59 protein-coding genes and 1 pseudogene (1 of these 60 running past the window's edge) are annotated in these 57,671 nt (G+C 39.1%); 32 read left to right on the top strand and 28 right to left on the bottom strand.

Annotated elements, in window-relative coordinates; all coding sequences use genetic code 11:
- The 5 genes from ushA to ORI98_RS11825 all read right to left on the bottom strand — a co-directional run.
- A protein-coding gene (ushA, locus tag ORI98_RS11845) for a bifunctional UDP-sugar hydrolase/5'-nucleotidase UshA (RefSeq protein WP_306135341.1) crosses the window boundary here: on the bottom strand, positions 1–141 show its 5' end (the start). The gene continues 1,566 nt to the left of window position 1, outside the view; only the first 141 of its 1,707 coding nucleotides appear in the window; its start codon is at positions 139–141; its stop codon lies off the left edge, out of view.
- A 338-nt stretch (positions 142–479) separates the two neighbouring features.
- Positions 480–1,151 carry an alpha/beta hydrolase gene (locus ORI98_RS11840; RefSeq protein ID WP_306135340.1) on the bottom strand — a complete coding sequence of 224 codons (672 nt, stop codon included), beginning with the start codon at positions 1,149–1,151 and terminating at the stop codon, positions 480–482.
- Positions 1,152–1,186: 35 nt separating this feature from the next.
- Positions 1,187–1,414, bottom strand: a complete 228-nt coding sequence (locus tag ORI98_RS11835) for a DUF3389 family protein (RefSeq protein WP_306135339.1) — start codon at positions 1,412–1,414, stop codon at positions 1,187–1,189.
- A gap of 73 nt (positions 1,415–1,487) precedes the next feature.
- Positions 1,488–1,970, bottom strand: a complete 483-nt coding sequence (locus ORI98_RS11830; protein WP_261296711.1) for a peptidylprolyl isomerase — start codon at positions 1,968–1,970, stop codon at positions 1,488–1,490.
- A 90-nt stretch (positions 1,971–2,060) separates the two neighbouring features.
- On the bottom strand, positions 2,061–3,209 hold the full coding sequence (locus tag ORI98_RS11825; RefSeq protein ID WP_371931160.1) for a lytic murein transglycosylase: 1,149 nt from the start codon (positions 3,207–3,209) through the stop codon (positions 2,061–2,063).
- A gap of 279 nt (positions 3,210–3,488) precedes the next feature.
- Here ORI98_RS11825 and ORI98_RS11820 point away from each other — a divergent pair, with 279 nt between their 5' ends.
- Both ORI98_RS11820 and ORI98_RS11815 read left to right on the top strand, forming a co-directional pair.
- Positions 3,489–3,848 carry a DUF2750 domain-containing protein gene (locus ORI98_RS11820; protein ID WP_188839503.1) on the top strand — a complete coding sequence of 120 codons (360 nt, stop codon included), beginning with the start codon at positions 3,489–3,491 and terminating at the stop codon, positions 3,846–3,848.
- Positions 3,849–3,939: 91 nt separating this feature from the next.
- Positions 3,940–4,596 carry a hypothetical protein gene (locus tag ORI98_RS11815; RefSeq protein WP_306135338.1) on the top strand — a complete coding sequence of 219 codons (657 nt, stop codon included), beginning with the start codon at positions 3,940–3,942 and terminating at the stop codon, positions 4,594–4,596.
- Between the two features lie 44 nt (positions 4,597–4,640).
- Here the strand turns inward: ORI98_RS11815 and ORI98_RS11810 are convergent, their stop codons facing one another.
- Positions 4,641–5,582 (bottom strand): chemotaxis protein CheV, encoded by a 942-nt coding sequence (locus tag ORI98_RS11810; RefSeq protein ID WP_306135337.1) that lies wholly within the window; start codon positions 5,580–5,582, stop codon positions 4,641–4,643.
- 194 nt (positions 5,583–5,776) lie between these two features.
- Between ORI98_RS11810 and ORI98_RS11805 the strand changes: the two genes are divergently transcribed.
- The 4 genes from ORI98_RS11805 (at position 5,777) to ORI98_RS11790 (ending at position 8,403) form a co-directional block, all read left to right on the top strand.
- On the top strand, positions 5,777–6,301 hold the full coding sequence (locus tag ORI98_RS11805) for a lipocalin family protein (protein WP_306135336.1): 525 nt from the start codon (positions 5,777–5,779) through the stop codon (positions 6,299–6,301).
- A 65-nt stretch (positions 6,302–6,366) separates the two neighbouring features.
- The gene (locus ORI98_RS11800) at positions 6,367–6,951 is read left to right on the top strand and encodes an LON peptidase substrate-binding domain-containing protein (RefSeq protein ID WP_306135335.1); all 585 of its coding nucleotides are present in this window, start codon (positions 6,367–6,369) and stop codon (positions 6,949–6,951) included.
- 128 nt (positions 6,952–7,079) lie between these two features.
- Positions 7,080–7,730, top strand: a complete 651-nt coding sequence (locus ORI98_RS11795) for a sigma-70 family RNA polymerase sigma factor (protein ID WP_261296716.1) — start codon at positions 7,080–7,082, stop codon at positions 7,728–7,730.
- A complete protein-coding gene (locus ORI98_RS11790) occupies positions 7,723–8,403 on the top strand; it encodes a ChrR family anti-sigma-E factor (protein ID WP_261296717.1) in 681 nt (226 codons plus the stop codon). The genes ORI98_RS11795 and ORI98_RS11790 overlap by 8 nt, the downstream gene beginning before the upstream one ends.
- A gap of 889 nt (positions 8,404–9,292) precedes the next feature.
- Here ORI98_RS11790 and ORI98_RS11785 read toward each other — a convergent pair.
- Positions 9,293–10,276, bottom strand: a complete 984-nt coding sequence (locus ORI98_RS11785) for a 1-aminocyclopropane-1-carboxylate deaminase/D-cysteine desulfhydrase (protein ID WP_306135334.1) — start codon at positions 10,274–10,276, stop codon at positions 9,293–9,295.
- Positions 10,277–10,478: 202 nt separating this feature from the next.
- On the opposite strand from ORI98_RS11785, the gene ORI98_RS11780 reads away from it, so the two are divergent.
- A complete protein-coding gene (locus tag ORI98_RS11780) occupies positions 10,479–10,892 on the top strand; it encodes a YccF domain-containing protein (protein WP_306135333.1) in 414 nt (137 codons plus the stop codon).
- Here the strand turns inward: ORI98_RS11780 and ORI98_RS11775 are convergent.
- The gene (locus ORI98_RS11775) at positions 10,889–11,656 is read right to left on the bottom strand and encodes an ABC transporter substrate-binding protein (RefSeq protein ID WP_306135332.1); all 768 of its coding nucleotides are present in this window, start codon (positions 11,654–11,656) and stop codon (positions 10,889–10,891) included. The two genes, ORI98_RS11780 and ORI98_RS11775, sit on opposite strands and share 4 nt — an antisense overlap.
- Positions 11,657–11,815: 159 nt before the next feature.
- On the opposite strand from ORI98_RS11775, the gene ORI98_RS11770 reads away from it, so the two are divergent.
- Positions 11,816–12,277 carry an EVE domain-containing protein gene (locus tag ORI98_RS11770; RefSeq protein ID WP_306135331.1) on the top strand — a complete coding sequence of 154 codons (462 nt, stop codon included), beginning with the start codon at positions 11,816–11,818 and terminating at the stop codon, positions 12,275–12,277.
- A 398-nt stretch (positions 12,278–12,675) separates the two neighbouring features.
- On the opposite strand, the gene ORI98_RS11765 is transcribed toward ORI98_RS11770, so the two are convergent.
- Together ORI98_RS11765 and ORI98_RS11760 are read right to left on the bottom strand one after the other, a co-directional pair.
- Positions 12,676–13,431: a TIGR00266 family protein gene (locus tag ORI98_RS11765; RefSeq protein ID WP_306135330.1), complete on the bottom strand. Its 756-nt coding sequence runs from the start codon at positions 13,429–13,431 to the stop codon at positions 12,676–12,678.
- Positions 13,432–13,628: 197 nt separating this feature from the next.
- A complete protein-coding gene (locus ORI98_RS11760; protein WP_306135329.1) occupies positions 13,629–14,558 on the bottom strand; it encodes a LysR family transcriptional regulator in 930 nt (309 codons plus the stop codon).
- 231 nt (positions 14,559–14,789) lie between these two features.
- Here ORI98_RS11760 and ORI98_RS11755 point away from each other — a divergent pair, with 231 nt between their 5' ends.
- From ORI98_RS11755 to ORI98_RS11745, 3 genes are all read left to right on the top strand, one after another.
- Positions 14,790–15,950: a homogentisate 1,2-dioxygenase gene (locus ORI98_RS11755; protein WP_306135328.1), complete on the top strand. Its 1,161-nt coding sequence runs from the start codon at positions 14,790–14,792 to the stop codon at positions 15,948–15,950.
- A gap of 45 nt (positions 15,951–15,995) precedes the next feature.
- The gene (gene hppD / locus ORI98_RS11750; protein WP_306135327.1) at positions 15,996–17,036 is read left to right on the top strand and encodes a 4-hydroxyphenylpyruvate dioxygenase; all 1,041 of its coding nucleotides are present in this window, start codon (positions 15,996–15,998) and stop codon (positions 17,034–17,036) included.
- A 104-nt stretch (positions 17,037–17,140) separates the two neighbouring features.
- Positions 17,141–17,758 carry a LysE family translocator gene (locus tag ORI98_RS11745; protein ID WP_261296726.1) on the top strand — a complete coding sequence of 206 codons (618 nt, stop codon included), beginning with the start codon at positions 17,141–17,143 and terminating at the stop codon, positions 17,756–17,758.
- Positions 17,759–17,986: 228 nt separating this feature from the next.
- On the opposite strand, the gene ORI98_RS11740 is transcribed toward ORI98_RS11745, so the two are convergent.
- Positions 17,987–19,156 (bottom strand): GNAT family N-acetyltransferase, encoded by a 1,170-nt coding sequence (locus tag ORI98_RS11740; protein ID WP_261296727.1) that lies wholly within the window; start codon positions 19,154–19,156, stop codon positions 17,987–17,989.
- Positions 19,157–19,291: 135 nt separating this feature from the next.
- Between ORI98_RS11740 and ggt the strand changes: the two genes are divergently transcribed.
- The 7 genes from ggt to ORI98_RS11705 all read left to right on the top strand — a co-directional run bounded on the left by ggt (position 19,292) and on the right by ORI98_RS11705 (position 29,167).
- Positions 19,292–21,010 carry a gamma-glutamyltransferase gene (gene ggt / locus ORI98_RS11735; protein WP_371931159.1) on the top strand — a complete coding sequence of 573 codons (1,719 nt, stop codon included), beginning with the start codon at positions 19,292–19,294 and terminating at the stop codon, positions 21,008–21,010.
- 745 nt (positions 21,011–21,755) lie between these two features.
- Positions 21,756–22,931, top strand: coding sequence for a hypothetical protein (locus ORI98_RS11730; protein ID WP_306135325.1), 1,176 nt, complete (start codon positions 21,756–21,758; stop codon positions 22,929–22,931).
- A gap of 14 nt (positions 22,932–22,945) precedes the next feature.
- Positions 22,946–23,341: a phosphate ABC transporter substrate-binding protein gene (locus tag ORI98_RS11725; protein ID WP_306135324.1), complete on the top strand. Its 396-nt coding sequence runs from the start codon at positions 22,946–22,948 to the stop codon at positions 23,339–23,341.
- Between the two features lie 164 nt (positions 23,342–23,505).
- Positions 23,506–25,692: a M3 family metallopeptidase gene (locus tag ORI98_RS11720; protein ID WP_306135323.1), complete on the top strand. Its 2,187-nt coding sequence runs from the start codon at positions 23,506–23,508 to the stop codon at positions 25,690–25,692.
- A gap of 231 nt (positions 25,693–25,923) precedes the next feature.
- Entirely contained in the window at positions 25,924–27,990 is a 2,067-nt protein-coding gene (locus tag ORI98_RS11715) for a bifunctional 2',3'-cyclic-nucleotide 2'-phosphodiesterase/3'-nucleotidase (RefSeq protein WP_261296731.1), read from the top strand.
- A 181-nt stretch (positions 27,991–28,171) separates the two neighbouring features.
- Entirely contained in the window at positions 28,172–28,669 is a 498-nt protein-coding gene (locus tag ORI98_RS11710) for a histidine phosphatase family protein (protein WP_261296732.1), read from the top strand.
- A gap of 237 nt (positions 28,670–28,906) precedes the next feature.
- A complete protein-coding gene (locus ORI98_RS11705) occupies positions 28,907–29,167 on the top strand; it encodes a Rho-binding antiterminator (RefSeq protein ID WP_261296733.1) in 261 nt (86 codons plus the stop codon).
- Between the two features lie 28 nt (positions 29,168–29,195).
- Here ORI98_RS11705 and ORI98_RS11700 read toward each other — a convergent pair whose 3' ends face one another.
- Together ORI98_RS11700 and ORI98_RS11695 are read right to left on the bottom strand one after the other, a co-directional pair.
- A complete protein-coding gene (locus ORI98_RS11700; protein ID WP_261296734.1) occupies positions 29,196–30,275 on the bottom strand; it encodes an AI-2E family transporter in 1,080 nt (359 codons plus the stop codon).
- A 44-nt stretch (positions 30,276–30,319) separates the two neighbouring features.
- On the bottom strand, positions 30,320–30,535 hold the full coding sequence (locus ORI98_RS11695; RefSeq protein ID WP_261296735.1) for a sulfurtransferase TusA family protein: 216 nt from the start codon (positions 30,533–30,535) through the stop codon (positions 30,320–30,322).
- 157 nt (positions 30,536–30,692) lie between these two features.
- On the opposite strand from ORI98_RS11695, the gene ORI98_RS11690 reads away from it, so the two are divergent.
- The 4 genes from ORI98_RS11690 to ORI98_RS11675 all read left to right on the top strand — a co-directional run bounded on the left by ORI98_RS11690 (position 30,693) and on the right by ORI98_RS11675 (position 34,965).
- Entirely contained in the window at positions 30,693–32,138 is a 1,446-nt protein-coding gene (locus ORI98_RS11690; protein WP_306135381.1) for a M48 family metalloprotease, read from the top strand.
- Between the two features lie 32 nt (positions 32,139–32,170).
- Positions 32,171–32,524 carry an arsenate reductase (glutaredoxin) gene (gene arsC, locus ORI98_RS11685; protein ID WP_306135322.1) on the top strand — a complete coding sequence of 118 codons (354 nt, stop codon included), beginning with the start codon at positions 32,171–32,173 and terminating at the stop codon, positions 32,522–32,524.
- 6 nt (positions 32,525–32,530) lie between these two features.
- Positions 32,531–32,911 carry a DUF2069 domain-containing protein gene (locus ORI98_RS11680; RefSeq protein WP_306135321.1) on the top strand — a complete coding sequence of 127 codons (381 nt, stop codon included), beginning with the start codon at positions 32,531–32,533 and terminating at the stop codon, positions 32,909–32,911.
- 110 nt (positions 32,912–33,021) lie between these two features.
- Positions 33,022–34,965, top strand: a complete 1,944-nt coding sequence (locus ORI98_RS11675; protein ID WP_306135320.1) for a hypothetical protein — start codon at positions 33,022–33,024, stop codon at positions 34,963–34,965.
- Positions 34,966–35,017: 52 nt separating this feature from the next.
- Here the strand turns inward: ORI98_RS11675 and hda are convergent, their stop codons facing one another.
- Both hda and ORI98_RS11665 read right to left on the bottom strand, forming a co-directional pair.
- The gene (gene hda / locus ORI98_RS11670; protein WP_261296739.1) at positions 35,018–35,728 is read right to left on the bottom strand and encodes a DnaA inactivator Hda; all 711 of its coding nucleotides are present in this window, start codon (positions 35,726–35,728) and stop codon (positions 35,018–35,020) included.
- Between the two features lie 353 nt (positions 35,729–36,081).
- Positions 36,082–37,170 carry a DUF2066 domain-containing protein gene (locus ORI98_RS11665; RefSeq protein WP_306135319.1) on the bottom strand — a complete coding sequence of 363 codons (1,089 nt, stop codon included), beginning with the start codon at positions 37,168–37,170 and terminating at the stop codon, positions 36,082–36,084.
- A gap of 160 nt (positions 37,171–37,330) precedes the next feature.
- Here ORI98_RS11665 and ORI98_RS11660 point away from each other — a divergent pair, with 160 nt between their 5' ends.
- Entirely contained in the window at positions 37,331–38,563 is a 1,233-nt protein-coding gene (locus ORI98_RS11660) for a uracil-xanthine permease family protein (protein ID WP_261296741.1), read from the top strand.
- Between the two features lie 55 nt (positions 38,564–38,618).
- Here ORI98_RS11660 and ORI98_RS11655 read toward each other — a convergent pair whose 3' ends face one another.
- The 4 genes from ORI98_RS11655 to ORI98_RS11640 all read right to left on the bottom strand — a co-directional run bounded on the left by ORI98_RS11655 (position 38,619) and on the right by ORI98_RS11640 (position 40,461).
- Positions 38,619–38,813, bottom strand: coding sequence for a DUF1289 domain-containing protein (locus tag ORI98_RS11655; RefSeq protein WP_261296742.1), 195 nt, complete (start codon positions 38,811–38,813; stop codon positions 38,619–38,621).
- Positions 38,814–38,818: 5 nt separating this feature from the next.
- Positions 38,819–39,166: a VOC family protein gene (locus ORI98_RS11650; RefSeq protein WP_306135380.1), complete on the bottom strand. Its 348-nt coding sequence runs from the start codon at positions 39,164–39,166 to the stop codon at positions 38,819–38,821.
- Between the two features lie 142 nt (positions 39,167–39,308).
- Positions 39,309–40,007, bottom strand: coding sequence for a DUF445 domain-containing protein (locus ORI98_RS11645; RefSeq protein WP_306135318.1), 699 nt, complete (start codon positions 40,005–40,007; stop codon positions 39,309–39,311).
- Between the two features lie 82 nt (positions 40,008–40,089).
- Positions 40,090–40,461, bottom strand: a complete 372-nt coding sequence (locus tag ORI98_RS11640; RefSeq protein ID WP_261296744.1) for a GNAT family N-acetyltransferase — start codon at positions 40,459–40,461, stop codon at positions 40,090–40,092.
- A 220-nt stretch (positions 40,462–40,681) separates the two neighbouring features.
- Between ORI98_RS11640 and ORI98_RS11635 the strand changes: the two genes are divergently transcribed.
- From ORI98_RS11635 to ORI98_RS11620, 4 genes are all read left to right on the top strand, one after another.
- A complete protein-coding gene (locus ORI98_RS11635; RefSeq protein ID WP_306135317.1) occupies positions 40,682–43,774 on the top strand; it encodes a DUF748 domain-containing protein in 3,093 nt (1,030 codons plus the stop codon).
- A gap of 313 nt (positions 43,775–44,087) precedes the next feature.
- Positions 44,088–44,444, top strand: a complete 357-nt coding sequence (locus ORI98_RS11630) for a glutathione S-transferase N-terminal domain-containing protein (RefSeq protein WP_261296746.1) — start codon at positions 44,088–44,090, stop codon at positions 44,442–44,444.
- A gap of 116 nt (positions 44,445–44,560) precedes the next feature.
- Positions 44,561–45,010 carry a hypothetical protein gene (locus ORI98_RS11625; protein WP_306135316.1) on the top strand — a complete coding sequence of 150 codons (450 nt, stop codon included), beginning with the start codon at positions 44,561–44,563 and terminating at the stop codon, positions 45,008–45,010.
- 86 nt (positions 45,011–45,096) lie between these two features.
- A complete protein-coding gene (locus ORI98_RS11620; RefSeq protein WP_261296748.1) occupies positions 45,097–45,291 on the top strand; it encodes a DUF2986 domain-containing protein in 195 nt (64 codons plus the stop codon).
- 69 nt (positions 45,292–45,360) lie between these two features.
- On the opposite strand, the gene fadR is transcribed toward ORI98_RS11620, so the two are convergent.
- Entirely contained in the window at positions 45,361–46,080 is a 720-nt protein-coding gene (gene fadR, locus ORI98_RS11615) for a fatty acid metabolism transcriptional regulator FadR (protein WP_261296749.1), read from the bottom strand.
- 486 nt (positions 46,081–46,566) lie between these two features.
- Here fadR and nhaB point away from each other — a divergent pair, with 486 nt between their 5' ends.
- A complete protein-coding gene (gene nhaB, locus ORI98_RS11610; protein ID WP_261296750.1) occupies positions 46,567–48,156 on the top strand; it encodes a sodium/proton antiporter NhaB in 1,590 nt (529 codons plus the stop codon).
- A 119-nt stretch (positions 48,157–48,275) separates the two neighbouring features.
- Positions 48,276–48,785 (top strand): disulfide bond formation protein DsbB, encoded by a 510-nt coding sequence (gene dsbB, locus ORI98_RS11605; protein WP_261296751.1) that lies wholly within the window; start codon positions 48,276–48,278, stop codon positions 48,783–48,785.
- Positions 48,786–48,850: 65 nt separating this feature from the next.
- Here dsbB and ORI98_RS11600 read toward each other — a convergent pair whose 3' ends face one another.
- Positions 48,851–49,291, bottom strand: coding sequence for a YcgN family cysteine cluster protein (locus tag ORI98_RS11600; RefSeq protein ID WP_261296752.1), 441 nt, complete (start codon positions 49,289–49,291; stop codon positions 48,851–48,853).
- A gap of 43 nt (positions 49,292–49,334) precedes the next feature.
- Positions 49,335–49,616 (bottom strand): YcgL domain-containing protein, encoded by a 282-nt coding sequence (locus tag ORI98_RS11595; protein ID WP_261296753.1) that lies wholly within the window; start codon positions 49,614–49,616, stop codon positions 49,335–49,337.
- A 121-nt stretch (positions 49,617–49,737) separates the two neighbouring features.
- Between ORI98_RS11595 and minC the strand changes: the two genes are divergently transcribed.
- Genes minC through minE form a run of 3 tightly spaced genes read left to right on the top strand, consistent with a single transcriptional unit; the run spans position 49,738 to position 51,503 of the window.
- Positions 49,738–50,400: a septum site-determining protein MinC gene (minC, locus tag ORI98_RS11590; RefSeq protein ID WP_261296754.1), complete on the top strand. Its 663-nt coding sequence runs from the start codon at positions 49,738–49,740 to the stop codon at positions 50,398–50,400.
- 30 nt (positions 50,401–50,430) lie between these two features.
- Complete coding sequence (minD, locus tag ORI98_RS11585) at positions 50,431–51,240, top strand: septum site-determining protein MinD (protein WP_188839461.1); 810 nt, start codon at positions 50,431–50,433, stop codon at positions 51,238–51,240.
- Between the two features lie 2 nt (positions 51,241–51,242).
- On the top strand, positions 51,243–51,503 hold the full coding sequence (gene minE / locus ORI98_RS11580; RefSeq protein WP_261296756.1) for a cell division topological specificity factor MinE: 261 nt from the start codon (positions 51,243–51,245) through the stop codon (positions 51,501–51,503).
- Between the two features lie 127 nt (positions 51,504–51,630).
- Here the strand turns inward: minE and rnd are convergent, their stop codons facing one another.
- From rnd to ORI98_RS11550, 6 genes and pseudogenes are all read right to left on the bottom strand, one after another.
- Complete coding sequence (rnd, locus tag ORI98_RS11575; RefSeq protein WP_306135315.1) at positions 51,631–52,749, bottom strand: ribonuclease D; 1,119 nt, start codon at positions 52,747–52,749, stop codon at positions 51,631–51,633.
- Positions 52,750–52,805: 56 nt separating this feature from the next.
- Positions 52,806–54,479 (bottom strand): long-chain-fatty-acid--CoA ligase FadD, encoded by a 1,674-nt coding sequence (gene fadD, locus ORI98_RS11570; RefSeq protein WP_261296758.1) that lies wholly within the window; start codon positions 54,477–54,479, stop codon positions 52,806–52,808.
- A gap of 213 nt (positions 54,480–54,692) precedes the next feature.
- Entirely contained in the window at positions 54,693–55,616 is a 924-nt protein-coding gene (locus tag ORI98_RS11565) for an alpha/beta hydrolase (protein ID WP_306135314.1), read from the bottom strand.
- 3 nt (positions 55,617–55,619) lie between these two features.
- Positions 55,620–56,462 (bottom strand): class I SAM-dependent methyltransferase, encoded by an 843-nt coding sequence (locus tag ORI98_RS11560; protein WP_261296760.1) that lies wholly within the window; start codon positions 56,460–56,462, stop codon positions 55,620–55,622.
- Positions 56,459–57,157 (bottom strand): M50 family metallopeptidase, encoded by a 699-nt coding sequence (locus ORI98_RS11555; RefSeq protein ID WP_261296761.1) that lies wholly within the window; start codon positions 57,155–57,157, stop codon positions 56,459–56,461. Before ORI98_RS11555 ends, ORI98_RS11560 begins: the two co-directional genes overlap by 4 nt.
- 348 nt (positions 57,158–57,505) lie before the next feature.
- Positions 57,506–57,671, bottom strand: a pseudogene (locus tag ORI98_RS11550) (IS481 family transposase); the annotation flags it as partial.

Raw genomic sequence — 57,671 nt, 5'->3', positions numbered from 1 at the left:
ATGTAATACAGTAAAGATTTTACATTCAGACCCAGCTTCTGCACAGGTTGTCGGGACTTTTACATCATCATCGCTGTTACAACCTACTAGCGCGGCAAGCACAGCAGATGCCAAGATCCCTTTCATTAACATTTTAGACATTTGTAACCCCATTTATTAATTATCTTGTATTTTTAATCTAAATTTAATAAGCGAACTTTTTATTTCGCCACAAAATAATAGCAAAGAATGGGTCAATAACGTGACAACTTTATGACAGAAAAATGACATTTAGTGCAACATTAACAAAGAGTTATAATTAACACTATCCGTGCATTAAAACAAGGTGCCTGACAGTAATGCCATTAAACGGGTACCAAAAAAAAGGCTTAACCCGTTAATAGGATTAAGCCTTTAAAATACAATACTATTTACATTTCAAGGTCAATGCAAAAAATTGTTTCAAATACAGAACAAGTAACATACAACGCAAACAACTGTTAATTTAATAAATTATTTATCCATTGACCAATCTCAGATAATTGGTTAGGCAAAACACTATGTGCCATTGGATAGGTCTTCCAGCGAGTGTTATAACCTGCATTGTTTAATGCATCAAATGCCATTTTACCCGCGAATAACGGCACGACTTCATCCTGCTCACCATGATTTTGTAAAATTGGCGTTTGCTTATTGGCAGTAGATAACTGCTCAGGTAAATGTTCGCCACCTGGTAAATAACAAGATAGTGCCATAATGCCAGCAAGGGATTGCTCAAACCGTAATCCGGTAAACAAACTCATTACCCCACCCTGGCTGAATCCCGCTAGGATAATTTTGTTTGCAGGGATCCCTGCAGCGATTTGTTGCTCAATAAGTTGCTTAATTTGTAACTCTGATATCAAAACACCTTCTATATCAGCACGGTCATGCAGATCCATACTTTTTATGTCATACCATGAACGCATGATATAGCCACCATTAATGGTAACGGGTTGCTCGGGCGCATGCGGGAAAATAAAACGAATAGCATGGCCAGCGGGTAAACCTAATACAGGGACTACGGGCGCAAACCCCGCACCAGAGTCACCTAAACCATGTAACCAGATCACGCATGATGTGGCCGTATTGCTTGGTTCAACAAAAATGGCATCAAGAGTTGATTGAGTCATGTGATTCCTTAATTAATCAGTAAATTCGTATTCAGTTATTGAGCCTGAATGCCCGTTTCTTGTAATAACTGTTCAAACTGCTGCGGCGTATCTAGTTTAATCGTCCACTTAACTGTACCTGCATCTGCTGCGATAACGAAACCATGATGAAAGCAGCTAATGTCATCGACTGCGGCACTCATAATAATGTGATTTTGTAATAGGCGGCATTGTATTTCATTAGGCGTAATGATGAGTTTGCCTTGGGAAAATTCGAGGATCATAGGTGTACTTATTTGAGGAGAAGCAGTAAAACACTCCAATCAGGCTCAGCATTGGAGTGTAAAAGACATGATACTAGTGGTGGTGACCACCAACGCCATGCGCATGACCATGTGCAATTTCTTCATCAGTTGCATCACGAGCACTCACCACTTCGATATCGAATGTAAGCTCTCTACCGGCTAATGGATGGTTGACATCCACAGTTGCCATAAATTTACCTACTTTCAAAATGGTGACTTGGCGTTGGCCTTGATCTGTATTGATCACCGCTGCCATACCAGGTTTCCATACTTTAGCGCCAACTAAATGTTTCACTGACACGCGTTGCTCTGCGCCTTCTTGGCGCTCACCATAGGTATCTGCCGCAGGTGGTGTTACAGTGAACTTATCACCCACCGATTTACCGGTAATAGCATCTTCAATACCAGGCATCATGTTGTCATTGCCATGAAGGTAAGCAATTGGATCGCGGCCTTCGTTTGACTCAAGCACTTCGCCTTTCTCATCGCGCAGTGTGTAATTAAACTGCACAACCATATTGTCATTAATGCTCATTACTTATCCTTTAATTTTAATTGGTGTTGCTTAATACAGCGTAAAAATCTGTACCAAGCAATAAAAAAGTCGCAAGAGCTTAACAAATGCTTATTGTGTCGGCAATTTGTTTAAGCTAATCCCTAATTTTTCGAAAGTAGCATTATCAGGGTAACCATCCGCAATCAGCCCTTGTTGACGTTGATATGCTTGCAGTCCAGCGACTGAGTTACGACCTAAAATACCATCGGGTTTACCGACATCAAAACCAGCATCTAACAATTTTTGCTGAAGTGCACTGACCATTTCACGATTTAAACGTGGGTGATTAGGTAAAGTTTTAACAATGCCACTACCACCATTAATTTGATCCGCTAGTTGTCCAACAGACACTGCGTAAAATTCAGAGCGATTCCAACGCATGATCACATTGAAGTTTTCATAACCTAAAAATGCAGGTCCAGTATGCCCCGCAGGTACATATAGAGCCGCTTTCATATCTGGCGTGGATAATGGTTTTCCATTAGCTTGTTTAATGCCTAACGCTGCCCACTTCGCTAATGGCTGACTGTCTTTACTGCCCATATATGCAAAATCATAATTTGGGGGTAGCTGTACTTCACGGCCCCAACGTTCTGTGGCTTGCCAGCCAAGTTGCTGTAAAAAATTAGCGGCCGAAGTTAACGCATCTGCGGTACTGTTCCATAAATCCGCTTTGCCATCGCCATCACCGTCAACGGCATACTTTAGATAGTTAGTCGGCATAAATTGGGTGTGTCCCATCGCTCCCGCCCATGAGCCAACCATATCTTCATCAGCAAATTGATAACGCTCTTTTAAGGTTAATGCTTGCATTAGCTCCTGAGTGAAATACTCACTTCGTCTAGGATCACATGCCAGTGTTGCCAATGAGTTCAGCACCGACATATTACCTTTATAGCTGCCGAAATTTGTTTCAAGCCCCCAAAAAGCAACAATATATTGGCCCGGCACACCGTATTGTGCCGTTAATTGATTGAGCAATTTACGATGTTTATCAAACAGCTTGCGCCCTTCTTTTATTCGCCAATCAGTTACGCGTTTATCATAATAATCTTTAAAGGTAGTGGTAAACTCAGGCTGCTGATTATCAAGTTCGATGACTCTAGGCACAAAAGATAAATTTGCCACCGTAGTGTCGATGGTATGCTGAGAAATTCCCTTTTGCTTGGCGGTTAACTGTAATTGACTCACACATTGTGCAAAATCTTCGTTAGCCATAACCAGATGAGGAAAACTGATACTGAACAAAAAGGCTGGAATGGATAAGTAAACGTGTTTACGACTCAAAATGCACCCAATTAATACGAAAGTTAATGTGTGATAATCGTGACTGATCAGCCACAACTTCACAAGAGGCTTATGGCCATAAAAAGACGGATTTTGTGTTAAAAGGTGTGTTCTTAAACAATGCGAGTGTCATTTATCAATCCCACCTTGAGCTAAGTCGGGTATTCAGTATAATGAAAACGTTTTTAATCCCAATTAAAGAGAATAATCATGTCTGAACTAAGCCCAGCGTTAACAAGCTTCATCGAAAGTGTAAAAGAACACCAAATCGTTTGGGGACTTCAAGACGAAACAGGTGAAGGATGGGTTGTGTGTGATTCATCAGAATATGAAGATACTGACGTTATGCCACTCTGGTCATCTGAATCAGCGGCTAAAATTCATTGCACAGAAGAGTGGTCTGAGTATAAAGCAGTGAGCATCACGCTAATTGACTTCCTTGAATATTGGGTGAGTGATTTAAACGACGACGGTGTATTAGTTGGCGTTGATTGGGAAAGCGATCAAGAATGTCTTGAAATCGACCCAATAGTCCTAGCTAAAAGTTTAGTTGATATCGAAAAAGAATAACGTTAGCGATAGCGATAACGCGTTGAGTTCGAATGAGATTAAATTTCATCATTTAACGCGTTAACTTCACTCCACTACAAAGTTACTTTCAATGACAAGCCCAATACTCGTAGATATTCCTTTTGAAAAACGCCACACGTGTTGGTTTTGTGATGAACCTTGCAATGCCGAATTAGCTTATTGGCGTATGGCTCATACCCCTCACCCATCACTGACCGTGCCGGCCTGTAATGAATGTTTATTACTCGCAAAAAAGCAATTATTGACGTCTATTTGGGAATGTCGTGAGGCGGTCAAAGATCAATTAATGCAGCGTTACAGTCAAGACCTTGCGATTGGCATTAACTGGACCGAACAAGAACTTGAAGAGTCTGAATTTGAATGTAAGATTTTTGGTGGTTTTAAGAAAAGTGCCTGGATGATGTACCAAATTGCTCAGAAAAGAATTAATGCGCCTGGCTGGGTGTTGAGCATTGATGGGGAACAATTTGACGAAGACCCATTATTTGCAGGTAGTAACACACTGGGGTTTGAATTTGATGGGCTGCAATTTAATAATCTTACCCAAGCAATAAAACATTACTGTGCAGTATTGGCTTTAGATGAAGCATTTCTTCAGCAATTGGTGACCTTTTTGGGAAAAGATCAATTTGCTCATGCGATTAAACTTGCCAGACTCAATATTGGGATCACAAAATCGATGCAACAGAAAATCCTCAATGAGCTGATTGAGGATTTAGACGTATAGTGATGGTCAATACGATAATTTTAGCTTTAAACCAAGTTTTAGCACTATTCCAAAATATCTCTTAACCTATTTTGAACCTCGGTCACCAATAAATCTGGCTGAAACTTAGAGATAAACGCATCACAGCCCACTTTTTCTACCATGGCATTATTAAAGCTACCACTTAATGACGTGTTAAGAGTAATAAATAATGATGCCATTCGTGGGTCTGAACGCACTTCAGAAGTAAGCTTGTACCCGTCCATTTCGGGCATTTCAGCATCGGTAATCATCATTAATAACTCAGTGGCAACATTTTTACCCTCATTGGCCCATGATTTGAGCAAATTCAACGCTTGCAAACCGTCAGAAGCCTCAATAATCTCAATACCTAACTGACCTAATGTCTCCCTCACCTGCTTTCTTGCGGTGCTAGAATCATCAACGATCAATATTTTACGTCCAGGCATTTCGGGCGCTAATGCTTCGTCTAGCACCCCTTCAGACAAGCGAATGTCATAATTAATTATCTCTGCTAAAACCTTCTCAACGTCAATAATTGACACTAAATGAGACTGGCCTTGCTCTTCAAGGCGAGTTATAGCTGTTAAGTAATTGTTTTTACCAGCAGTTTTAGGCGGGGGCATGATATCCCCCCACGTCATGTTTACAATGTGTTCAACTTTTCCAACCAAGAAACCTTGAATACTCCGGTTGTATTCTGTGATGATTAAATTGCAATCGTCAGTGATGGGTAAAGGTGAGAAACCAATGGCACCACGTAAATTTATAACAGGAATAGATGTGCCCCTGATATTGGCAACTCCGGCTATGCTGTGATTACTGCCCGGCATCGCACTCAAAGGTGGCACCTTGACCACTTCTTTTACTTTAAAGACGTTAATAGCAAATAGTTGAGTAGAATTGATACGAAAAAGCAGTAACTCCAGCCGGTTTTCGCCAACCAGATTGGTCCGTTGATCAACTGTATCGAGCATTTTTTTCATTAAACATACCACCAATCATTAAATATGATCCATCACGCATTAGCCTGCACAAGTCTAAGTACCATTATAAACAAAAAACAAATAAAAACATGGGAAGCTATCTCATCTCAATAAGATCTACGAAGCATTTTGATACGTAAAGTATAATATTAGCTTAGTTTTCTAAAACCATTAATTGTTATACAGGGATCCTCATGCGACTAATACTGACATTACTAACTGCATTATCTTTAACCTCTTGCACCATGATTGATACAAAAGTGGATGTTATAGAAAACTTCACTGTTAATAATTATCTGGGTACATGGTATGAGATTGCGCGATTAGATCATTCATTTGAAAGAGATATGGATAAGGTCACCGCAACTTACCAATTAGATGCAGACAAAGTGCTGGTTACTAACCGTGGTTACAATGTAGAAAAACAGGCTTGGAAAGAAGCTAATGGCAAAGCTTATTTTATTGAGGGTAGTGACAAAGGGTTATTAAAAGTATCTTTCTTCGGTCCATTTTACGGTGCATATCAAATCCATGATGCGATCCAAGAAGTTAATGGACGCTATTCTGATGCACTGGTTATCGGCCCCGATAATAGTTATGCATGGATTCTCTCCCGTAACAAGCAAATCACTCCTGAAACCAGACAAAGATTTGTCATGAAAATGGAAAATTTAGGAATACAAAACAGCGATATCATATGGGTAAATCAGCAGGAATAATGTGATCAATTATCACCGTAATCTCGTATTGTTTTTTAACACAATTGAATCAAATAAGGCTAGTTATGGTTATCCCACTGTTCCCACTGTCGATGTGCCTGCTGCCCCATGGCTTCAGTCAATTACGCATATTCGAACCTAGATATAAACGCCTAGTAACAGAATCACTTAAATCAAATAGTGGTTTTGGTCTGTGTATGTTACACGACGATAAAAAGCACATGCTACCAATAGGTACGCTATGTAAAATTATTGACTTTGAGACCTTGGATGATGGCTTACTTGGTATCAGTATTCAGGGCGAGAAAAAATTTCATTTAAAAGATTTCACCATCGAAGCTGACGGATTAAAGCGAGGCACAATTGAGATAATAGATGATTGGCCAACATCGATTATTAATCTCGCCGAGAGTAAAAAAACCAGCCCAAATCAAACTACAGAAAAAATGTTAAGTGACACTTTACGAGAAATTTTAACCCAATATCCTAAGCATCTGGCCCAATACCAAAATGAACATTTTGACGATATTTCTTGGGTATGTCAGCGATGGTTAGAGATTATCCCGTTAACTGCAGCCGAAAAGTATCATTGTATCAATAATCATGACCATAAAATGGCACAGGATTACTTAAGTAATATCATCAAGTAACTAGCATGCCAAGTTGAGTACAATGTTTATGGTTTACAGTAAAAATAACTCATAAAAAGTGATCTGATTATTATTTAGTGGCGTATATATGTTCACTATCGGCAAATAATACGACGCGAGTGAAGATAATGGAAAATTTTCAATCACAAACTGCGCAAAATCGTTATGATAAGGCAAGACTTGCTAAAGATAACGGTGCGATACAATTGTCTAATAAAAATGAACTCGATGCTGAACAATTAGCTGAGCTAATGCTTAAGGTTGCTAACTTACGCTGTAAAGTATCTTTCGCCAAACTGTTCAATCATTTCGGACCTAAGATCAACGCATTTGGTAATCAACGATTGCATCAGCAAGGCCTGGCCATGGATTTAGTACAAGAAACCATGACCCGTGTTTGGACCAAAGCTCATTTATACAGTGAAGACAAAGCTGCGGTAAGCACTTGGGTATTCACAGTAATGCGAAATCAGTGCTTCGATATGCTTCGTAAAGTTCAGCACAATAAAGAAGATTCTTTTGGAGACGACATTTGGCCTCTTTTTGAATCGGACGACGCCGAAAGTAATGAAGATGATTTCAAATTATCTGGCACATTATTACGTCATGTCGATGAGTTACCGCCGCTACAACGACAAATTGTACAAGGTATTTACATGCAAGAAATGACTCAACAGGAATTAGCAGACAAACTCGATATCCCCATAGGCACAGTCAAATCACGATTAAGATTAGGCTTAGAAAAGTTAAAGGGATTTATGGAGAAACATTATGATTAAGTATCACCCACAACAAGAGTTATTGTCTCTCCATATTAAAGGGGAGCTGCCATTATCCATGTCTTTGGCGATATCAGCTCATGCTGAAATGTGTAGCATATGTCAGCAAAAACTTAACGCTTTAACAGAGAGTGAAACTGTTAATGTTTTTGACAATGATGTTGAGTCAAATATCAGTGTTGATATCGACTCACAGATGTCAACCTTGTTAGCACAAATGATGCAAAACACCTTAGATGATCTGGATGCTAAACCTGCTGAAGCATATATTGAAGGGGTCACTGAAGTGACAGTTAAAGACCAATCTTATCCTTTACCCCGTGCATTTAGGCATCAAATAAAAGCTCAATGGCAAGGTATAGGCAAAGTCAGTAGATTGCGTCTCGATACTGGTGAAGAGCATGCAAGAGCAAGTTTACTACACATTGCACCACAAGGTGAAATTCCTGAACACACTCACAAAGGTTCAGAACTGACACTGTTACTTGCGGGTGAATTTAGTGATGAATATAACACCTACAAACCAGGTGATTTCATGTTGCTTGACGAGAATCATCAGCATTCACCTAAGACCATGACAGGTTGCCTGTGTTATACAATAGTAGATGCACCCTTATACTTTACTAAAGGATTCAGCAAGTTACTAAACCCTATTGGTGAGTTAATTTACTAGTATTATTGCTTATCAGGATTTGATTGGTACATACTTTAATAGCAAATAGTTGGCAATAAATACTTTTAAATATTTGTTGCCAACAACATAAACTCAGTATATGCTTGCGGAAGTTTAATTACCTTGTTTATTTTGTTTACCTATCGTGAGTCTGCTCAACTTCCTTTCGTAAACCACCACAAGCTACAAAAAATACATCTGCTGAAAAGATTTAATATAAAAATATATTTATCAAACGCTTTTATTTTTGTCATTTGCTTGTCATAAACCTATGGTCAACTAGTCCAATCAAGCAGTTAACTTTTATGCGTAAATGTTAATGTTTTTAGTGAAATGATGAATTATATTTAATCAAAAATTATGATTAAACTCTCACATTTTTCATATAAACACTTGATTAGTGTAGGATTGATAGGGTAACTTAACTAAGCTAACTTAAATCTTTCGCAACACGAAAAATGTTAAGGAATTTTATTGTTAAAACTTACATCACCCAAGGGTGAGCAAATTATTATAGAAGGAGTATGATGATGTCATACCAATTTAACGGACACGAAATTACAGTTAACTTCCCAGTTAATTCAATTTCATCAAATAAAAATTCAATTGCTTTTACTGATTCTCAAGGTAAAAACAAAACAACCTTTTCAAAACGCATCGAAGCGTTGAACTTTATGAAATGGTTAATCAGTTCTAACAAGTAAACCTCTACGCTTTGCGTACATCATTTGCTCTGTTATTTAATAAACTTGGCTAACGGTATTCTCCTCTCATTTACCGAACGTTTATTATCAACAGAGCAAACTGATAAATCTTTCAAAACCCTATCCAATATCTCATTCAAAACATTAAGACTGTAAACCACAAAACTAACTATATGTAATAAAGATTATTTTATAGTTAAAGCCTGCTTTCTTTGGTATCTGGGTAACATTGTGGCATTGCCTAATAAGCCACCTTGATGGATATAAAGTATTTCACGATCTTTAAGATCACCAGACTCAATAGTGTGTTTCAATACATTTAATCCGATGGGATCATAAAGTAAATCAAACTCTATTCCACTTGAATCTAATACCTGTTGCCATAGATGAAATAATGAAAGATAAAGCTTACCAAAATGGTATTTTTTACCATCATTTAGTATTTGTGGATGATGGAGAGTATTTAAAGATAACTCATCAAACTGGCTTATAAGGTAAGCATCTCCACCTACTGTGCTACAGGTTAACACCTCAATATCTAAAGTATTTTTTTGAGCCTGTTTTACAAAGTACTCTTGTAAATATAACGCTGTGGTACCTGTGCCTGATGGCAAAAATATAGATAACTTATTAATATTTTGAATAACTGCCCAATTTATTATTTCTTTACCGAGTTCATAAATGCCAGTTTTAGCATATTCGCAACGCCCCCCTTCCGGAATAAATAAAGTTTCCAAAGCGTTATTTTTTTCTAGGTAATCTTGTTTTAATACCTTAATGGCATCATCTAAATGTTGGCAGGCATTAAACAGATTTGAAGACCAATCAATTTCAATGACATTAGCGCCATTTTTAATCGCTTCAGAATAATTAGACCGGATTTCTGACGGTAGCCTCTGCTGTTGCTTTAAATAATCGGCAATATGACTCACATAGTAATCTAATTTCCAGCCCTTTATTTTTGCCAATACCGATAGAGAATATAATGAATTTGCCTGCGCAGAACCGGACCCCACAACATGGGACACATCAGGAAAATCATTCACTAGAAAGTGATAAAATTTGCGGGCTTTATTGCCACTAAAATCTGCATGTAACAAATCATCTCGTTTAATATGTATTTGTCTGCCTGCAAAGTACATCGTATCTGTAGGGCTATTAGTTAGCATTAATCTCAATCATAAAGTCATTAATAACGGCATTGTATCTAACTTTAGTTAAAAGCCGCTATATTTAGTCTAATTGCTCATTTTATTTGTCTCACCATTAGTAGAAATCAGCCTTATACCAACAATATCAGACACTTAAATGTTGGCGCAATAATTGCTAATACTAAATATGATTGAATTTAAACTGTAAAAAGGAACTCAAATGGCTATTTTTAGGCTGATATTTAATATTGCATGGTTTGTACTGGGTGGTTTTGTAATGGGATTAGCCTGGTGGTTAGCTGGGATATTGTGTTTTATCAGTATAATCGGTATTCCATTTGGCCGCGCTTGTTTCGTGATAGGCGAGATGGCTTTTTGGCCTTTTGGTCAGCAAACCGTTAATCGCAGACAGTTAACGGGTGAACATGATTTAGGCACAGGCACAATGGGAATGGTTGGCAATATTATTTGGTTTTTATTCTTCGGAATTTGGTTAGCGATAGGCCATTTAACCCATGCCTTAGCTTGTTTTATTACCATTATTGGTATTCCATTTGGTATACAACACTTGAAACTTGCCTTATTAAGCTTAACGCCAATTGGTCAAACAGTTGTACCAACAGAGCAATATTAATGGCCTTGATGCTTACTTGATTCAATCAAGTAAGCATCCATCATTTGTTGTGCATCAAATTGAGATAATCCCCTATTAATCACCTTCTGCCATTTACGGCCTTGATCATTATTATTGAAAGCGATATGCAAACTTTTTAGTGCCAATGGCTTAGAATTCAATTGCAGTAAGTGCGAAATCCCCGCTATCTTAGGTTCATGCTGAAGATATTGATAGACATTGTAATCAATAACAATAGCGTCGATTCTTCCAGCGGCTAATTTCAAGATGTTCTGCCGTTCATCATTAGCTTCTTCAAAGGGTTGTCGCCCATCTCTAATCATATTGTCTATTTCATCAGTATTAACATATCCCTTCACAACACCGAGAGTGTAGTTATTCAAATCTGATAAGACCGTCAACTTTATTGGGGTACTTCTTCGTTGTAATAACCCTATCGGACTACTTCCTAAAGAATCTGAGAATATAAAATCATTAGTCTCATTAAGATATTCAGGAAAATAACCGCTATTGCCCCCCTTTTTTGCGACTCTAATTGCTCTGTTCCAAGGCAATACCGACACTTTTAACTCATGCCCTTCATAACTAAGTGCCTGCTGCACGATCTGACTGGTAACGCCTTTTTCAATGAGATTGGCTCCAGTGAATGGCGGCCACTCTAAAGTTGACAGCTCAAGCGTATCTGCCGTTAACTGCGCAGATAACAGGATTACGATTGCACCTATGTTATAAGCAAGCTTGTGACGGCTTAGCATTGAAACCATTTATGCCCCTTAAAAAATTACCTTCGATAATTCAGTGATATAATAATTGAACCGTTTTTTAAATTGCCACAAATAATATCTTTATAGCAGGTGCTTAACGGCATATAAAATAAACACTATTATTCAATAATAGTACAGACTCATTTTTTGGTGAAACTTATGAATTATTGGTTGATGAAATCAGAGCCAGATGAATTTAGTATTGATGATTTACAATTGAGTAAAGATCAAAAAACAGCATGGCAAGGTATTCGAAACTATCAAGCGAGAAATTTTTTACGAGATCAGGTAAAGCAAAATGATTTAGTCTTTTTCTACCACTCCAGCTGTAAAGTTCCTGCTATCGTCGGATTAGTAGAGGTAAGCCAAGCGGCAACAGTAGATATGAGCGCTTTTGATATCAACTCCACTTATTTTGATAAAAAGTCCGACATCGCTAACCCCAAATGGATTCAAGTTGAATTACATTTTATGGAAAAGTTTAACCGGCCTATTTCGCTAAAGCAGCTGAAAGCCGATCCACGGTTAACCAATATGGTTTTAGTCGCTAAAGGGGCAAGGTTAAGTGTACAGCCAGTATCAGCAGAAGAGTTTGAGCATATTATGTTTTTAAGTCGATAGTCATTTAAGTCGATAGTCATTTACATCGAAAAAAGCGACAAATCGATAGAATATAGAGCGGGCTCATATAACAACTAAGAAATAATATAGTGTTATATGAGTCGCAGTTTTTACATGGTGTCACTAAGTCATGTTGAGTTTTGCTGGTTGAGTTTTGTTAGCGTTAAAAACGTGTTAATTGAGGTAAAGGATACTTCTTGGTTATAGAAAAAACCAAGCAACAAAACGTCAAACAGATTTACCCGCACACCTCTGGATGCAATTATTGGCCACTCTTACCGGTTATCGACTTATTATGTAGCATCTCTAAACTGCAACTCTGCCTAGTAATAATGACCAACCACTCACTGAAATAACCTCGAAGTTTAACAGGCCTCAGTAACAGTCATGGATATTTATTACTGTTCGCCCTGGGCAATACCGCCTTTTGAAGGTGCATGAGCGATAATACGATCTGCCATACGCGAGAAAGGTAATGATTGTAGCCAGACAGTTCCATGGCCTTGTAACGTGGCTAAAAATAGCCCTTCACCACCAAAAACCATTGATTTTAATGAGCCAGAACGTTGAATGTCATAATCTATACCTGGTGAGAAACCCACTAAACAGCCAGTGTCTACTCTCAGTACTTCGCCTTTTAGTTCTTTTTTTATCAAGGTGCCACCAGCATGAATAAACACCATGCCATCACCTTTCAAACTTTGTAGTATGAAACCTTCACCGCCAAAAAATCCTGCGCCTAAGCGACGATTGAATTTCATCGTGACATTAGTGCCTAAAGCCGCGGCTAAAAAACTGTCTTTTTGGCAAATGATTTCGCCTTGATGCTTTGACAAATCGACGGCCAACACACTACCAGGATAAGGGGCTGCAAATGCAACTTTACGTTTTCCATGGCCCTCATTAGTAAAATGAGTCATAAAAATACTCTCACCAGTTAATGCGCGTTTCCCCGCACCGAGTATTTTTCCGAAAAAACCTGATTCAGGTTCTGAGCCATCGCCCATTTTAGCTTCAAAGGCGATATCCTGCTCCATATAATTCATCGCCCCAGCTTCAGCGATGACGGTTTCTTGCGGATCGAGTTCAATTTCGACTAACTGCATACTTGAGCCGATGATTTCAAAATCCACTTCGTGGCACTGCTTACTCATTAGTCACTCCTGTAACATAGAATTTCTGAATTAATTATTCAAACAACTTAAAGGTGTTGACATAATATGTCAACATTGTATTTCAGCTTAACACGCCGATATCTTGTTGATGAACCGCTCTGCTAGGCATTTTACAAGATAATATTAAGTAGAATGGCCTGTGATATTGAATCCATCTGAGCCATATGTTACCTAAATCATCCTAGCCCTGTTGTATTTAACTCTTTGGAACCTTGAAACTCAAAGCGGGTAAACTCATCAAGAATTAACTCTGTGAATAACTGTCCAGCTCTCCCTAATGGCCGTTCAAGTGTCGAAACCAATTGTGGTGTAAAACTGAATCGATTACCGCCAATAAAATCAACGGGTTTTAATTGATGGGACTGTAATTCCTCTTGAATTAAAAATGCTGGCATCCAACCAAAACCGAGTCCTTTTAACAGGGCATTTTTTTTCATAATAAACCCCGACAAATAAAACACTTTATCTCCACCAAACTGCATTTCATCTCGAACTAATCTTTGCGGTGACGAATCTTGAATAGTCAACTCAACGTGTTGTTGTAGTTCGGTTAGAGTGACATTTTTAAGGGCAACCAAGGGGTGTTGGCAACTGGCAACCAAAATACTGGTAATAGTCGGCAATGCTTTAGGATGGTAATTGGGACCAGCTAGATAATCTTTTACCAGCATAAGATCGGCATTATCACGCTCAAACCTGTGTTGCACGCCCCCCAAAAACTCCATATTCAATTGTATCTTGGTTGGCACTTTATGCTCGGCCATGCGTTTTAAAGCTGTCATGATGGGTTCCATAGGTAACGCGCCATCAATCACTAACTCTAACTTAGGCTCCCAGCCTTGACTAAAGCGACTAGCAAGATGCTCTATATTCGCTAAATGCTGCAACAAGCGTTGTCCTTCTGCCAAAATCACTCGTCCCTCTGGAGTTAACTCAGCACGATATTGATCACGGTTAAATAGGCTCACGCCAAGATGCTGCTCTAACTTTTTAACCTGATAACTCACCGCAGACTGTGCCTTATGCAGTTTTTCAGAGGCTTTAGCAAAACTCCCTTCTTCAACTAATACCTGTAAAACCTTAAATGCATCTACATCTATGCGCATAAAACTGTCCTTTATCGTGTAAAATTCGATTTTTGTATCGAATAACTGCCAGAGGTGTATCAATTTAAATACAATCTAAAAAACTGATTAAGTCTAACGGTTTATTATTCTTTTTTTTGTTCATCCAAGCAACTAAATTGAATGAATCTATGCAACATAGATCACATTATTTTCGCTAATCGTGCGTTAGATGAGATTGAGTGTTTGTATCATCGGGTTAAGGAAGCTGTTATGCCATTTTATGTAAAACAAGGCGAGATCCCCACAAAGCGCCATATCGCATTCGAAAAAGACAATGGCGAGCTGTACCGAGAAGAATTATTCTCAACCCATGGTTTCTCAAATATTTATTCTAATAAATACCACCATAATATGCCGACGAAGGCGATCAGTGTGGTGCCTTATACTGTAGACCATGGACAAGAGTGGCAAGACTCACTCATTCAAAATTATAAGCTAGATTCTCGCATCGCTGATTGTGAGGGTAATTTTTTTAGTAGCCGTAACAAAATATTTTATAACAGTGATGTAGCCCTCTACACTGCAAAGGTGACTAATAGCACCAATGAGTTTTACCGTAATGCCTATGCTGACGAAGTGGTATTTGTACATGAGGGCGAAGGTCAATTACTCAGCGAATATGGAGTCATTGAAGTCAAAAAGTGGGATTATTTAGTTATCCCTCGTGGCACAACTTATCAATTAACCTTCAATGATTACAGTAATGTACGTTTATTTGTTATTGAGTCGTTTTCTATGGTTGAAGTGCCTAAACATTTCCGTAATGAATATGGCCAATTACTTGAATCAGCGCCCTATTGTGAACGTGATATTCGCACACCTGAATTAACCGATGCCATTGTAGAAAAAGGTGAATTTCCTTTGGTGTGTAAGTTTGGTGATAAATATCAGCAAATGACTTTGGAATGGCATCCATTTGACCTAGTCGGTTGGGATGGCTGTGTTTATCCTTGGGCATTTAATATCGCTGAGTATGCACCCAAAGTAGGTAAAATCCACTTACCACCTTCGGATCATTTAGTGTTTACCGCACATAATTTTGTGGTGTGTAATTTTGTACCACGTCCATATGATTTCCACCCAAAATCAATACCCGCGCCTTATTACCATAACAATATCGACAGTGATGAAGTCTTATATTATGTCGATGGTGATTTTATGAGTCGTACAGGTATTGAAGCAGGCTTCATGACGTTACATCAAAAAGGCGTGCCACATGGCCCACAGCCTGGCCGAACTGAAGCATCTATCGGCAAAAAAGACACTTACGAATACGCAGTGATGGTCGATACTTTCGCCCCACTTAATCTTACTTCCCATGTTAAAAATTGCATGAGTGAAGACTACAACCGCTCTTGGTTAGAAAACTAAGTCACTCAGTGTGAAGCGCGTTGAAATATAACGAGGAATAACAACATGGCAAGCGAACAAAACCCACTGGGACTTTTAGGCATCGAATTTACTGAATTTGCCAGCCCAGATACCGACTTTATGCATCAAGTGTTTCTTGATTTTGGTTTCTCTATGTTAAAGAAAGCCAAAGAGCACGATATCACTTACTATAAGCAAAATGACATTAACTTTTTATTGAATAAAAGTCGTGCCGGATTCTCGGCAGAATTTGCTAAGTCACACGGTCCTGCAATTTGTTCAATGGGTTGGAGAGTGGAAGATGCGCAATTAGCATTTAAATTGGCAGTTGAGCGTGGTGCAAAGCCTGCAGCAGAGTCTGAAAAAGACATGGCCTACCCAGCTATTTATGGTATTGGCGATAGCTTGATCTATTTTATCGACACCTTTGGTGCTGATAACAATATTTATGCTACTGATTTTGTTGATTTAGATGAACCAATCATCACTCCAGAAAAAGGCTTTATGGAAGTCGACCACTTAACCAATAATGTCTATAAAGGCACTATGGATAAATGGGCTAACTTCTATAAGGATATTTTTGGTTTCACTGAAGTACGCTACTTTGACATAAGCGGTGCTCAAACGGCATTAGTGTCTTATGCACTGCGTTCACCAGATGGCAGTTTTTGTATTCCTATCAATGAAGGTAAAGGCAACAATAACAACCAAATTGATGAGTATTTAGGTGAGTATAATGGTCCTGGAGTTCAGCATTTAGCCTTTAGAAGCCGTGATATCGTGGCATCTTTGGATGCGATGGAAGGCACAGCAATTAAAACCTTGGATATCATTCCTGAATACTACGACACGATTTTCGATAAGCTACCTCAAATCACTGAAGACCGTGAACGTATTAAACATCATCAAATTTTAGTCGACGGTGATGATGATGGTTATTTGTTGCAAATTTTCACTAAAAACCTATTTGGTCCTATTTTTATCGAGATCATTCAACGTAAAAATAACCTAGGTTTTGGTGAAGGCAACTTTAAAGCGCTTTTCGAATCAATCGAACGCGACCAAGTTCGCCGTGGTGTGTTGTAATAACATCATAACGAAACTTCGTTTTACAAAAACCAGCCGAGCGCTGGTTTTTGTTTATTAAGCGGATTACACTCACTGCTTACTTATTGATAAAGACCTTATATATGCCTGATTACGCTGTACTCGCTGTGTTTATTCCAACCTTCTTTTTTGTCTCTATCACCCCAGGCATGTGCATGACACTAGCTATGACATTAGGTATGAGTATTGGTGTGCGCCGGACGTTATGGATGATGATAGGTGAACTAGTTGGTGTTGCCATTGTGGCCATAGCTGCCGTTTTAGGGGTTGCCAGCATTATGCTTAACTACCCACAAATGTTTGATATTTTAAAGTGGGTTGGAGGCGCTTATCTTTGTTATATCGGCATTAATATGTGGCGAGCTCGGGGTAAAATGGCGGTGATAGACGGTCAGCAAGTTAATACTCGCAGGTTAAGTTTAGTCAGCCAAGGATTTATTACTGCAATTGCTAATCCTAAGGGCTGGGCATTCATGATTTCTTTATTGCCACCATTTATTACCCTTGATAAGCCTGTTGCTCCACAATTGTTTGTGTTGCTTGGCATTATTATGGTGACTGAGTCTTTATCTATGCTTGCCTACGCTAGTGGCGGCAAAAGCCTGCGATTGTTTTTATCCCGAGGCGATAATATTCGCTGGATGAATCGTATTGCGGGCAGCTTAATGTTACTGGTAGGGATCTGGTTAGCATTGGGATAATGTCTATTTATCCTCTAATGTGAAACCTTTCTGAGTGGCAAATAGTATTTAATGGTCGCACTTTTCCGAGTTAAGCTTTTTATTTTGATAGTAAACTACGGCGCAAGATCTGATGTAAGGTCTTTAGCGAAATATGTTACTGCTATACAAACAACAGCTCTACCCGCTCAAACTGTATCAATTTAAAATTGCTCAAGCATTGTTTTCGGCTGAGTGAATGAACTGTCATTATGACTTATTTTTAAATGGCAGCTGCTGTGCAATCTGTGCCATATATATGGTAATGTGCCGCTGTTCTTGCTGACAGTAATCATTAATTGCATCGTTAAATGCTGAGTGAGTAACCAGATGTTTTGAATAAGTCGCTATTGGCTCAAATCCTCTTGCGACTTTATGCTCGCCCTGAGCCCCAGCATCAAATACACCCAAGTTGTTGTTAATCGCATAATCTATACCCTGATAATAACAAGTTTCAAAATGCAGCCCATCAATCTCAACCAACGTCCCCCAATACCGGCCGTATAAATGAGTTTTAGACACAAAAAACAGTGCGGCTGCAATCATTTGTTGATGGCAATCTGTCACAATCAATAATCGAATAGCCTCCCCCATAGATTGTCGCAGCCCCAAAAAAAACGCCTCATTTAAATAGCCTTGATGACCAGAGCGTTTTTGGTAGGTCAATTGATAACATCTTATAAAGTGATGCCACTGCGCTAGGGTGGCATCGACACCTGAAACAAACGTAAAATTCAACTGTTGCGCAGATAACGATTGGCGCTCTTTGTTGATATTTTTACGTTTTCTGGATGTCATTGAAGCTAGAAAATCGTCAAAATCTCTATATCCCTTGTTCAACCAATGAAACTGAGTGCCTTTACGTGTAATGCCAATATTTTGCGGCCATAAAGCCTGTTCCTCTTGATTGATAAACAAGCCATGCCAAGATGAGTAATCGTATTTAAGCATTTTTTGCTCGAGGTATTCGCAAATTGCCATTAATATGACCTTACGCATGGATTGAGACACACCTATATCAAACCCAAATCGTTGACCTGTGGCGGGAATAAACGGCACACTGGTAACTAATTTGGGATAATAAGCTAGTTGGTTGCGCTCATAGGCTTCTGCCCACGCCCAATCAAATACATATTCGCCCCACGAATGGTTTTTCTCATACATTGGCACAATGGCGCGCACTTGATGGGTTGCGGCTTCTTTGATTACAAGATGACATACTTTCCAGCCTGAGGCGGCTCCCACACAACCAGCCCTTTCAAGCCCCTGTAAAAACTCAAATCTAATAAATGGGTTATCATCGCTAAAACATTGCTGCCACTGCGCTTTACCAATCTCATCGATATTGTTAATTTCAGCTATGTTAAATGCTTGCTGCAATGCTTTACCCTTATTATTTAACCAATTTTCCGCTACAGCATACCAATTTTATTGCAGCTATGGCACAGTCGAATGATTCAGGGAACGACTTAAGGATTATCCGTGCATTCAACTATCAAATTTACCCCATTATTGCTGTCAGCCGTGGTCAGTTTCAGTTTAACCACAGCCAGTTTTTATCCATCGTATGTTAACGCAAATGAGGATTCAATCTTCAGTGAAATGGCTACCGCCCAGCCTATTTTTGCTAAACATGGCATGGTTGTCAGTCAAGAAGCTATCGCCAGTCAAATTGGCATTGATATCCTTAAGCAAGGTGGTAATGCCGTTGATGCTGCTGTGGCGGTTGGGTTTGCACTTGCGGTTACCTTGCCACGCGCAGGGAACATTGGCGGCGGTGGTTTTATGCTTGTTCACATCGCAAAAGATAACAAAACCATTGCTATTGATTATCGCGAAACTGCGCCAGGTAAAGCACACAAAGATATTTTTCTCGATGAAAAAGGCAATGCTGTTGATAAATTAAGTCGAGAACACGGCCTTGCCGTTGGTGTTCCGGGTACGGTTATGGGAATGGAACTGGCGTTAAAGCAATATGGCACCATGTCATTACAGCAAATTGTTGCTCCGGCTATAGAACTGGCTAAAAATGGCATTGAGATAACATCAGATCTTGCCAATTCATTGGTCGGCACTAAAAATAGAATCTCCCAATGGCCAAGTTCAACGGCTATTTTCTATCGACCTGATGGCAGTAACTTTGAGGTCGGTGACCAATTAATCCAACCGGAATTAGCCCATTCATTGTCATTGATTTCCAAGCTAGGCAGTAAAGGCTTTTACCAAGGCGAAACAGCAGAAAAGATTGTCGCCTCGGTTCAGCAAGCTGGTGGTGTCATGACGCTCAAGGATCTTGCAAATTACAAGGTCGTTGAACGAGAACCTATCCGTGGTACCTATCGAGGCTATGAAGTTGTTTCTATGCCACCGCCGTCATCAGGTGGGCTTCACATCATTGAAATGCTTAATGTGTTAGAACAATTTCCCATTGATAAATTTGGCCATAATACCGCTCAAACATTACATGTCATGGCTGAATCAATGAAATATGCCTATGCTGATCGCAGTGAGTTTTTAGGTGATCCTGATTTTGTCGACGTCCCCATTAACAACCTCATTAACAAAGACTATGCCCATAACATAGCAAACAAAATAGCCTTGAATAAAACTACCCCAAGTAGCGAAATAAAACCCGGTAATATCAATGGGTATGAAAGCCCACAAACCACCCATTACTCAGTGGTCGATAAATGGGGCAATGCCGTGTCAAACACCTATACGCTTAACTTCAGTTATGGTTCTGGGCTGGTAGCAAAAGGCACTGGCATTTTACTCAATAATGAAATGGACGACTTTTCGGTTAAGCCTGGTGTACCCAATGGCTACGGTCTTATTGGCGGAGATGCTAATTCAGTCAAGGGATATAAACGCCCGCTTAGCTCAATGAGTCCAACCATAGTCATGAAAGACAATAAACCCTTTTTAGTTACCGGCAGTCCTGGTGGCTCAAGAATTATTAATATCACACTGCAAATCATTATGAATGTAATTGATCACCAGCTTAACATTGCCGAAGCCAGTGCTGCTGCAAGGGTGCATCATCAATGGTTACCTGACTATTTGTGGGTTGAACGTAGTTTGAATCAAGACACTATTTCTTTACTTGAAGCCAAAGGCCATAAAGTGAAAGTGCAACAATCTATTGGCAGCACGCAATCAATTATGATAACTGAACAAGGTAAATATGGATCATCCGATCCTCGTCGAGCGGGATCTGCCGCCGTTGGTTACTAAGGCATTCACCTGTTGGTCAGAGAGTGTTGATGTATGCGCTCTCTGCCCTTTTGCATAACAAGATAGAGTTAACAACTATCCTAAAATTTACAGTCAAATCTACTCAAAACCACTTCTATATCAGCCTTAAACACAAACCTGCATCATTATTCATTAAACCTCAAATCGGGTTATGTGATAACTAATTGAAATTTAGTTATTAAACCACTTATAGACAAGCTCGAATTGCATGCAAATAACAAGGCGAATTAGCGCGTCTATAGCTGGCCTATTGCAAGTAAATACACAGATAGCTATGCAAAAGATAGTTTGATGTGTATTTAATATCCCTAGCGAGAGGTTAATTTATGTAGCCCATCCCAACCAGTATTGATTTTGGATGATTTTGTGAAAAATGTTAAAGTAAATGCACTAACTAGTCGATAAGTATGCGTATTATTGTTGTGGTACCTATATGATAAACATCATGGCGTAAAATAGCCGAGTGGCTTTAAAAGAGTAAGGCATTGATTATATAGATATTACTTTTGAATCTGTCATATGATTGATGCTAAAGCATACAATTATCGACAAATTCACCTCAGCTATAAAAATAGACATAAATCGATTTAAGCTATATTTATGAATTTAAAATTCGATAACTGACTTATAAATTGGTGAGATATCAAAAAATTAGCTATATAAGTATAGCTAACATAAAAATAAGCCCTTTGGGCACTTTGAGTGATGATAAAGGAGTAACCCTATGCACTTTAACGTGAAAGCGCTTTCGGTAGCGATTTCTATTGCATTAGTACCTGCTGCAGCGTTTGCAGATGAAGCTACCGATGCAAAAGTAGCAAAACTAGAACAACAAGTTCAGGCTTTACAAGCTCAACAAACCAAAAGTTTAACCGAAAAGTTTAACTTTAACGGCTTTATCAGTGGTGCTTACATCAGCTCTGATAATGATGCTGGTTATAACGGAGCCTCTTCTAGCGCTGACTTTTCTCAAGACAGCAAAATTGGTTTTCAAGGTACTTTCAATATCAGTAACCAGACTCAGGCTGTTTTACAGTTGATGATGAAAGGCGAAAATGATTGGGATGTCGAAGCAGAATGGGCTTATTTATCTCATCGTTTTGATAATGGAACCAAAATTCGTGGTGGTAAACTGCGCGTCCCCTTGTTTATGTATTCTGATTACTTAGATGTGGGTTATGCACAGCCATTTGCTCGTCCACCTACTGAAGTCTATGACCAAGTTCCTTTCTCATCCTACACAGGTGGTGATATTTCATACGATTTTGAATTTGAAGATTCGACATTAACCCTTCAAGGTTTTGGTGGTGAATCAACCGTGCCAAATAGCGATCTCGATTTATCAAACATCATGGGTGCCAATGTTTCTTGGACAGATCTTACATGGACTTTCCGAGCCGTATATGGTCAAACCGACTTAGATGGCGAAGCCAATGGTTTAATTATTGATAATGAACAAGCTGTATTCAACGGTTTGGGTGGCAGTTTCGACAATGGTTCTGTTATTGCTATTGCTGAATGGACTACCGTTGAAATTGATGGTTTATTATCTGACCACGCATCAGGTTATTTAACGGTTGGGTATCGAATTAAATCGTTTACCCCCTATGCTACTATTGCCTATGTTAAAACCACTGATGACGATGTCCGTTCTAATCTGCCACCACAATTAGCCCTACCACTTTCTCTTGGTTTAAATGAGAAACGTACAGCTTACAGTTTGGGTTTACGATGGGATGCCATTGATAATGTTGCAATAAAATTTGATTTAACCTATGCAACAGACTTTGGTGATACAAATGGAGGCTTAGAAACTAACCCTGTGATCAATCCATTCACTAAACAATTCCAATTCGATGATACTTTAGTGTATACCGTCAAATTCGATGCAGTATTTTAAAAAGGAGCGATGATATGAAAAAGTTATTCTGTGTATTCGCGCTCAGTTTAGGTGTTGCATTTACGGCCTCAGCAGGTGTAGTTGTTATTGGTAATAATGCTGCTGGTGATATGTCGATGTCAGATGCTAAAAAAGCATTTTTAGGCAAAGGCGATAATAGTTTAGTTGTGTATGAATTAGATGAAGGCAATAACACTCGCTCAGAGTTTCATAGCACTGTTACTGGTAAATCTGATGCACAATTGAAGGCATTTTGGTCTAAGCAGGTGTTTACTGGTAAAGGTAATCCACCAGCAACAGTCGCCTCAGCTGCTGCAATGAAAGCCGCTGTAGCATCAAACCCAAATGCTATTGGTTATATTGATGAAGCTGATGTTGATGGCACCGTGAAAGTCATTTTAAAACCTTAATCTTAATGGATTTAAGCCAAGTAATATTGGCCTTGTATCAAAGCGATGTAATGCAATTGTGCATTACATCGTTTTTTTTTTGTTACAAACTAAAGCTAAAAAAAATTTTAAAACCATTAAAATAATCCCTGAAAAATACACTAATAATATAGAAGGGAATAATAATGAAGGGCTTAACCCTCAAACCAATTGTCACAGCTGTTTCTTTGGCCATTGCATTAAGTGCCTGTTCAAGCAGCGACTCTAGCTTAGCGTTAAATTCAGCACAATCAAATGCCGAGCATCAAAATACGGCTGTGTCTCAACATGCTCATAATCCTTTTTTCAAACCGTATGATACTTTTTTTGGGATCCCGGATTTTGATAAAATTAAACCTGAACATTATTTACCAGCATTTGAAGCGGGTATTGCTGAGCAAAAGCTACAAATCACAAACATAGCTCAGAATCCGCAGCCTGCTACTTTTGCCAATACTATCGAAGCAATGGAATTTTCAGGAGATTTATTAACTAAGGTTATCAGTGTGTTTTATAACCTCACTGGTGCGCATACCAATCCTGAATTACAAGAAATCTCAAAAACAGTTTCACCGATGTTATCTTCAGCAAGCGATGATATTTTCTTAAATGATCGATTATTTCAACGTGTAAAATCGGTTTATTTACAAAAAGACGCACTGAATTTAAACGTGGCACAAAGCAAGTTATTAGAAGATACCTACAAATCATTTACCCGAGGTGGCGCAAACTTATCGGTTGCAGACAAACAAAAGCTGCGCGATTTAAACGAACAAATTGGTAAGTTAAACTTAGAGTTTGGTGATAATGTGCTTGCAGAAAACAACGCATTCCAATTAGTTATTGATAACAAGAAAGATTTAGCCGGCTTGCCTGATGACGCAATTAACACTGCAGCCCAAAAAGCCATTAAACTCGGTCATGAAGGTAAATGGGTGTTCACTATTCATCGCCCCTCAATTACGCCTTTCTTAACCTATGCCGATAATCGTCAATTGCGTGAGAAAATATACAAAGCCTACATCTCACAAGCCAATAACGATAATGCCCATGACAATAAAACAACCTTAGCTAAAATTGCGGCCTTACGCGCTGAGCGTGCAAAATTAATGGGGTATGAAACTCACGCCCATTTTGTACTTGAAAATCGAACAGCTAAAACCCCTGAAAATGTGTATGACCTTTTGAATAAAGTCTGGCCCGCCGCTTTAGAGCAAGCTAAAGCCGAAGCTAATGACTTACAAAAAGTGATTGATAGTGAAAATGGTGGCTTCAAGCTTGAAGCATGGGACTGGTGGTATTACTCAGATAAAATCCGTGTTGCTAGATATGACTTTAACGAACAACAAACAAAGCCTTATTTCTCACTAGAAAGCACACTTGAAGGTGTATTTTATACCGCCAATCGTTTATTTGGTATTATGGTTAAAGAACGCACTGACTTACCCAAATATCACCCAGATGTTCGCACTTGGGAAGTTTATGATAAAGATGGCAGTTTAATGGGTATCTTTATGGGTGATTACTTTGTCCGCGGTTCAAAGCGTGGCGGAGCTTGGATGAATGCTTATCGCCAGCAATACAACATGAATGGTGTAGAATCAAAGCCTATTATTGTAAACGTATTGAACTATCCACGTCCCGCCGCTGGTGAACCCGCCTTATTAACCTTTGACGAGGCTAGTACCCTATTCCATGAATTTGGACATGCCTTACACGGGTTATTATCTGATGTTAAGTATCGCTCTCAATCTGGGACTAACGTGCCAAGGGACTATGTAGAATTTCCTTCTCAAGTCATGGAAAACTGGATGACTCAACCTGAAGTACTGGCCCAGTTTGCTAAACACTATCAAACAGGTGAAGTGATCCCACAAGCGTTAGTTGAGAAGATTCAAGCGGCAAGTCAGTTCAATCAGGGATTTTCAACCGTTGAGTATATGGCTGCAACTTATCTTGACTTAGACTGGCATACCTTGAAAAGCAATGACATTCATAATGCGGCAGAATTTGAAAAAAATTCGCTAACTAAAATGGGCTTAATTCCACAAATTGCTCCTCGTTATCGCAGTACCTATTTCTCACATATTTTTGCTGGAGGCTATTCCGCTGGCTACTATAGCTATTTATGGTCGGATATTTTAGGTGCTGATGCCTTTGAAGCATTCAAAGAAAATGGCATTTTTGATAAGCAAACCGCAGATAAGTTCCGTCAATATATCTTATCTACCGGTGGTAGTGCAGATCCTATGTTACTTTACAAAGAATTCCGCGGTAAAAATGCTGGTATTGAACCGTTACTTCGCTCAAGAGGGTTGTTAGAAAAACACTAAACACCTCTGGATTGATCAAAAAAACATCACATCATTTGTGATGTTTTTTTTAACTGTTTTAAAATACATCAGTAACAAATTGATACGTGAAAAAACAAACTCACGTCACATTTACTTCATTGAAATTCGATATAATTTGCCCGCTTTAAAAATAAAAAACCAAAATATAATCATATGGTTGTTATTAAAGCAAGGGCAATATCGCCCTGGGGTCAAACAGGAAATATTTCAATGCATAACAAAAAAATACTTGCGATTATTATCGCTAGCTCACTCGGTTTATCAGCTTGCGGTAGCAACGATGATGACAGCGTCGGTTTAATTGAAGTGGATTTACGCGTGATGGAAACCACTGATCTTCATACTAACCTCATGGACTTTAACTATTATTCAGGTAAAAACGATCCCACTATCGGTTTAGCTCGTACCGCTAGTTTGATTAATGCCGCACGAGATGAAGTAACCAACTCAGTGTTAGTGGATAACGGCGATTTATTACAAGGCAGCCCAATGGGTGATTACATGGCTAGCGTAGGTGTAAATGACACTCACCCCGCTTACAAAGCGATGAACACACTGGAATATGATGTCGCGAATATTGGTAACCATGAGTTTAACTATGGATTAGACTTCCTCGAAAAATCACTTGAAGGTGCTGATTTTCCTTACATAAGTGCTAACGTAATCTGTGCAAATAAACAGGGATGTTGGAATGACATTCAATTTTCAGAGCCAATGTTCAGCCCTTATTTGATAAAAGAAAAAGTCGTTATCGACACCCAAGGTAATGAACATACCATTAACATTGGTTATATCGGATTTGTGCCACCACAAATCATGATTTGGGATAAAGCCAACCTTGAAGGTGAAGTTGAAACTATCGGTATTACCCAAGCGGCCAACAAATATGTACCCGAAATGAAAGCCAAAGGTGCAGATGTGATTATTGCGATCCCCCATTCTGGCATTGGTTCACCTGAAAACCCAGGCGATGCTTGGGCTGAAAATGCAACATTCGCATTGACCAATGTAGATGGCATTGATGCAATTATGTTTGGCCACAGTCATTCTATTTTCCCACATGCTAATTATGCAAGCTTGCCAAATACTGATGTCGAAAAAGGTCTATTAAATGGCGTGCCCGCGGTTATGCCTGGCCGTTGGGGAGATAATTTAGGGATTGTTGATTTAAAACTGCGTAAACAAGACAACCAGTGGGTGGTTATCCACGATGAATCACAAACAGAGGCCCGCCCTATCTATGATAATGCTAGCAAAACGCCATTGGTGGCTGGCGAAGACAGCATTCGTGATGCCATTGCAGCAGAGCACCAAGGTACACTTGAATATGTTAACCAACCAATAGGTAAATCTACCGGTGACATGTACAGTTTCTTATCATTGGTTCAAGACGATCCTACGGTACAAATTGTATCTGATGCCCAAATTGCTAACGTAAAAGCAAAATTGCCATCAGAATTAAAAGATTTCCCAATCTTGTCAGCCTCAGCACCTTTCAAAGCGGGTGGAAGATACTCAGAAGGGGATGCTGCTCAATATGTTATGGTAGAAAAAGGCGATCTAACCTATAAAAATGCTGCTGATTTGTATTTGTACCCGAATACTATGGTTGCAGTTAAAGCAAATGGTGCAGAGTTAAAAGATTGGTTAGAGTGTAGTGCAAATCAATTTAATCAAATCAATCCGAATATTACTGCGCCACAAAACTTAATCAATCGAGCTGGCCACCCAACATATAATTTCGATACTATCGATGGCGTGACGTACAAAATTGATGTGACACAACCATCTAAATTCGATCGTAATTGTAAAGTGGTTAATGCTGACGCTAACCGTATTGTAGATTTAACCTATACGGATACTGAGGGTAATTCATTTTCTGGCAATGAACTAGACGCAATGGAGTTTATAGTTGCTTCGAACAACTATCGCGCATTTGGCGGCGCATTCGCAGGAACTGGTCCTGAACATGTGATTTTAGAGCTTCCTGATGAAAATCGTGCCGCTTTAGCAGCCTATATCACTGCACAATCACAGCCAGATGGTAGTGGTGGTTATAACTCGGCGGTCAATCCGACCGCGGACTACAACTGGGACTTCAAAACCATCAACACATCAATTCAATTAGATGTGCGCTTTGAAACCCAAGACAGTGAATTAGCTGACACATTCATTCAATCTAATCAGCAACGTAAAATGGTCAAAAAACAGGTTGAGGGGACGATAGCCGGTTTTGCAATTTATAGTATCGATTTGCAAAATGACCCAGTAAGATAGTTTTGGATGTTACAAAGACCAATGCCCTACCTTTGTAGGGCATTATTTTACATTGGCTATACCGGTGCTATGATTAAGCACATCTTCCCTATTAGAATGTATGCACATGATTCATCATCTAAAATCAACTCGTTTTAAAATTTTTGCCGTTTTTTGTCTTAGCTTGTTAAGTATGAATAGCATGGCGCAAGTCGTTAGCTCAGCGCAAACCAACCCAACAGTTCAAAGTGACAATCATAACGCTCAAAAATGGACATTTATATTGGTTCGTCACGGAGAGAAGCAAACCGGCAGTGATCCTGAATTAAATGAGCAAGGCACACTAAGAGCGCAACGACTTGCTGATATGCTGCAACATATACCACTTGATAAAGTGTATTCCACAGATTACCGCCGCACTCAACTTACCGCCGAGCCTACGGCCAAAAACCAAAACTTAGCAGTGACGTCCTATGACCCAAGCGATCTTGCAGGATTCAGCCAAACATTAATGCAGCAACCTGGGCATTACTTAATTGTTGGTCATGGCAATACTATGATTGCATTAGCTAAAAAATTAAGCCAGTTAGATGATTTTGACAAAATGAATTACACCGAAGACTATGATCGTTTGTATTTTATTGAAGTCAATATCATTGATGGTAAAAGAACAAATTCAGTGTATCGATTCAGTTATTAATCTTGGCACAGCTTGTGACATCTGATTGCGAAAATAATGGCGTTTCAATGTAAACGCCATTTTTAATATCTCACTTTTTATCTCAACAAAAATTTATCCATTTAAACTCAATGTACCTGCAGATTACAAAGTCATAATTCAATCATTATTTAGTTGCATAGAGTTAGGCTTCGCTAGGACGCTTTGCTAATAATGATCTACTTTAGTTAAATTGATTTATCTATCCCAGGAGGATGAATGTCAAAAATTCTTGCTTGCCACCTTTATGATTATATTGAAGTCATCTGCTTATATCGGTACTCCGTATTGATAACGCTCATTAATGGTCAACAGATTAATGGGGTCTTCAACACCACAGGTTTTACTGCTACGCCGATAAAACAAGAGGTCATTTACGGCAAACAGATTAATGGTGTTGATATCGAAGTCATACTGACCGACATAAAGTCAATAAAGGTATTAAATGAAAATGCACAATTTAGTATTGTGCATTTCTAGTTTTTCCAAGTGAAGTGTCAAGGCCTAACTATTCAAGATCAAGGGGCGCATTTTTTTCATTATGGTGTGGCCAAGCATTAATAACGGCTTTGACTAACGAGGCTAATGGAATAGCAAAAAATACTCCCCATACTCCCCATAAACCACCAAAGACCAGTACCGCGGCAATAATCATTACTGGGTGTAAGTCCACAGCATCGCTGAATAATATAGGCACTAACACATTGCCATCTAATGCCTGAATAATGCCGTAGCCTAACATCAAATAACCGAACTCAGGTCCTATTCCCCACTGCACAAACGCGACTAATGCAATGGGTAATGTCACTAAGGTTGCACCAACGTAAGGGATCAATACTGATAATCCAGTTAACACCCCTAGTAGTGCAGAATAACGTAAGCCCATCACAGCAAAAAACACATAGCTCACAACGCCAACGATAATAATTTCCATCACTTTACCGCGAATGTAATTAAAAATCTGTTGATCCATTTCAAACCAAACTTTACTGGCCAAGCCGCGATTTGCAGGAAAAAAACGTTTACTTCCTTGAATTAATTCATGTTTATCTTTTAAAAAGAAAAACACTAATAATGGCACTAAAATGGCGTATACCATGAGCACAAGTAATGAGGCAGAAAAACCCAGTAACTGTTTACCAAAATCTAACAGGTGCTGAGTATCAAGTAGCTTTTTAAGCTCATTAATAGAAGCATCTATTTGTTCTACACTGATAAACTTTGGATAATCACGGCTAAGATCTCGAATGACTAGCATGCCCTTATCTAACATACTGGGTAAATCAGCAACTAAACTTACTCCCTGACGCCAAATGCTTGGCATTAAAACAAGAATAAGAATCAACATTAAGCCGAGAAAAGCGACCAATACTATCGAAGCGCCAGCGGTGCGATTAATGCCTAATTTTGACATTTGAGCAACGGGCCATTCTAATAAAAAAGCTAACACTAATGCCACAAGCAGTGGTGCTAGCAAACTAGCGCCAAAATAAAGGGTTAAGGTTATACCAACAAGAATAAACACTAATGTAATCGCTTGTGGATCACTAAAACGGGTTTTGTACCATTCCTTTAAAAACTCTAACATTGCAAAACCTTGTATAAATGAAGAAAAATTAACCTAACATAGGCCTATTTAGTGATATTAATTGCCATTGTGCGTTTATCTTGTTGCAATAGACTGACATGAAAACCGTTTTTTTCAGCCCAAGCGGGAACATCTTTGCAAGAACCAGGGTCTGACAGTAAAACTTTCAATGTTTCGCCTTGTGGCAATTGCTTTAATAACAGTTTTACCTGTACTAAAGGATATGGACAACGATACGTCGTTAAATCTATCAGTTTCATAATAATTTACGTTTAATAAACTGACGCTATTATCCTTAGTTGCATAGCAAACCACAAGCTAACAGAGTAAACTCTTGTGCGGTTTTCTCTACATAATAATCAGCGTTAAGGGTGTCGTTTGAGTAAATTATCTTTCACCACTAAATCATTGCTAAACATGAGTAAAACCTTTATTGCCAGTGCGGTTTCTGTTTTATTTGTGGCCAACATTGCCAGTAGTTTTGCCAATAGTGACTTACCCGATCTAGGAACGGCTGCGGTTAATACATTCAGCCTTGAAAAAGAAATGGTCTATGGTGATGCTTATATGCGGGTTATCCGCTCATCAGCACCAGTATTAAACGATCCCGTGTTAAATCAATATTTATCAGAGTTAGGAAATAAGCTTGTTGCCCACGCAACTGGGGTTAAAACCCCTTTTTACTTTTTTTTACTCCGAAACGATGAAATTAACGCCTTTGCCTTTTTTGGCGGCCATGTGGGTGTTCATACCGGGTTATTTCTCAATGCTGATTCAGAAAGTGAACTAGCATCGGTGTTAGCGCATGAAATCACCCACGTTACCCAACGTCATTTAGCGCGCTCTTTAGAAGCCCAAGAAAAAAGTTCCACGGCAACCATTGCTGGGTTATTAGGGGCGATATTATTAACCATCGCCGCACCGCAGGCCGGTATGGCAGCTTTAGCAACGACACAAGCCTTAGCTACACAATCAAAAATAAACTATACCCGTTTACATGAAAAAGAAGCTGACCGCATCGGTATGCAAATTCTAGTAGAAGCCGGATTTGATCCCAATGGCGCAGCCGATTTTTTTGCTGAGTTAGCAACCCGTTATCGCTTTACCACTACCCCACCGCAAATGCTGCTAACTCACCCATTACCTGAATCACGTATTACTGATGCCCGAAACCGAGCGGCACAATATCCAAACAGGTATATTCCCGATAACTTAAATTATCAACTTGCCAAATCGCGTATTCAAGTGCGTTTTTCAAGCTTTAATGATGAAGCGGCGCTTTCGTTATTTGAAACGCAACTTAAAAAGCACTCTTATGCATTTAAAGAATCTGCATTATACGGCAAAGCATTAGCGCTATTCCGCCTAAAAAAATATGAAGAATCTGAAGCTATTATCGATACATTAATCAAACAAGATGACAATAACTTATTCTATATCGATACTAAAACAGACTTACTTGCCCAGCGTAAAGCATTTGACGATGCCATTGTACTGCTTGAAGCACAGCGTAAACTCAAGCCGACATCTCAGGTGGTTAATGCCAATTTAGCCAATATTTACGTTGAGTCAGGTTCACCTAAAAAAGCCATCCCTATGTTAGAAGAACTGATATTTTTAGATAAACAGAATATACTCCCATACCAAATCATGACAGATGCGTACCGTAAAATGGGCAATAAAGCCTTGGAATATTATTCTAATGCTGAAGCGATGGCATTGGCAGCTGACTATAAAGGTGCTATTGACCAATTAAATTATGCATATCGGCATTCTGAAGGTCAGCAACTGCAAATTGCGCGTATCGAAGCGCGTATAAGGCAATTTCGTGAGGCTGATAGAAACTTAGAAGCGCTTAAATAACCCGTGTTCAAGACAAAATGAAAGTTGATACTATGACAAAAATAACTATTTTACATAATCCTCGTTGTTCTAAAAGCCGTGAAACCCTAGCCTTAGTGCAAGGTAAGTCAGATAATATCAGCGTGTTAGAATATTTAAAAAATCCCCCTTCAGTAGATGAAATTACTCATATCCTCACTTTACTAGGATTAACCGCCCGCCAATTAATGCGAACGAAGGAAACCGAATATAAAGATTTAGGTTTGCAGAATGCCAACTTGACGGAAGCGCAACTCATTCAAGCAATGGTTGATACGCCTAAACTGATTGAGCGTCCTATTGTGTTGGCAAATGGCAAAGCGGCTATTGGCCGTCCTCCTGAAAGCGTTTTAGCAATAATTGAGTAGCCATAGATGACGACCCACAGCTTATTTCAGCTTTGCCGCACAGGCTATATCGCCCTAGTATTATTGTTAACCGGATGGTTTATTCAACAAGGTCTTGAGGGAACCTACTCTTTAGCCTTCAATCTTATTTGGATATTACCATTGTTAATGCCTTTAAAAGGGGTTATTAAAGGCAATCCTTATACCTATGCCTGGGCAAGCTTTATTCTTTGCTTGTATTTACTGCATGGTCTTACTTTAGTTTACGTCACTGAAGATGCATTAGTCTTTGCAGTCATTGAATCTGTACTTATTTCTGCACTACTGGTTGGTTTTCCTTTTTATGCCCGTAAAAGAGGCCGGGAATTAGGCTTAGGTCTAAAGAAAAAATCAGAAAAAACAAACTAATATACACTTTAATTAGACATGATAAAGCGCCATAAAGGCGCTTTTTTAATCTTGTCGCAGTTAAAAATGCCATGCTATAGTTAATTGATAATAATCATAGGAATTAACACATGGTATTTAGTCGCAACATAATCTCACTTCTTGTTACAGCCAGCTTGCTCACTGCATGCGGTGGCGGCTCAGATTCAGCGGCTACACCAACTCCGCCACCCGATAATAACTTACCGGCTTCTCAATGTGATAACCCTGTACAATGGGCTGTTGTAGAAACCACTGACAACATCGCTTTTTTAACGGAGTTAACTTATCACACCAACCAACCAGGAGTGATTATTGCCCAACTGACAGAAAACAAATCCTCTGGAATGGTGTTTACATGGCAACAGGTTGCTGGTGATGGTTTATCATTAATTAACAATAAGTCGCCAGTATTAGGCTTTACCGCAGCAAATAGCGGTGAATATCAATTTAAATTGACCGTCACCGGAACTGGTCAAAATATTACTCAATTTGTGACGATTAATGTTATTAATGTTATTAATGATCAACAGTCTAGCCTTGCAGTGAATAGCGACCATCAGGTGGTTGAAGGAAATAATGTCAGTGTAAGATTGGCCCGCATTAATGGTGAGATGCCAACCAATATCGATTGGTGCACCTATTCGGGTGATAATGTAAATTTAGATTTGTCCAATACTGAGCGCCCATTATTTGTCGCACCTAATGTGGATCAAGATACCGTTATTTCAATCAGAGCTTCAGCTGAGTTTAATGGCCAAACAGTCACTGATGACGTCCATATTCTCGTCACGAATGAAGCCAATATTACGTCCCCCTATTTCGATACCCCATTAGCACGCACTTATGCGTATAAATCCAACTCAGTTTATAGTGATCAAATAAGCAAATGCACTTATTCAAATACACTTAACAACAGTTGCAGCATTTCACAACTGCCACTGATAGGACAACAGACGACAACCCCCACCATAAGCGACATTATGGACAGAGTTGTTGTATCACATGATTGGATGGGGCGTAACTTTGAGCTGTTTTTGCAACAGCAAGATCCACATGGCGACTTTATCACCCTATTACAATCTGTTAGTGCAATCGTTATTAGCTACGATATACGCCCTTCTTTTTACTGGGTAGTCACTGGGGCAATATATCTTGACCCAGAAAATTTATGGCTTACCCCTTCTGAGCGTGACAGTATTAATGAAGCACCTGATTATCGAAGTGATTTTGGTAATGATTTGCAGTTTTTAATGCCTTGGCGTTATGTAAAAAACAATCAATATGCATATTCATCATATCCCTACGAAAACCGCAGTAATCGCACTATTGAAGACTTTACACCGCGATTAGCCTCGTTGCTTTATCATGAATTAGCCCATGCTAATGATTTTTTTCCGCGCAGTGTTCATGCTGATATTCAAGGCCCGACATTATTAGATGTTTTTTATAAGCGTACCAATAACAAAGCACTAATATCTGATCAGCTTAGTAATTTATCACCTCTGCAAAGCAGCGAAATGTATGGTTTAGCGAATGTCAGCTTTAAAGGTGAAATAGCCAATGCAACCCAGAAATCATATGTACCAAGTGACGTAACTAGCTTCTTTAAACCTGATCACGCTTCAGACTATTATGCTTATTCTTCAACAAGAGAAGATGTCGCCATGTTATTTGAAGAAGCTCTAATGAGTCATAGATATACTATTTTACGTGATGTTGCAGTTACCGATGCACCTGAAAATGCATCAGGATCGACGATAACCGTTAATTGGGGGCAGCGGGGACGAATTGGCGAATCAACTATCAAACCTCGAGCCGAATTTGTCATTACAGAAATACTACCTGAAGTGGATAGCGCTAACTTAATAAATAATTTGCCTGCACCTTTAGCACTCACTCCTGGAAGGTCATGGCTAGAGAACTTAACTTTAATATCAAATAATGGCTTTGCACCACAAAAAGTCAATCACGTTCAACAGGATATAAGTTTGCACGAAAGACCGTTAGAGCTTAGCGGCAGTCAGCATAGATAGTACATAAGGAAGATGATATCAATGGATAACCTAACCCAGTAGGGTTAGGTTATTACAATCGGAGCATTTCTTTAATAAAAGGTATCGTTAATTTACGTTGATGTACCATTGATGCTTTATCTAATTTATCAAGTACGTCAAATAGTGTTCTCAAGTCTCGTGCCATGCGTGTCAGTAAGAATCGCCCGACTTCATCAGATAACTGTAACCCACGCATTGCTGCACGTCGCTGCAAGGCAACTAATTTTTCATCATCAGCCATTGGCTGCAAATGATAGATTAACCCCCACTGCATACGAGAGACTAAATCAGGTAACGCAAAACTTGCTTCTATTGGCGATGCACTCGCACTCACAATTAAGCGGCAGTCTTGTTGTTCTGCTATCCGATTATATAAATGAAACAGCGCTTCTTCCCAAACTGGATGACCAGCTACCGCATCGATATCATCGATGCAGATTAAGTTTAAGGCCTCAACACCTTCAAACAGTGCGGGTGAAATACTGGCATGAATACCTAATGGCACATATAGAGAACGTCGGTCTAAATCATTAGCATGTGCACATGCAGCATGCATCAAATGAGTTCGTCCAGATTTTTGCGGACCATATAAATACAAAGATGAGGTCAGATTCCCCTCAGCACAAGCTTGAAGCTTTTGGATCAGTTCATCGTTACCTGACGCAGGATAATAACTATTAAAAGTTTCATCATCAGGTAAATAAACGGGCAACGATAGTTGGCGTGGAGAGGATTGGGTCACTCAAATTTCTCAAAAATAAACACAAAGCGGGTGCAATCATATCATAATTGCACCCGAGGTAAAAACACTAGGGCCTGTTGATCTTTGCTGATTGAGTTTTGTTCGAGTTAAAAACGTTTTAATTGAAGCGAATGGATTGATGCCAAGTCATCTAAGCACTTTTTGTTCGCCCAAAACTCATTCAACAAAGAGTAAAACGTTTTTAGCCGACCCCTTCAGGCCGCATTTGTTGGCCATTTGTACTGCGTTATCGACTGCTTAGGTAGAAGAACTACACCACAAAGTCTCTGCCTTGTATAAATGACCAACAATTCGCTTCAAAAAAACCTTGAAAGTTCAACAGGGCCTAGCGACTATTGGTTTTTCCATTCATAAATTAACGATGTATTACCATTTGATTGCGGAGTTAAATATGAATTAGCATCGCCCATAGCATCTATTTGAGATAAACGAGTATCAATACTAAGTAAGCGCTGTAAATCTTCCACACTGCTAAATAAACCTAGTTTGTAGGTAATGGTCTCTTTACTAAGTTGACTAACGGCAACCTCTTTTACTGCACTGAGTTGTTTAAGATATTTTTCAATCTCAACAACCTGTTTCATGCTAGCAACACCAGTAAAACTGACTGATGTTTCAAGATTATTTCCCGATGATGCTATTGCATATTGACTAATATAGTAATCGGCGAGCAAAGTAACAATGCGTTTGGTTGCCGCTGTAACATCCACAGCTTCGCCTTGTTGCATGATAATTGGCTGTAATAACGCGCCTGAATGCGACTTATTATATAAAGCGAGTTGAAATCTTACTTTGTCTGGAGATTCACCAATATCGACCATGGCAAAATAATCGGCTTGATAACGGCTAGATGCAATATTAACAGGATTGATAAACATTCCTTTGACATCGGTTGGCGTTACTGCCATTAAATCATCTAAGTCCATCAACGGCAGTAATACTGGGATCCCTTTATTACTCGATTCTGTGGCAAAGTCGTTCCTTAAAGGGTTTTGACTTGAATCAGATAAAATCACGGTATCGTTATTTTCAGCCATTGTGACCCATAATAACGTCAGTGGACGCTGGGCTCCCCATACAGGCAGATTGGCCTGGCGCAGAATATTAATCACACCTTGGTGATCAAAACTAGCCTTGAATACTAAGTCTTCATTTACCTGACTGTAACCGTATTGAATCAGTAGCGCTTCAGGGTTAGCAATTTGTGCTTTAACCATAGGGTTCATTACCACACTAGGGCTTCCAGAGTTTTTAAGAAAAACACTTGCCAATGCCTCCTTTAAGGCACTAGAACGAGCACTATCTGTACGTGAAGCGACCACAATATCGGCTTCATCAAGTTTCAATACCTCAGCAGCAAATGCCTGAGCATGAGAAAAAGACAAAGTCATGAATATAAAAGTAAGTAATTTTTTTAGCATTAGGTGACGTAAACGCAATCAAAATAAGTGGTGAAAGTGTAACATAATAAAAATCTATCGAGTATGGTCTTTAGTCACTCTTTTTATCTGATTCTATTAGCATAAAAATCAGGCAACGGGACAACTCGATAGACATAATAAATATAATGGAGTTTACCTTATGAATCGCTTGTCAATCCCACTACAAGGTGCACAAATGCTATTTGTGGCCTTTGGTGCCCTTGTACTCATGCCTCTACTAACCGGGCTAGATACCCGTGTAGCCCTATTCACGGCAGGTATCGGTACCCTATTGTTTCAACTCGTTACAAAACGCCAAGTTCCCATCTTTCTCGCATCTTCTTTTGCATTTATAGCCCCGATTTTATACGGGGTGCAAACATGGGGGATCCCTGCGACCATGGGGGGACTGATGGTGGCGGGATTTGTTTATGTATTATTAGGCCTAACGGTAAAAATAAGAGGCATTGGTTTTATTAATAAATTACTGCCTCCAGTGGTAGTTGGCCCGGTGATCATGATTATCGGATTGGGCTTAGCGCCTATGGCCGTTAACATGGCAATCGGAAAAACCGGAGATGGTTCAATTGAATTAATTAACTCAAATACTGCGTTAATTATTTCATTAGCTTCTTTATCGACCACTATTTTAGTGGCAACTTTTGCTAAAGGTCTTGCTAAATTAATGCCTATTTTAGCGGGTATTATCGTGGGTTACGGTTTGAGCTTATTGTTTGGAGTGGTTGATTTCACCCCTGTTCACCAAGCCGCTTGGTTATCGATACCTGATTTTGTTGCTCCTGAATTTCACTGGCAAGCAATTTTGTTTATGATCCCGGTGGCGATAGCCCCTGCGGTTGAACATATTGGTGATATTCTTGCCATATCCAATGTCACGGGTAAAGATTACATGAAAAAGCCTGGCTTACATCGTACTTTAACAGGTGATGGTATTGCGACTATGGCGGCATCGGCATTTGGTGGCCCACCAAACACCACTTATTCAGAAGTCACTGGCGCGGTCACGTTAACAAAAAGTTTTGATCCACGCATTATGACCTGGACTGCGATAACAGCCATTATTCTAGCCTTTGTTGGCAAATTAGGCGCACTGCTACAAACTATCCCTGTGCCAGTAATGGGAGGGATTATGTGTTTGCTATTTGGCTCTATCGCTGCCGTTGGCCTTAATACCCTCATTCGAAATCAAGTTGATTTATCTGAGCCAAGAAACCTCAGTATTGTTGCGGTCACATTGGTATTTGGTATTGGAGGAATGGCATTTGGGATCGGTTCATTCAGTTTAACGGGTATCAGTTTATGTGGCATCATAGCTATTTTAATGAACTTAGTACTACCTAAAACCCCAGAAGATCATCATTCAGCACATTAATTTGTATGCTAGCCATCCTTGGTGATGGCTATTGCTCCAATTATCTATCAAGCCATTAAAACTTAAATGGGCGTTGACGATTTAACGCCCTAAACTGTAATTCGGTTAGTAGCAAAAATTTTTGTTCATTCGTCATGGTATGCCAACCTAGGATTTCATCTAATGTACGATGGCAACCCAAACAAATATCTTGCTCATCTAAACTGCAATGACGGATACAAGGTGAAACAACATCTTTGGATTCAGCCATGACGATTACTCAGACCACACCGCATATTCGCTTCCATTAATATCAAGAAACTGAAAACGCCTCCCACCGGGGAAATTAAATATTGGTTTACTAATGTGTCCGCCATGTTCAATCACACGACTTTGCGACTGCTCGAGTGATGAACTGTATAAGACGATCAAAGGTGAGCCTTTTCCAGTTGTAAACACTGTGTCTGACTCAAAGAAGCCTCCAGTGATACCGACATCCAAAAAACAGCTATATTTCGGTCCATAGTCTTGAAATTGCCAACCAAACACATGGTTGAAAAACGTTTTTGTTCTAGCAATATCTTTAACCGGAATTTCGAGATAATTAATATGATGATGAGACATGGCGATAACTTTCAATAAAAAAGGTTATCCACAGTATAGCGAATAACCTTATTTTACCCAATTAGCCGTGGTTAAATTCGATCTGAGTAACAGCTAATGATCTACGAGATCTTATTGATACATATAACAGGGATGATTTTTATTAACTGATTAATGCGGCAAATGCACCGATTAGCCCACCAAATATGCCCCCCCAAACCACTAACCACCCAAGATGTTGTTTAATCATTTCTTGAATAATTTGTTTCACTAACTCCGGAGTTAATTCATTCAATCTTTGGTCAACAATATTAGCGACTTTAGCTTGAATGTCAGCAATCACATTAGGCTGCTCTAATTCGTTCAAGAGTATTTGATTAAACTGTTCACTTTCAGACAACTCAACTAATGATTGCTTCATCTTCTCAATAAAAGGCACTTTTAATGGCAGTAATGCTTCAGTGCCACCAAACATGGCGAGCATCGGACCAAGCGACGATTTTTCAACGGTAGACACTAACGCATCGAAAGAAGGTGCCAAATCCACTTTATCAATCACAGGGGCTAAATTAATGGCTTTACTGTCACTTACGGTGAGAAATCTATCGATATTTTCCTCCGTAAAAAACTGCACCATCATAAGATGTTTTATTCCCGCTTTGAATTCTTCAAAACGATTAGGCACAACACCTGAACCATATAAACCAGGCACTTTTTCAAATAACATGTAAACAGCCAGCCAATTGGTTACCGCACCTGAAAGCGCAAATAAACCAACCGTTAATATCAATGGTTGCGTCATAAAATAACCCACAACAACAAATGAAGCGGCAATCATGTTAGTTAACAAACTCTTATTCAACCTATCATCTCCAGATACCAAAACCCCCAGTATTTTAACAGTAAAATACTGGGGGCCGTAAACTATTCGTTGAAGCGTAAACCTAAACTCGCAAGCTTTGCTCGCGATGCCCATCAATTAATTTTACCTGAGCACTTTTTGCAAGCACACCAGCACGAGCAATCATTTGGCTAGCAATACCTTGGTTTCGATACTTTGGTAAAACAAACGCATCTTCAAAATACCAGACAGGTTGTAACATTAATGAAGAAAAAGAAGGATAAAGTTGAATAAAACCGAGAATAATTTCACTTTCAAATGCAACAAAAATAATTGAATCATTTTCAGATAAGCGCTGACTTAAAAAAGTATAACATCCATTTATATCACTTGGATGGTCACAGGATTGGCGGTAATGATCGAAAAGATGACTCAGTGGCTGTAAATCAGCATCGACAGCAAGACGTATGTGCATATTTCATCCTTGAATTACATATTGATTGGCTTATTTTGTTATATCTATACTCACAGCTAAAAACCATAAGCTTATTAAAACCATGAATTACAAAAGTTTACATGTAAATAGTACAAATGTCTATTTGTTGACTATTGGAAAAATAACAAAGAAAAACCTCTCAATCATGCTCAACTTTGGTTAAAATAGTACTATCTTCTTTTACGGCAAAGAGCACCGTATGGCTTCCCTTTATTTTCATTTTTCACAACGCCCCCTTTATCAAAAGAGCCTATTTATCGCCTTTTGCTGCTATGCACTATTTTGTTTGATTTTGGGTTTACTTGCTCCCTATATTGCACTTAAAAAAGTACCAGAGCTTATCACAGGGCAAACCGGCCGTGAGAGCCAGATTGAAGATATTAGGTTTAACCCTTTTACCTTCGAGCTGATAGTTGACCGCCTATTAATGGCAGAGAAAGATCCTCAAATCACCTTTGTTGGCTTCGAGAAGCTCTATGTCAATTTATCGCCATGGGATTCTTTGCTTAACCTCGATGTCAGTTTACAAACCGTTAAGATTAATAAACCAACTATTAATCTGGCACGAATCACCGAACAGGAATTTAACTTTTCCGATATTATTGCGTTCATCGAAAATAATGCAACGCCGCAATCACAAACTCCTCAGCCGGAACAAACAGGCCTTCCATTTGGGATCCGTATAGATAAAATTGCCATTGAACAAGGTGCAATTTCACTTAGCGATGCTGTCAGTAATAGCCAGGTTGTCTACCCTAGTATTAATCTAGAATTCAATCAATTTGATAGTTTAGCCAAAGTGGTTAAGTCGGCCGAAAACGTGCTTAACCAGATGAATAACTACAAATTAATTCTTAATGACGAACATAATAGCCAGTTAACTTTAGCAGGTCAGTTTCAATTATTTCCGTTTACATTAGACGTAGAACTTGCGCTGAGTGATTTCAACCTTGAGAAATATTGGCAATTTATTGATGAGCATTTCGATATTCAACTCAATCAAGGCAAATTGAATGTCGTGAGTCATATTGCATTAGCAATCGATCCGACCGTCGAAACCCCTTTGCTATTCAACGTATCTAAAACAAACATCGATTTGTCTGGCATTGTCGCTTCACATGCAAATGAACAAAAAATTGCCATCGGGGCAATAAAGCTAAATAACCTAGAAATAGACAGCCAAAGCAAGCAAATTAACATTGCCAGTTTTGAAACTAACCAGGGTGAAATTGCATTAAAGGTTTCACCGACTGGCGCAGATTTAATGACCCTGTTAATGCCCAAAAACCTTACTGATTTAGCAACCGACACAAAGGATTCCACCATTGAGCAACCTACTGGGGAGCCAGAATCGCCTTGGCTGGTTACCTTAAGTAAAATAGACATTGCAGAGTATGAATTACACCTAGGTGAGTCTATTGCCAGTGAAAATGTTATTTTATGGAAAATGGATAAAATCAATATTGAAACCGGTGCAATAAAATCAGACTTATCCATACCTTTAACTTATCAAATTTCAGCTCAAATAAATCAAAGCAGCTTGCTAGATTCATCGGGGATATTCAATCTAGAGACTCAATCTTTGGAGGCTGATTTTAGCTACCAGAATATGTACTTACCTAATTTACAGCCTTACATTGAACCCTTTGTAAATATCACCATTGAAGATGGCGTTTTCAATACTAAAGGTAAGCTGACTGTAGATAGTGAAAAGAACTTAATTTATCAAGGCGAAGCTTGGCTTGATAAATTAAATATCAAAGATAATTTACTTAAGCAACCGCTGGTGAGTTGGAAGAGTATGGCAATCAATTCATTGGAATTTGATCGTCAAAAAAGCCAAATTAATATAGATGAAATTTTATTCGATGAGCTATTTTCTAGAATTATTATCTCAGAAGATAGAACTACTAATATTTCACATTTATTAAAATCTTCAACCACTAATGCTTCAGCGGATAACAGCACAAAACCAAATGCTGATTTAACTGCAAAACAAGAACAAAAATCTGAAAACGTCAACCTTGATATCGATAGTACAGAAACCGCAAATGTCAGCCCAAGTATTGAAATTAACCGTATATCCTTGAAGAATAGTTCTGCATTTTTTGCTGATAATTCATTAACACCTAATTTCGCGTCTGGAATCGAATTACTTAACGGCCACATCAGTAAGCTCTCCACAAACCCTGAAACAATCGCTTCGGTTGATTTAGCAGGTAAGATTGATAAATATGCACCAGTCACCTTAAAAGGTGACATAAATCCTCTATTAGCACAGCCCTATTTAGACTTAAATCTTATCTTTAAAAATGTTGAATTGACCTCGGTTAACCCTTATTCGGGAACTTATGCTGGTTACTACATTGATAAAGGGCAAATTTCATTAGACTTAACCTATAAGCTAAAAAATAATGCTTTAGTGGGTTCAAACCATGTCGTTATTGATCAATTACAGCTTGGTAAACCAAGTAACAGTGACTTAGCAACCAGTTTACCAGTGACATTAGCGGTAGCATTATTACAGGACCGACATGGAGTAATTGATTTAGGCGTTGATGTAGAAGGAGATTTAAACTCACCAAGTTTTAGTTTTGGTAGCATAATTTGGGGGGCGCTCGGAAACATCATTACTAAAGCAATCACAGCGCCATTTAGCTTGCTAGCCAATCTGATAGGTTCTGACGAACCGATGAATAACGTCACCTTTGAATACGGTGATAGTCAGATTAGTGACAGCCAAGGTAAGCATTTATTGGCGTTAACTGAAGCGTTAATCGATCGCCCGCTGCTCATTGTCAACGTTAAAGGTGATATAGACGCTATCAATGATAGCCAAGCTCTTGCTGAACAAAGCTTAAAAATTAAACTTGCCAAAACATCAGCAATCGACATTACTGAATTTCCAGCAAATTTATCAGCAAGTCAATTCCCTACCTCAGGCCCGTTAAGCGACGCACTGCATCAGCTATACAGTACTGAAATGGGGCAAGACCCAGACGAGGTAAGACAAAGCATCATTACTGAAAGCCAAACCAAGTTGCCAAAAGAAGACTTAACGGATAACGAGGTGATGATTCGTTGGCATATTGCTTTATACAACTTACTTAAGAATTCACAAATTGTTGATTCTGCAGATTTAGGTATTTTGGCTCAAAAAAGAGCCAAAGCGGTTAAATCATTTTTAGTAGACCAAGGAAAAATAGAAAGCCAAAGAATATTCGTTATGGAAAGCCGTATTAATGCCAAGCAACAAGCGGCGCAGGTTGAGCTAGAGCTTCAAGCAAACTAAGTTGAACTTGGTTTAAAAATCTATTTTCAGCGACTATGGTCAACGCTAACTGCGTAGGATAGCTTTGCAATTGCCACATAAACTTTCCTTGTTAGCGATGCAAAGATCATATTTAACGGGTAAATAGATGAAAGTTAATTTTCTCAATCCGGCTAATTCATCAATTGACCTGATAGAGGTTAACTAAAATAGTTAAAAGTGACATTAATGATAGAGGGATTCTTCACTAGCGCCTTTTATCTGAATCTCCAATAAAGTAAAATTACATTTTACTGATATGCCAACAGTATTTTTACACACCAATGAGGTTTTTATGTTTGTAGTACGCTGGATTTTGGGTCGAATTATTCTTTTACTCAATTTTATTTTTGCCCCAAAGAAACGTCAACGGTCTTTAGATGACCAACAACAAGTTGACAAAAAAGCACAATCTTTGAGTCTTTATCAGTACAATGCCTGCCCTTTTTGCGTTAAAGTTCGCCGTGAGATGCGTCGCCAGAATTTAAATATCAATTTAGTTGATGCAAAACAAGATAATAATAAGCAGGAATTAATATCAGAAGGCGGCAAACTACAAGTGCCGTGTTTAAAAATTAGTAACAATGGCAAAGTTGAATGGTTATATGAATCAAAAGCCATTATGAATTATCTTAATTCAGAGTTTGCTTAATTTTGTAAATGAGTAAAGTGAAATATTATTCGTCTTAACTCTATTTTACTTTGCAAATCACTTAAGTCTTCCCAAACAATCAATGATATTTGTTGTTGAACTATAAGGTCATTTCAGTGTTTAAAATTTTTATGTCGACTTCCATAATCCTTCTCCTGACAGCTTGTAGCGCTAAAGCCATCGATCCGATGGAGTTTGCGGGTCAGTTTAAAGATAAATTTAGCACCGAAATTAAAGGAGATGGCATAAAGCTGTTTGTTTATAGTGCAAAATTAGCTACCGCAGCAGACCGTAATGTTACCGACGCCTCAGCAAACCGACCACCAATTGATCGTCGTAAACAAGATGCTCGCAGTTATGCGCAAGAAATGCGTGATAAACAAGAGTTTCTTGAACTGTGGACTCAGCAGGTGCAAGTTGGATTAGACAAAACCATTGCAATGACAGGTTATTGCAAGCAAGGCTTTATCGAGTTAAGCCGCTACATTGAACCTGAACGAGGTGAGATTCGTGGTGAATGTAATGATGGCGCCACGGATGAAGATATCAATACATTTGGACGTTAGGGGTTTTAGCCAACTTAGGCTAAAATGACGTTATGAATTTTTGCGATTGCTTGAAGCTATCGAATATCAGCCATTGAAGATGTATTATGAATAAAAAACAGCAAATGATTAAAAAATTGGCCAAGCGTGCCAAGGCGAGACAAAATAAAGTTGTTCCAGACAACCCAAGCTCCAAGCCAAAAGAACGCTATATATCCAAAGCTGAGCGTGCAAAATTAGCATTAGAACAAGAGTCACCAGCAGAAACCCTTGTTGAAACCCAAACAGCATCAGCTGACTAGTGATTGAATGCCTAATAAAAACGCCAATCAAATGATTGGCGTTTTTATTTTCAAAATATAACTTGAGACTTAACTATTGTCATGTGCAATTTCTGCTGGCATATCATCTCGTAATTTCTGCCACATTTTGCCGCTTTCAATACCGTTTAATCGCATCAATGCTGGTACGGCTTGATAATTCTTATCGCGAGCAAGTTTTTCTAATTCAACATAAAAATTAAACGCTAATTTACGTGCATCTTTGCTTGAAAAATAATAACGCCCTACTCGGCTATAAAGGCCTTTAAATCCATTCAAAATTAGAACGTATAGCGGATTTCCAGAGGCGAAAGCTAAAGTATGATGTAGGCGATAATCAAAATCTGCATACGCTTCTGCATCATCCGATAAAAGATGAACTGTCGATAATATCTCTTGCGCTTTTTCAGGGTTATGGCGGAATGAGGCTCTAAAATAGATAGTGCTAACATTGGCGCGAGCAGACATCAATTGATCAACCAATAATGGAAAGCCATCTGGGTTTAAATCAGCAATCGTTTCTAAAATATTTAATCCTGAGGTTTCCCAGAAATTATTAACCTGTGTTGGCTTGCCATGTTGAATTTTCAACCAACCATCACGTGCTAATCTCTGTAACACTTCACGAAGTGTTGTACGAGTAACACCGATAAGTTCTGAAAGCTCACGTTCCGCAGGCAATATTGAGCCTGGTGGAAATTTGTTGTCCCAAATTGAACGAACAATGTATTTCTCTGCAAAACTTGCAGGACCTTTGGCATTGATAATCATCAGCCTAAATTTCCTATACTTAACTTGGCGGTTGTAGCTGACAAGCTACTTGAATTAAAACTGATCATACCAGAGAAGTGGAAAATAAAAACATTTGTTTAATCACAACACATTCGATGGCTATTTAATAACCAGCTACTTGTTAAGATGTCTTGAAAATTCAACTGTTTTTATGATGCAGCTCAAGCTTTTGAATTACAATTAAGCTTTATTTAAGCTAAACTAGCGCGAAATTACAGAACCGAATTAAGAATTAATGCCTTACTCGTTAAGATAAAGGTATTTAAATCAGTTCATTATGATGAGTTTAACGTTACTGAACCACAGCAGAACTCAGTCAAATTAATACCCGTTAATTTAGCGTGTTAAAATATTTGACTGCAGAAAAAAACATCCGCTTTGTTATCAGTTTTACATTACGCCAAAGCTTAATGATGCTTAATTTGGGCAAAAAAATCATAACATAACAATATCGGAGTGGCGAATATGCCAGCAACCCAAGCTCAAGCGATGTTTAGTAACTTTTTAGGTCACTCGCCTAAATGGTACAAACTAGCCATTGTGTCATTTCTTGTAATCAACCCATTATTATTTTTTTATGTCAGCCCATTTATCGCAGGCTGGGTATTAGTCATAGAATTCATTTTTACCCTAGCGATGGCATTAAAGTGTTATCCACTGCAACCTGGCGGATTACTTGCTATCCAAGCTGTAATTATCGGTATGACCTCCCCCTCGCAAGTATTACATGAAATAGAAGCCAACCTGGAAGTCTTGTTGCTGCTTATCTTTATGGTGGCAGGCATCTATTTTATGAAGCAATTATTACTATTCGCTTTCACTAAGATGATCACCAAGATCCGCTCTAAAATTGTCGTTTCTTTGATGTTTTGCGCAGCATCGGCATTTTTATCAGCGTTTTTAGATGCGTTAACGGTTATTGCCGTCATCATTGCTGTCGCTGTAGGTTTTTACTCTATTTACCACAAAGTGGCTTCAGGCAAAGACTTTAGCTCTAACCACGACCACACAAATGAAGAAAGCAGCCCGCAATTAAATAATCAAGAATTGGAAGATTTTCGCGCCTTTTTACGTAATCTACTGATGCATTCTGGTGTAGGTACTGCACTTGGTGGTGTTTGTACCATGGTGGGCGAGCCTCAAAACTTAATCATTGCAGCACAAGCACATTGGAACTTTGGTGAATTCTTTATTCGTATGGCTCCTGTAACTATGCCGGTACTATTTGCAGGTATCTTTACTTGTTTCATGGTTGAGAAATTAAAATGGTTTGGTTATGGTGCTCAACTTCCTGAAGCGGTTCACCGCATTCTCACCGACTATGCTAATTACGAAGACCAGCATCGTACAAGACAAGACAAAGCAAAATTATTCATTCAAGCTTTAGTCGGTATTTGGTTAATCGCAGGTTTAGCATTACACCTTGCTTCTGTGGGCTTAATAGGTCTTTCTGTGATTATTTTAACCACAGCCTTTAATGGCATTACAGATGAACATCAAATCGGTAAAGCATTTGAAGAAGCATTACCCTTTACTGCGTTACTCGCGGTTTTCTTTGCCATTGTTGCAGTCATTATTGATCAACATTTATTTGCCCCCGTCATTCAATGGGCTCTTAGTTATCAAGGCAATACTCAATTGGTTATCTTCTATATAGCCAACGGTTTATTATCTATGGTTAGTGATAACGTGTTTGTTGGTACGGTTTATATTAATGAGGTCAAAGCGGCGTTAGTTTCTGGGCAAATTACCCGTGATCAGTTTGATTTATTAGCTGTGGCGATTAATACTGGTACAAACCTACCATCTGTTGCCACACCAAATGGACAAGCCGCATTCCTATTCTTGCTCACATCGGCACTTGCACCGCTTATCCGTTTATCTTACGGACGTATGGTATGGATGGCTTTACCTTATACCATCGTATTATCTATAGTGGGTGTAACCATGATTGAATCAGGATTTTTAGCCGATATGACGACGTATTTCTATGATAATGCTTGGTTGATACATCACTCAGCTAAGGACATAGGCGGCGCCGTTTCAGGTCATTAACATCTGTTAATCGTAATATCTTAAGATAGACAATAATATAGAAATATTTTATGGTCTAACCCAACTTGAAACACCCTCTTTATGAGGGTGTTTTTATCTATCGTATACAGGGAATTATTTTGACAGCATTACAACGTTTTTGTCATCAGCGTACTTCATGGGCACTATTATTTGTTTCTGGCTTAGCGCTAGAGTTAGCTGCACTGTATTTTCAATATGTATTGAATTTTGATCCTTGTGTTATGTGTATCTATATTCGAGTTGCTGTCTTGGGGATCATGCTATCTGCTTTAGTTGGTTTAATAATGCCACAATATTGGATAGTTCGTTTTCTAGGTATGGGGGGATGGTTGGTCTCTTCGGTATGGGGAGTCAAGCTGGCGATTGAGCTAAATGAGATGCAAGTTAACCCTTCTCCTTTTTCTACCTGTTCATTTTTCCCAGAGTTCCCTAACTTTATGCCACTAGATAAGTGGCTACCACAAGTGTTCTCACCTACTGGAATGTGTGGAGAGTCCGTGTGGTCATTTATGTCAATTAGTATGGTGCAATGGATGATAATCGGATTTGTTGTTTACTGCTTACTCTGGCTAGTCATGGTGTTGCCTGCGTTAACGCCAAAACGCTAACGGGCTTATCGTCAAATAAAAAAAACAGACCTCATGGTCTGTTTTTATTTTAGTTTACCGGCGGTTTAATCAACGTCTTGAAGTGGCCATAACACAATATTATCGTCAAGATATCTGACTTTCATTTCATTAACTGTTTTAGCCTTAACAGACATGCCCGCAAGATGCATGGCTTCTTTTGATCCAGTGATTAATGGATGCCAGCTTGGTAAGTCCCTACCTACAAATAAACGTCGGTAAGCACAGCTATCCGGTAACCAATTCAATTCAGGTAAGTTTTCTAAACTGATCACAGTACACTCTGGCACATAGTTAAACCGTTCAGGATAGCGTCGACATTGGCAACTATCGTCATCAAGAAGATGACAGGCGGCATTGGTGTAATACAGCTCTTCTGTTTCATCATCAATAATTTTGTTTAAGCAACACTTACCGCATCCATCGCATAAGGATTCCCATTGCTCGGATGTCATATCTTTTAAAGCTGTTGTTTCCCAAAATCGCATAGCACATTCATCTCTTAATACATATCAACAAATAAGCTGTTTATTACTTACTTTCAAAGTTGATACTGGCTTTATGTTGTTCAAGTAAGTTTTCTGTTGGAGGCGGAAGTTGTAAATAATAGCCTTTGGCTTTTAATTCACTTTTCACTTTATCGATATCAGCTAATGCTAAAGAATCCCTTTTAGATAAAGGTACTAACATCACTAATTTTGGCGTGCCGAACATTTCCATTAATGGTTGAGGAACTTCATCAAAAACATCACGTTTTTCAACAAAAAGGTATGTATCGGTCTTGCGACTGCTTTTATATACTGTACAAATCATTTTAGTGTAAATTTCCGCTGGTTGAAACTTGATAGTCCACTACGCACACTATAACATGGTGACCCAATAAAATAATTGTAATTCAGAATACAAGCATAAAAATTTGGAGAATCACGACGAGATGGCTAAACAAAATCTCGAGTTGAAAGCCACATCTTTTACTCTATCAGTGCTTTATATCAATAATGCAAATCTTGATATTATTGCTGCAGAACTTGATAAAAAGCTGGCCCAAGCTCCGCAATTTTTTCTAGGCGCCCCCTTAATATTAAATTTAAGCGCTTTAGATGATACGCCGGTAGATTTAGCAGCATTAAGAGCATTACTTATTGAACGTCAATTAGTGATTGTTGGTATTACCGAAGCTTCTATTCCTTTTTCTGTTCAAGCAAAAGATTTAGGATTAGCAGTGGTAAAATCAGGTAAGCAGGCAGCTACTGCCGCAATACCACCGCGAGGAACTAAAATTGTTAAACAAAATATCCGCTCGGGCCAACAAATTTATGCCAAAGACGCCGATTTAATTGTTTTTGGTGCAGTAGGTAATGGCGCTGAGGTGATTGCTGATGGTAGCATTCATGTCTATGGGGCATTACGGGGTAAAGCTATGGCAGGCGCTGGCGGTGACACACAAAGTGTCATTATTGCAAGCTCACTTGAAGCCGAGTTGGTATCCGTTGCTGGACAATATTGGCTTGCAGAAAACCTGCAACAACATTGCCAAGCTCAAAGAGGTTGTGTGCGCCTAGAAGGCGAATCTCTCACTGTTGAACTATTGCCATAAATAAGGCAAATTTTAAGGATAAATATCATCATGGCACAAATTATTGTTGTCACTTCAGGTAAAGGCGGTGTGGGTAAGACAACCTCAAGTGCTGCTATCGCTACTGGTCTTGCGTTAAAAGGTAAAAAAACCGTTGTTATCGATTTTGATATTGGATTACGTAATCTCGATTTAATTATGGGATGCGAGCGCCGTGTTGTTTATGATTTTGTTAACGTTATCAATGGCGAAGCAAACTTAAATCAGGCCATGATAAAAGATAAGCGCTGTGATAAGTTATTTGTTTTACCCGCTTCACAAACCCGTGACAAAGACGCACTGACCAAAGAAGGTGTTGGTAAAGTTTTAGAAGATTTGGCGAAAGACTTCGATTTCATTGTGTGTGACTCACCAGCAGGTATCGAGCAAGGTGCAATGATGGCACTTTATTTTGCTGATATCGCGATTGTCACCACCAATCCTGAAGTGAGCTCAGTTCGTGACTCTGACCGTATTTTAGGCATGTTACAAAGCCGTTCACGCCGTGCAGAGCAAAACCTAGAGCCGATTAAAGAATATTTATTATTAACGCGCTACTCTCCTTCGCGTGTTAAAACTGGCGAAATGTTGAGTGTTGAAGATGTTAAAGAGATTCTGGCCATTGAGCTTTTAGGCGTAATACCTGAATCTCAGGCAGTATTGAAGGCATCTAACTCGGGTGTACCAGTGATTATTGACCAAGAAAGCGATGCTGGCTTGGCATACAGTGACACCGTTGATCGTTTACTGGGTGAAGATGTGCCAGTACGTTTTATCACCGAAGAAAAGAAAGGGTTCCTAAAAAGGATATTTGGTAGCTAATTATGTCCATACTTGATTATTTCAGAAGTACTAAAAAAACCAACACGGCCTCTTTAGCCAAAGAGCGCTTACAAATCATCGTAGCTCACCAACGTGGGGAACGTGATGCGCCGGATTACTTGCCAAGAATGAAGCAAGAAATTATCGAGGTGATCCGCAAATACGTGCAAATTTCCGATGAACAGGTCAGTGTTCAGCTTGAACAAAACGATGATAATTTATCTGTATTGGAATTAAATGTGACCTTACCAGAAGGTAAGTAATCTTGACCAATAAGATACTCAATAAAAAGGATATGATTAATCATATCCTTTTTTATTTTAATTAGATGAGGTCTAATCGAGCATTCAAGGCTAGTTTACAACTAAGTTCTACAAGTAAGTAAAAGAGCTACTCGGCTTTAAATACGATATCATCCAGCTTATTACCAACTAGTTCACCACGCCAGCCTTGCAGAACAAGTGGGGGTTCCCCTTGCTTATCATTAAATAGCCACAATAAGAATTGATGAATTAATCTTTTAGAACCAATAAACTCTAAAGGCACAAGCTTAGTTTCACTAATATCGGTCAAACGAGTTTTAATTATTTTAAATGCAGATTTATAGCCAGATTTGAGTGCAATTACATCAACTTCTTCTGGTGGATTATCAAAATCAGCAGTGGATAAGACTTTCAATAAATCTTTACCATGAAAACGTTTTTCCTGTTCAGTTAAATCGTTCAATTGATTCAGTTCTGCTAAGGTTTTAGGGGCTTTTTTGGCTAAGGCGATCAATGCATGATCTTTTATGACAAAACCTAAAGCTAAATTTCTCGCCACGGCTTTTTCAAGCCGCCATGCCGCCATGACTTTTAAGCTGGCCAGCTGAGAGCGAGTTAATTGAAAAGCATTTTTTACCTTTAGGTAAGCTTCTTCAGGATCAGCCCCTAACAAGCGCCCTTCTGTAATACGCTCACCTTCTTCGTATAACCAGTCCAAACGATTTTGTTCGGTGAGTTTTTGTAAGATTTGCGGGTACAGTTGATAAAGATATGACACATCATTTGCGGCATATTGGAGCTGGGCATCCGTTAACGGTCGTTTCATCCAGTCGGTTCGCGACTCGCCTTTATCTAGATCAATACTTAAACATTGCTCAACCAACTTAGCATAACCTAATCCGTGGCCCATACCGGCTAAACTAGCTGCTATTTGACTATCAAATAATGGCGTGGGTTGGCATTCACCATAGTGTGCAAACACCTCAAGATCTTCACTGCAAGAATGCAGTAACTTAATGATATTCTTATTGGTGAGTAATGCCCAAAATGGCGATAAATCTTTAATAGCCACAGGGTCAATTAGCGCTAATGTTTTACCATCATACGCTTGAATTAAGCCTAACTTTGCGTAATAAGTACGGGTACGAACAAACTCGGTGTCTAACACCAGTAATGGTGCTTGTTCATATTGGGCCACTAACGATGCTAATGCATTCTCATTACTTATATACTCAAACGCTAACACAGCTTACTCCATTTATTTTTTAGGGTAAAAAAAACCGGCTTATGCCGGTTTCAATATTACGCTTTTTTGGCTTCATCTCGAAGCTGACGGCGTAAAATTTTACCCACATTGGTCTTTGGTAATTCGTCACGGAATTCTACCAGTTTTGGTACCTTATATCCCGTTAAATGATGGCGACAATGCTCAATCAGATCTTTTTCAGTCAAAGACTTATCTTTTGCGACCACAAATATTTTAACTAATTCACCACTGGCATCATTAGGAACACCAACAGCAGCAACCTCAATAACTTTCGGGTGCAGTGCAACCACATCTTCAACTTCATTTGGGAATACGTTAAAACCCGAAACCAAAATCATGTCTTTTTTACGATCCACAATGAAGAAAAATCCCTTTTCATCCATATAACCGATATCACCAGTGGCTAACCAGCCATCTTTATCAATCACTTTGGCTGTTTCTTCAGGACGTTGCCAGTATCCCTGCATCACTTGTGGGCCTTTTGCGTATAGCTCACCCGTTTCACCTTGTGCTAATACCTTGCCATCATCATCACGAACTTGGATAAAGGTTGATGGAGCTGGAAATCCAATAGAGCCATTGTAACCATCTAAATTATAAGGACAGCATGTCACTAGAGGCGAAGCTTCAGTTAAACCATAACCTTCTAACAAGCGTGTTTTAGTAATCGATTGCCATTTGTCTGCAACCGCTTTTTGAACCGCCATACCACCGCCAATCGATAACTTTAACCCACTAAAATCGAGAGCTTTAAAATCTTCATTGTTGACTAAGGCATTAAATAAAGTATTTACACCCGTTAGTGCTGTAAACGGATAACGTTTCAGTTCGCCGACAAAAGCTGGTATGTCTCTTGGATTGGTAATTAACAGGTTTTTACTGCCTTTATGTAAAAACAGTAGACAATTCACTGTCAACGCAAAAATATGATAAAGCGGCAAAGCTGTAACAACGAATTCAGTGCCATCATCTAGTGCTGGAGAATAAGCGCCATTAGCTTGCAGAACATTAGCTACAACATTCCGATGCGTCAACATAGCGCCTTTAGAAACACCCGTTGTCCCGCCTGTGTATTGCAAAAATGCGAGATCATCACCGGTAACTTGTGGTTTGACATACTGTAAGCGTCGACCTTTGGATAAAGTATCTCTAAAAGAGCGCGCGTGAGGTAGGTCGTATTTAGGTACCATTTTCTTGATGTACTTAACGACGAAGTTCACTAGCGTACGTTTGGGTGCGCTTAATTGATCACCCAAGCGAGTAATAATGACTGATTTAACCGGCGTCTGGTCAACAACTTCTTCTAATGTATTTGCAAAATTAGACACCACGACAATGGCTTTTGAACCAGAATCAACCAACTGATGTTTTAATTCTCTTGGGGTGTAAAGAGGGTTTACATTGACCACCACCATGCCAGCACGAAGGACACCAAACAGGGCAATCGGGTATTGTAGTAAGTTAGGCATCATCAAAGCGACTCGATCGCCTTTTTCTAGCTTAAGATCATTTTGTAAATATGCAGCAAAAGCACGGCTTCTTTCTTCAAGCTTACGATAGGTCATCGTTGCGCCCATGTTGATAAAAGCAGGCTGATCAGCGTATTTCGCGACTGCATCTTCAAACATAGCCACCAAAGAAGGAAATTGATTTGGGTCTATCTCAGCCGGTACATTGGCTGGTAAGTTATTAATCCAAGGCTGGTCCACGGGTGTCTCCTATAATGGCCACTGTGCTAAGACGTGCATTCCCCGTCAGCGGCTAAAACGTATCACTATTATTTGCTCTTGTTATGATTTGGCAATAATCAGTCTACGTGTTGTTATCGTTATCGCCTGTGATGAAAATCATACAAGCGTTTTAATTTTGAACATAATCACATAATTGAAAGCAAAATAATAGCGGTTTAAGCGATACACAGCTTATTTTAGAATAAATGCTCGAATCAAGTTGATTAACTCCCCTGCATTACTCATATGCAAATGGTGATCACCGTCGATTTCTGCTAACTGTAAACGTTTAAACCATATGCTAGCCTGCTGTTTAGCTAATTTTAACTGCTTAAAACCTGCATGACCTAGCACTAATAACGTTTGTGTCTCGCTTTGGTTCATTAATGCATCGACTTGTGCAAAAGTCATTCGATATGCTGAGTCTAACTTTAACCTTGGATCGCTGCGCCAATAATATAACCCGTCAATGAACACTAGGTTTCTGGAAGAAATTAATCGACACCATTTTTCATCCATCCCGGTTAATTGTTGCCTGGCCTTTACCACCACATCAACAGAGGCGTATCCTCTTGGTTTATTCGATTCAGGTTTGTTAAATAATCCCCGATGTTGTTTAAAGCACCGCTTAAGCCTAGCTGAATTTAGGTTTGCATCTTCAAACAAAGGAGATAATGCTTCTATGAGGATGAGTTGTGCAACACGCTCAGGAAAACTGGCGTTGTAAGCACTGGCGACGATGCCGCCTAAGGAATGTCCCAGTAAAATAATTTTCTGATTAGGATCTGGAATAAAATAGTTAACCACTGCATCTAAGTCATATAGATAATCAACCCAATGTAACGGATAACAACCTTGCCTATGTGCCGATAGTCCATGCCCTGGCCAGTCGAAGGTAATTAATTGAAAATGTAAAGCCAGTTCTGATTGTAAAAATGCCTCCGCTAGTGGAACAAAACTCTGTAAATTATCAAGCCAACCATGGCATGCTAAAATAATTGGCTTGTCATCATGCCCATAACGTATAGCAGACAGAGGTAAATGAGCCAAAGGGATCGTCAGAGACTCTCCTTGAAAAGCGAGAGATGAATGTTGCTTTGACTCATTTGATGGCATAGATTATTTAGCTTTCTTGATAAACTTCAACGTCATGCGATCACTTTCACCAATATCTAAATATTTTTGTTTATCCTGTTCACCCATTGCTAGGCGAGGAGGTAAAGTCCACACACCCTTGGGATAATCTTTAGTGTCTTTGGGATTGGCATTCACCTCGGAACTAGCAAGCAATTCAAAACCTGCTTTTTTGGCTAATTCGACCATTTGATTTTGTTCCATATAGCCACTTTCAGCAGCCATGCCGATATTGGCTCTATGTTCAACAACACCGAAGGACCCACCCTCTTTTAATACGGCATAAGCCGCATTAAATACGCCTTCTAGCTGGCCTTTCATTGCCCAGTTATGCAGGTTTCTGAACGTTAACACATGATCAGCAGAGTTATCTTCACCCAACTTGAATTTTTCTGGTGGACTTAACGTGACAAATTGTACATTGCCCACAGTCGCTTTATTATCTTCAACCCACTTTTCAAACTTTAGTCCCGCTGATTTATAGTACTCTGTTTGACGGGTGTCTTCTGCCGGTTTTGTTTCAAAATTTGCCGCTACATATTGACCACTTTTAGCCAAATACGGTGCTAAAATTTCTGCATACCAACCGCCACCAGGCCAAAGTTCAATAACCGTTTGGTCAGCTTTAACATCTAAAAAAGCTAACGTTTGTGCAGGGTTTCGATATGTATCCCTTAATTTATTGGTGTCAGAGCGAAAATCACTGGCAACTGCTGCAGCAAGTGCATCATTGACTTTAATCTCTTCTGCTTGAGCTGTAATTGGGGCAGAATACAGACCCACTGTTGCAAAACTCATCATGATTGCTAACGCTAATTTACGTTTCATTTAATACTCCCTTTTGTTGAATCGACTTTTTGCCAACTGAGCCATAGCATACAGCAACTAACCGCTAACCAAATTACCACCCAGCACCATGCAGGTATCCAGGTCATTTGTGCTAAAGCTACAGCATCACCTTGCCCAGCTAAACCAAACAACACCATAGGACTAGCCATGGCATTTAGTATTATCATCAAGCCTAATATACGCAGTAAACTGTTTAAAGGACGACTATTTTTTAATTTAAGTGGTAACAAAATAAGTCCACTTAGACAGAGTAAAATAGCGATAGTAAGCAGGTCTCGTGCCCATAAAACCACCGAAGCTAGAATAGTCAGAGCCAAAATGGACAAAGTAAAACGTATACCATTACGCCAGGTTGCAAGTAAAAAAATCAAGTAGCCCCAAACCGCAGCCCCCAAGTAGCCCGAAAATGCAATCAACACAGCATTGCCACCCTGGCTATAACAAAGTCCTGCACCATTGGGAAATAGTTCAATATGGCTAACAATCCCGCCAGTCAATAGAGTTGCTATCCCATGGGATAATTCATGAAAATAACTTTCAAACCATTTAAAAGGCACGCTTATATAAGGCAAACGTGTTAATAAAAATGCGGCAATAAGTTCTAGAACAAAACGCCCTCTACTGGGTGTTCCACAAGATTGAGTTAACAGATTATTTCGGTTTACATTAGACATTACAACTTAAGTAACCTAACAAAAATGATTAATGGGTTTAGTTAATCAGAATTAAGTCGGTGAGGGAATGGCTATTAAACATTAAGATACAAACTATTTATATTCTGATTAAATACAGCCCAAAATGTTAATAGCAATGACAATGCTGCACAGCGTGCTTAGCGCATGTCAGAGATATAAAAATATCCATGCTGATTAGGGTTTGAGTGGCAATTGAAAGTAATTAGGCAAAGTAAAGTAAAGTAAATGGACTGGCTCCTCAAAAAGCAGCTCAATTACTGATAACACTTATATGTAGTAGCTCAGACTTGATCTGACAGTTACCCATTTTTTATGGTGTCTGTCAGCTTAGATTTGAGCTAGATTTTTATCTGCCCAAATCTGTTTCCCATCCAATAATGTTTCAAGTGGCGTTCGACCACAGCACATTTTGCCTTGATGAGTTCGATCATTGTTGTAGTAATTTATCCATGCGTCTAGATCTTTTTGCAACATTTCTAAATTATCGTATAGC

The sequence above is a fragment of the Shewanella sp. ULN5 genome (genome assembly GCF_030731885.1).
Classification (GTDB): domain Bacteria; phylum Pseudomonadota; class Gammaproteobacteria; order Enterobacterales; family Shewanellaceae; genus Shewanella; species Shewanella holmiensis.
The sequence above is the reverse complement of the archived record's forward strand: the minus strand, read 5'-3'. Positions and strand labels throughout refer to the sequence as shown.

Bases quoted from the DNA above. Each gene is read 5' to 3' on its own strand.
- ORI98_RS11595 (WP_261296753.1), bottom strand. From the start codon at position 49,616: ATGATTTGTACAGTATATAAAAGCAGTCGCAAGACCGATACATACCTT.
- ORI98_RS11730 (WP_306135325.1), top strand. From the start codon at position 21,756: ATGCACTTTAACGTGAAAGCGCTTTCGGTAGCGATTTCTATTGCATTA.
- ORI98_RS11630 (WP_261296746.1), top strand. From the start codon at position 44,088: ATGTTTGTAGTACGCTGGATTTTGGGTCGAATTATTCTTTTACTCAAT.
- ORI98_RS11560 (WP_261296760.1), bottom strand. From the start codon at position 56,462: ATGAAACGTAAATTAGCGTTAGCAATCATGATGAGTTTTGCAACAGTG.
- ORI98_RS11620 (WP_261296748.1), top strand. From the start codon at position 45,097: ATGAATAAAAAACAGCAAATGATTAAAAAATTGGCCAAGCGTGCCAAG.
- ORI98_RS11840 (WP_306135340.1), bottom strand. From the start codon at position 1,151: ATGACTCAATCAACTCTTGATGCCATTTTTGTTGAACCAAGCAATACG.
- ORI98_RS11635 (WP_306135317.1), top strand. From the start codon at position 40,682: ATGGCTTCCCTTTATTTTCATTTTTCACAACGCCCCCTTTATCAAAAG.
- minE (WP_261296756.1), top strand. From the start codon at position 51,243: ATGTCCATACTTGATTATTTCAGAAGTACTAAAAAAACCAACACGGCC.
- arsC (WP_306135322.1), top strand. From the start codon at position 32,171: ATGACAAAAATAACTATTTTACATAATCCTCGTTGTTCTAAAAGCCGT.
- ORI98_RS11640 (WP_261296744.1), bottom strand. From the start codon at position 40,461: ATGCACATACGTCTTGCTGTCGATGCTGATTTACAGCCACTGAGTCAT.
- ORI98_RS11705 (WP_261296733.1), top strand. From the start codon at position 28,907: ATGTCAAAAATTCTTGCTTGCCACCTTTATGATTATATTGAAGTCATC.
- ORI98_RS11805 (WP_306135336.1), top strand. From the start codon at position 5,777: ATGCGACTAATACTGACATTACTAACTGCATTATCTTTAACCTCTTGC.
- ORI98_RS11795 (WP_261296716.1), top strand. From the start codon at position 7,080: ATGGAAAATTTTCAATCACAAACTGCGCAAAATCGTTATGATAAGGCA.
- ORI98_RS11675 (WP_306135320.1), top strand. From the start codon at position 33,022: ATGGTATTTAGTCGCAACATAATCTCACTTCTTGTTACAGCCAGCTTG.
- nhaB (WP_261296750.1), top strand. From the start codon at position 46,567: ATGCCAGCAACCCAAGCTCAAGCGATGTTTAGTAACTTTTTAGGTCAC.
- ORI98_RS11695 (WP_261296735.1), bottom strand. From the start codon at position 30,535: ATGAAACTGATAGATTTAACGACGTATCGTTGTCCATATCCTTTAGTA.
- ORI98_RS11720 (WP_306135323.1), top strand. From the start codon at position 23,506: ATGAAGGGCTTAACCCTCAAACCAATTGTCACAGCTGTTTCTTTGGCC.
- ORI98_RS11785 (WP_306135334.1), bottom strand. From the start codon at position 10,276: ATGCTAACTAATAGCCCTACAGATACGATGTACTTTGCAGGCAGACAA.
- ORI98_RS11815 (WP_306135338.1), top strand. From the start codon at position 3,940: ATGACAAGCCCAATACTCGTAGATATTCCTTTTGAAAAACGCCACACG.
- ORI98_RS11775 (WP_306135332.1), bottom strand. From the start codon at position 11,656: ATGGTTTCAATGCTAAGCCGTCACAAGCTTGCTTATAACATAGGTGCA.
- ORI98_RS11755 (WP_306135328.1), top strand. From the start codon at position 14,790: ATGCCATTTTATGTAAAACAAGGCGAGATCCCCACAAAGCGCCATATC.
- ORI98_RS11725 (WP_306135324.1), top strand. From the start codon at position 22,946: ATGAAAAAGTTATTCTGTGTATTCGCGCTCAGTTTAGGTGTTGCATTT.
- ORI98_RS11830 (WP_261296711.1), bottom strand. From the start codon at position 1,970: ATGAGCATTAATGACAATATGGTTGTGCAGTTTAATTACACACTGCGC.
- minD (WP_188839461.1), top strand. From the start codon at position 50,431: ATGGCACAAATTATTGTTGTCACTTCAGGTAAAGGCGGTGTGGGTAAG.
- ORI98_RS11700 (WP_261296734.1), bottom strand. From the start codon at position 30,275: ATGTTAGAGTTTTTAAAGGAATGGTACAAAACCCGTTTTAGTGATCCA.
- ORI98_RS11565 (WP_306135314.1), bottom strand. From the start codon at position 55,616: ATGCCATCAAATGAGTCAAAGCAACATTCATCTCTCGCTTTTCAAGGA.
- ORI98_RS11790 (WP_261296717.1), top strand. From the start codon at position 7,723: ATGATTAAGTATCACCCACAACAAGAGTTATTGTCTCTCCATATTAAA.
- ORI98_RS11810 (WP_306135337.1), bottom strand. From the start codon at position 5,582: ATGAAAAAAATGCTCGATACAGTTGATCAACGGACCAATCTGGTTGGC.
- ORI98_RS11555 (WP_261296761.1), bottom strand. From the start codon at position 57,157: ATGTCTAATGTAAACCGAAATAATCTGTTAACTCAATCTTGTGGAACA.
- ORI98_RS11745 (WP_261296726.1), top strand. From the start codon at position 17,141: ATGCCTGATTACGCTGTACTCGCTGTGTTTATTCCAACCTTCTTTTTT.
- ORI98_RS11765 (WP_306135330.1), bottom strand. From the start codon at position 13,431: ATGAGTAAGCAGTGCCACGAAGTGGATTTTGAAATCATCGGCTCAAGT.
- ORI98_RS11770 (WP_306135331.1), top strand. From the start codon at position 11,816: ATGAATTATTGGTTGATGAAATCAGAGCCAGATGAATTTAGTATTGAT.
- ORI98_RS11680 (WP_306135321.1), top strand. From the start codon at position 32,531: ATGACGACCCACAGCTTATTTCAGCTTTGCCGCACAGGCTATATCGCC.
- ORI98_RS11650 (WP_306135380.1), bottom strand. From the start codon at position 39,166: ATGTCTCATCATCATATTAATTATCTCGAAATTCCGGTTAAAGATATT.
- ORI98_RS11715 (WP_261296731.1), top strand. From the start codon at position 25,924: ATGCATAACAAAAAAATACTTGCGATTATTATCGCTAGCTCACTCGGT.
- ORI98_RS11690 (WP_306135381.1), top strand. From the start codon at position 30,693: ATGAGTAAAACCTTTATTGCCAGTGCGGTTTCTGTTTTATTTGTGGCC.
- ORI98_RS11780 (WP_306135333.1), top strand. From the start codon at position 10,479: ATGGCTATTTTTAGGCTGATATTTAATATTGCATGGTTTGTACTGGGT.
- hppD (WP_306135327.1), top strand. From the start codon at position 15,996: ATGGCAAGCGAACAAAACCCACTGGGACTTTTAGGCATCGAATTTACT.
- ORI98_RS11665 (WP_306135319.1), bottom strand. From the start codon at position 37,170: ATGCTAAAAAAATTACTTACTTTTATATTCATGACTTTGTCTTTTTCT.
- ORI98_RS11710 (WP_261296732.1), top strand. From the start codon at position 28,172: ATGGCGCAAGTCGTTAGCTCAGCGCAAACCAACCCAACAGTTCAAAGT.
- ORI98_RS11820 (WP_188839503.1), top strand. From the start codon at position 3,489: ATGTCTGAACTAAGCCCAGCGTTAACAAGCTTCATCGAAAGTGTAAAA.
- fadR (WP_261296749.1), bottom strand. From the start codon at position 46,080: ATGATTATCAATGCCAAAGGTCCTGCAAGTTTTGCAGAGAAATACATT.
- ORI98_RS11655 (WP_261296742.1), bottom strand. From the start codon at position 38,813: ATGGCTGAATCCAAAGATGTTGTTTCACCTTGTATCCGTCATTGCAGT.
- ORI98_RS11800 (WP_306135335.1), top strand. From the start codon at position 6,367: ATGGTTATCCCACTGTTCCCACTGTCGATGTGCCTGCTGCCCCATGGC.
- ORI98_RS11600 (WP_261296752.1), bottom strand. From the start codon at position 49,291: ATGCGATTTTGGGAAACAACAGCTTTAAAAGATATGACATCCGAGCAA.
- ORI98_RS11835 (WP_306135339.1), bottom strand. From the start codon at position 1,414: ATGATCCTCGAATTTTCCCAAGGCAAACTCATCATTACGCCTAATGAA.
- minC (WP_261296754.1), top strand. From the start codon at position 49,738: ATGGCTAAACAAAATCTCGAGTTGAAAGCCACATCTTTTACTCTATCA.
- ORI98_RS11660 (WP_261296741.1), top strand. From the start codon at position 37,331: ATGAATCGCTTGTCAATCCCACTACAAGGTGCACAAATGCTATTTGTG.
- ORI98_RS11760 (WP_306135329.1), bottom strand. From the start codon at position 14,558: ATGCGCATAGATGTAGATGCATTTAAGGTTTTACAGGTATTAGTTGAA.
- ORI98_RS11825 (WP_371931160.1), bottom strand. From the start codon at position 3,209: ATGGCTAACGAAGATTTTGCACAATGTGTGAGTCAATTACAGTTAACC.